60 protein-coding genes and 1 pseudogene (1 of these 61 running past the window's edge) are annotated in these 55376 nt (G+C 60.1%); 22 read left to right on the top strand and 39 right to left on the bottom strand.

The annotated features are described in order from the left end of the window. From Q355_RS0103205 to Q355_RS0103185, 4 genes and pseudogenes are all read right to left on the bottom strand, one after another. On the bottom strand, positions 1–1116 hold the 5' end (the start) of the coding sequence (locus tag Q355_RS0103205; RefSeq protein ID WP_027876465.1) for a cbb3-type cytochrome c oxidase subunit I. It extends 1338 nt beyond the left edge of the window; only the first 1116 of its 2454 coding nucleotides appear in the window; its start codon is at positions 1114–1116; its stop codon lies off the left edge, out of view. Between the two features lie 19 nt (positions 1117–1135). Further along, positions 1136–2203 carry a cytochrome c oxidase subunit II gene (coxB, locus tag Q355_RS0103200; protein WP_027876464.1) on the bottom strand — a complete coding sequence of 356 codons (1068 nt, stop codon included), beginning with the start codon at positions 2201–2203 and terminating at the stop codon, positions 1136–1138. 108 nt (positions 2204–2311) lie between these two features. Next, positions 2312–4162: pseudogene (locus Q355_RS17070) on the bottom strand (heme o synthase). A 421-nt stretch (positions 4163–4583) separates the two neighbouring features. After that, positions 4584–4820, bottom strand: a complete 237-nt coding sequence (locus Q355_RS0103185; RefSeq protein ID WP_027876461.1) for a hypothetical protein — start codon at positions 4818–4820, stop codon at positions 4584–4586. Positions 4821–4972: 152 nt separating this feature from the next. On the opposite strand from Q355_RS0103185, the gene recO reads away from it, so the two are divergent. The 3 genes from recO to Q355_RS0103170 are packed head-to-tail and all read left to right on the top strand — an operon-like array spanning position 4973 to position 8873. After that, a complete protein-coding gene (gene recO, locus Q355_RS0103180; protein WP_084496036.1) occupies positions 4973–5671 on the top strand; it encodes a DNA repair protein RecO in 699 nt (232 codons plus the stop codon). Positions 5672–5673: 2 nt separating this feature from the next. Continuing rightward, a complete protein-coding gene (locus tag Q355_RS0103175) occupies positions 5674–7167 on the top strand; it encodes a SpoIID/LytB domain-containing protein (RefSeq protein WP_027876459.1) in 1494 nt (497 codons plus the stop codon). 50 nt (positions 7168–7217) lie between these two features. Continuing rightward, on the top strand, positions 7218–8873 hold the full coding sequence (locus tag Q355_RS0103170; RefSeq protein ID WP_027876458.1) for an acyl-CoA mutase large subunit family protein: 1656 nt from the start codon (positions 7218–7220) through the stop codon (positions 8871–8873). A gap of 64 nt (positions 8874–8937) precedes the next feature. Here the strand turns inward: Q355_RS0103170 and Q355_RS0103165 are convergent, their stop codons facing one another. Together Q355_RS0103165 and Q355_RS0103160 are read right to left on the bottom strand one after the other, a co-directional pair. Continuing rightward, positions 8938–9474 carry a phosphoribosyltransferase family protein gene (locus Q355_RS0103165; protein ID WP_027876457.1) on the bottom strand — a complete coding sequence of 179 codons (537 nt, stop codon included), beginning with the start codon at positions 9472–9474 and terminating at the stop codon, positions 8938–8940. Positions 9475–9582: 108 nt separating this feature from the next. Further along, a complete protein-coding gene (locus Q355_RS0103160; RefSeq protein WP_211247150.1) occupies positions 9583–10125 on the bottom strand; it encodes a phosphoribosyltransferase family protein in 543 nt (180 codons plus the stop codon). A 92-nt stretch (positions 10126–10217) separates the two neighbouring features. Between Q355_RS0103160 and Q355_RS0103155 the strand changes: the two genes are divergently transcribed. Further along, positions 10218–10649 carry a bifunctional nuclease family protein gene (locus Q355_RS0103155; protein WP_027876455.1) on the top strand — a complete coding sequence of 144 codons (432 nt, stop codon included), beginning with the start codon at positions 10218–10220 and terminating at the stop codon, positions 10647–10649. Between the two features lie 75 nt (positions 10650–10724). On the opposite strand, the gene Q355_RS0103150 is transcribed toward Q355_RS0103155, so the two are convergent. After that, entirely contained in the window at positions 10725–11051 is a 327-nt protein-coding gene (locus tag Q355_RS0103150; RefSeq protein WP_027876454.1) for a histidine triad nucleotide-binding protein, read from the bottom strand. A 190-nt stretch (positions 11052–11241) separates the two neighbouring features. On the opposite strand from Q355_RS0103150, the gene Q355_RS0103145 reads away from it, so the two are divergent. Then, a complete protein-coding gene (locus Q355_RS0103145) occupies positions 11242–11607 on the top strand; it encodes a hypothetical protein (RefSeq protein WP_027876453.1) in 366 nt (121 codons plus the stop codon). Here Q355_RS0103145 and Q355_RS0103140 read toward each other — a convergent pair. Together Q355_RS0103140 and Q355_RS0103135 are read right to left on the bottom strand one after the other, a co-directional pair. Further along, a complete protein-coding gene (locus tag Q355_RS0103140; RefSeq protein ID WP_027876452.1) occupies positions 11604–12908 on the bottom strand; it encodes a MiaB/RimO family radical SAM methylthiotransferase in 1305 nt (434 codons plus the stop codon). The genes Q355_RS0103145 and Q355_RS0103140 overlap by 4 nt on opposite strands. Before the next feature lie 42 nt (positions 12909–12950). Further along, positions 12951–13427 (bottom strand): hypothetical protein, encoded by a 477-nt coding sequence (locus Q355_RS0103135; protein WP_027876451.1) that lies wholly within the window; start codon positions 13425–13427, stop codon positions 12951–12953. A 94-nt stretch (positions 13428–13521) separates the two neighbouring features. On the opposite strand from Q355_RS0103135, the gene Q355_RS0103130 reads away from it, so the two are divergent. Both Q355_RS0103130 and Q355_RS0103125 read left to right on the top strand, forming a co-directional pair. Further along, positions 13522–14436: a threonine/serine dehydratase family protein gene (locus Q355_RS0103130; RefSeq protein ID WP_027876450.1), complete on the top strand. Its 915-nt coding sequence runs from the start codon at positions 13522–13524 to the stop codon at positions 14434–14436. 84 nt (positions 14437–14520) lie between these two features. Beyond that, positions 14521–16182: a formate--tetrahydrofolate ligase gene (locus tag Q355_RS0103125; protein ID WP_051529281.1), complete on the top strand. Its 1662-nt coding sequence runs from the start codon at positions 14521–14523 to the stop codon at positions 16180–16182. Here the strand turns inward: Q355_RS0103125 and Q355_RS0103120 are convergent. Further along, complete coding sequence (locus Q355_RS0103120) at positions 16179–17351, bottom strand: M28 family metallopeptidase (protein WP_027876448.1); 1173 nt, start codon at positions 17349–17351, stop codon at positions 16179–16181. The genes Q355_RS0103125 and Q355_RS0103120 overlap by 4 nt on opposite strands. A 181-nt stretch (positions 17352–17532) precedes the next feature. Continuing rightward, positions 17533–17799, bottom strand: a complete 267-nt coding sequence (locus Q355_RS0103115; RefSeq protein WP_342665514.1) for a hypothetical protein — start codon at positions 17797–17799, stop codon at positions 17533–17535. A 64-nt stretch (positions 17800–17863) separates the two neighbouring features. Between Q355_RS0103115 and Q355_RS0103110 the strand changes: the two genes are divergently transcribed. Next, positions 17864–18361 carry a hypothetical protein gene (locus Q355_RS0103110; RefSeq protein ID WP_027876446.1) on the top strand — a complete coding sequence of 166 codons (498 nt, stop codon included), beginning with the start codon at positions 17864–17866 and terminating at the stop codon, positions 18359–18361. Here Q355_RS0103110 and Q355_RS0103105 read toward each other — a convergent pair. The 3 genes from Q355_RS0103105 to Q355_RS0103095 all read right to left on the bottom strand — a co-directional run bounded on the left by Q355_RS0103105 (position 18337) and on the right by Q355_RS0103095 (position 21253). After that, positions 18337–18975, bottom strand: coding sequence for a thiamine diphosphokinase (locus Q355_RS0103105; RefSeq protein ID WP_027876445.1), 639 nt, complete (start codon positions 18973–18975; stop codon positions 18337–18339). The genes Q355_RS0103110 and Q355_RS0103105 overlap by 25 nt on opposite strands. 12 nt (positions 18976–18987) lie before the next feature. Beyond that, complete coding sequence (locus Q355_RS0103100) at positions 18988–20010, bottom strand: ABC transporter ATP-binding protein (RefSeq protein WP_027876444.1); 1023 nt, start codon at positions 20008–20010, stop codon at positions 18988–18990. A 217-nt stretch (positions 20011–20227) separates the two neighbouring features. Further along, positions 20228–21253: a sensor histidine kinase gene (locus Q355_RS0103095; RefSeq protein ID WP_027876443.1), complete on the bottom strand. Its 1026-nt coding sequence runs from the start codon at positions 21251–21253 to the stop codon at positions 20228–20230. A 72-nt stretch (positions 21254–21325) separates the two neighbouring features. Here Q355_RS0103095 and Q355_RS0103090 point away from each other — a divergent pair, with 72 nt between their 5' ends. Beyond that, complete coding sequence (locus Q355_RS0103090; RefSeq protein WP_027876442.1) at positions 21326–22006, top strand: cytochrome c biogenesis CcdA family protein; 681 nt, start codon at positions 21326–21328, stop codon at positions 22004–22006. 21 nt (positions 22007–22027) lie between these two features. Continuing rightward, the gene (locus tag Q355_RS0103085) at positions 22028–22603 is read left to right on the top strand and encodes an ABC transporter ATP-binding protein (RefSeq protein ID WP_027876441.1); all 576 of its coding nucleotides are present in this window, start codon (positions 22028–22030) and stop codon (positions 22601–22603) included. A 92-nt stretch (positions 22604–22695) separates the two neighbouring features. Here the strand turns inward: Q355_RS0103085 and Q355_RS0103080 are convergent, their stop codons facing one another. The 4 genes from Q355_RS0103080 to fabF all read right to left on the bottom strand — a co-directional run bounded on the left by Q355_RS0103080 (position 22696) and on the right by fabF (position 27219). Continuing rightward, positions 22696–23169 (bottom strand): GNAT family N-acetyltransferase, encoded by a 474-nt coding sequence (locus Q355_RS0103080; protein WP_027876440.1) that lies wholly within the window; start codon positions 23167–23169, stop codon positions 22696–22698. A gap of 86 nt (positions 23170–23255) precedes the next feature. Continuing rightward, positions 23256–24536: a S41 family peptidase gene (locus tag Q355_RS0103075; protein ID WP_027876439.1), complete on the bottom strand. Its 1281-nt coding sequence runs from the start codon at positions 24534–24536 to the stop codon at positions 23256–23258. A gap of 9 nt (positions 24537–24545) precedes the next feature. Further along, entirely contained in the window at positions 24546–25793 is a 1248-nt protein-coding gene (locus Q355_RS0103070; RefSeq protein ID WP_211247149.1) for a S41 family peptidase, read from the bottom strand. A gap of 196 nt (positions 25794–25989) precedes the next feature. Next, positions 25990–27219, bottom strand: a complete 1230-nt coding sequence (gene fabF / locus Q355_RS0103060; RefSeq protein WP_027876437.1) for a beta-ketoacyl-ACP synthase II — start codon at positions 27217–27219, stop codon at positions 25990–25992. A gap of 188 nt (positions 27220–27407) precedes the next feature. On the opposite strand from fabF, the gene Q355_RS0103055 reads away from it, so the two are divergent. The 3 genes from Q355_RS0103055 to cysE all read left to right on the top strand — a co-directional run bounded on the left by Q355_RS0103055 (position 27408) and on the right by cysE (position 29367). Continuing rightward, positions 27408–28145 (top strand): YebC/PmpR family DNA-binding transcriptional regulator, encoded by a 738-nt coding sequence (locus Q355_RS0103055; protein ID WP_027876436.1) that lies wholly within the window; start codon positions 27408–27410, stop codon positions 28143–28145. A gap of 2 nt (positions 28146–28147) precedes the next feature. Next, positions 28148–28699: a GrpB family protein gene (locus Q355_RS0103050; protein WP_027876435.1), complete on the top strand. Its 552-nt coding sequence runs from the start codon at positions 28148–28150 to the stop codon at positions 28697–28699. Between the two features lie 131 nt (positions 28700–28830). Then, a complete protein-coding gene (cysE, locus tag Q355_RS15300; RefSeq protein WP_245597469.1) occupies positions 28831–29367 on the top strand; it encodes a serine O-acetyltransferase in 537 nt (178 codons plus the stop codon). 5 nt (positions 29368–29372) lie between these two features. Here cysE and queA read toward each other — a convergent pair whose 3' ends face one another. The 3 genes from queA to Q355_RS0103030 all read right to left on the bottom strand — a co-directional run bounded on the left by queA (position 29373) and on the right by Q355_RS0103030 (position 31843). Beyond that, positions 29373–30383 carry a tRNA preQ1(34) S-adenosylmethionine ribosyltransferase-isomerase QueA gene (gene queA, locus Q355_RS0103040; RefSeq protein WP_027876434.1) on the bottom strand — a complete coding sequence of 337 codons (1011 nt, stop codon included), beginning with the start codon at positions 30381–30383 and terminating at the stop codon, positions 29373–29375. Between the two features lie 100 nt (positions 30384–30483). Next, complete coding sequence (locus Q355_RS0103035; protein WP_027876433.1) at positions 30484–31059, bottom strand: LabA-like NYN domain-containing protein; 576 nt, start codon at positions 31057–31059, stop codon at positions 30484–30486. A 103-nt stretch (positions 31060–31162) separates the two neighbouring features. Further along, the gene (locus Q355_RS0103030) at positions 31163–31843 is read right to left on the bottom strand and encodes a hypothetical protein (RefSeq protein WP_245597475.1); all 681 of its coding nucleotides are present in this window, start codon (positions 31841–31843) and stop codon (positions 31163–31165) included. A 115-nt stretch (positions 31844–31958) separates the two neighbouring features. Between Q355_RS0103030 and Q355_RS0103025 the strand changes: the two genes are divergently transcribed. From Q355_RS0103025 to acpP, 7 genes are all read left to right on the top strand, one after another. Then, positions 31959–33455 (top strand): tetratricopeptide repeat protein, encoded by a 1497-nt coding sequence (locus tag Q355_RS0103025; protein ID WP_027876431.1) that lies wholly within the window; start codon positions 31959–31961, stop codon positions 33453–33455. A gap of 173 nt (positions 33456–33628) precedes the next feature. Then, a complete protein-coding gene (locus Q355_RS0103020; protein ID WP_027876430.1) occupies positions 33629–34390 on the top strand; it encodes an SAM hydrolase/SAM-dependent halogenase family protein in 762 nt (253 codons plus the stop codon). Between the two features lie 89 nt (positions 34391–34479). Further along, complete coding sequence (gene rpmF / locus Q355_RS16350) at positions 34480–34671, top strand: 50S ribosomal protein L32 (RefSeq protein WP_084496032.1); 192 nt, start codon at positions 34480–34482, stop codon at positions 34669–34671. A gap of 177 nt (positions 34672–34848) precedes the next feature. Further along, positions 34849–35826 carry a beta-ketoacyl-ACP synthase III gene (locus Q355_RS0103015; protein WP_027876429.1) on the top strand — a complete coding sequence of 326 codons (978 nt, stop codon included), beginning with the start codon at positions 34849–34851 and terminating at the stop codon, positions 35824–35826. A 172-nt stretch (positions 35827–35998) separates the two neighbouring features. Next, positions 35999–36919, top strand: a complete 921-nt coding sequence (fabD, locus tag Q355_RS0103010) for an ACP S-malonyltransferase (protein WP_027876428.1) — start codon at positions 35999–36001, stop codon at positions 36917–36919. 14 nt (positions 36920–36933) lie between these two features. Further along, a complete protein-coding gene (gene fabG / locus Q355_RS0103005) occupies positions 36934–37671 on the top strand; it encodes a 3-oxoacyl-[acyl-carrier-protein] reductase (RefSeq protein ID WP_027876427.1) in 738 nt (245 codons plus the stop codon). A 63-nt stretch (positions 37672–37734) separates the two neighbouring features. After that, on the top strand, positions 37735–37968 hold the full coding sequence (gene acpP / locus Q355_RS0103000) for an acyl carrier protein (RefSeq protein ID WP_027876426.1): 234 nt from the start codon (positions 37735–37737) through the stop codon (positions 37966–37968). Positions 37969–38058: 90 nt separating this feature from the next. Here acpP and Q355_RS0102995 read toward each other — a convergent pair whose 3' ends face one another. The 4 genes from Q355_RS0102995 to Q355_RS17205 form a co-directional block, all read right to left on the bottom strand. After that, the gene (locus Q355_RS0102995) at positions 38059–38286 is read right to left on the bottom strand and encodes a cold-shock protein (protein WP_027876425.1); all 228 of its coding nucleotides are present in this window, start codon (positions 38284–38286) and stop codon (positions 38059–38061) included. Between the two features lie 401 nt (positions 38287–38687). Next, a complete protein-coding gene (locus tag Q355_RS0102990; protein WP_027876424.1) occupies positions 38688–39527 on the bottom strand; it encodes an ABC transporter substrate-binding protein in 840 nt (279 codons plus the stop codon). Between the two features lie 169 nt (positions 39528–39696). Further along, positions 39697–40044 carry a type II toxin-antitoxin system PemK/MazF family toxin gene (locus Q355_RS0102985; protein ID WP_027876423.1) on the bottom strand — a complete coding sequence of 116 codons (348 nt, stop codon included), beginning with the start codon at positions 40042–40044 and terminating at the stop codon, positions 39697–39699. Positions 40045–40142: 98 nt separating this feature from the next. After that, on the bottom strand, positions 40143–40274 hold the full coding sequence (locus Q355_RS17205; protein WP_281171991.1) for a hypothetical protein: 132 nt from the start codon (positions 40272–40274) through the stop codon (positions 40143–40145). Positions 40275–40358: 84 nt separating this feature from the next. Here Q355_RS17205 and lepA point away from each other — a divergent pair, with 84 nt between their 5' ends. Beyond that, entirely contained in the window at positions 40359–42158 is a 1800-nt protein-coding gene (lepA, locus tag Q355_RS0102975) for a translation elongation factor 4 (RefSeq protein WP_027876422.1), read from the top strand. Here lepA and Q355_RS0102970 read toward each other — a convergent pair. The 14 genes from Q355_RS0102970 to Q355_RS15290 all read right to left on the bottom strand — a co-directional run bounded on the left by Q355_RS0102970 (position 42155) and on the right by Q355_RS15290 (position 55062). Beyond that, positions 42155–42976, bottom strand: a complete 822-nt coding sequence (locus Q355_RS0102970; protein ID WP_027876421.1) for a PilW family protein — start codon at positions 42974–42976, stop codon at positions 42155–42157. The genes lepA and Q355_RS0102970 overlap by 4 nt on opposite strands. 7 nt (positions 42977–42983) lie before the next feature. After that, complete coding sequence (locus Q355_RS0102965; protein ID WP_027876420.1) at positions 42984–43358, bottom strand: type IV pilus modification PilV family protein; 375 nt, start codon at positions 43356–43358, stop codon at positions 42984–42986. After that, positions 43348–43803: a pilus assembly FimT family protein gene (locus tag Q355_RS0102960; RefSeq protein ID WP_027876419.1), complete on the bottom strand. Its 456-nt coding sequence runs from the start codon at positions 43801–43803 to the stop codon at positions 43348–43350. The genes Q355_RS0102965 and Q355_RS0102960 overlap by 11 nt, the downstream gene beginning before the upstream one ends. Beyond that, the gene (locus tag Q355_RS0102955; protein ID WP_245597468.1) at positions 43800–45851 is read right to left on the bottom strand and encodes a pilus assembly PilX N-terminal domain-containing protein; all 2052 of its coding nucleotides are present in this window, start codon (positions 45849–45851) and stop codon (positions 43800–43802) included. The genes Q355_RS0102960 and Q355_RS0102955 overlap by 4 nt, the downstream gene beginning before the upstream one ends. Positions 45852–46064: 213 nt before the next feature. Beyond that, positions 46065–46649 (bottom strand): response regulator transcription factor, encoded by a 585-nt coding sequence (locus Q355_RS0102950; protein WP_027876417.1) that lies wholly within the window; start codon positions 46647–46649, stop codon positions 46065–46067. Between the two features lie 51 nt (positions 46650–46700). Further along, positions 46701–48614, bottom strand: a complete 1914-nt coding sequence (locus tag Q355_RS0102945; RefSeq protein WP_051529280.1) for a DUF4900 domain-containing protein — start codon at positions 48612–48614, stop codon at positions 46701–46703. Next, complete coding sequence (locus tag Q355_RS0102940; protein WP_156941856.1) at positions 48602–49468, bottom strand: prepilin-type N-terminal cleavage/methylation domain-containing protein; 867 nt, start codon at positions 49466–49468, stop codon at positions 48602–48604. The genes Q355_RS0102945 and Q355_RS0102940 overlap by 13 nt, the downstream gene beginning before the upstream one ends. 9 nt (positions 49469–49477) lie before the next feature. Next, entirely contained in the window at positions 49478–49954 is a 477-nt protein-coding gene (locus Q355_RS0102935) for a type IV pilus modification PilV family protein (RefSeq protein WP_027876414.1), read from the bottom strand. After that, positions 49951–50424 carry a type II secretion system protein gene (locus tag Q355_RS16345; protein WP_027876413.1) on the bottom strand — a complete coding sequence of 158 codons (474 nt, stop codon included), beginning with the start codon at positions 50422–50424 and terminating at the stop codon, positions 49951–49953. The genes Q355_RS0102935 and Q355_RS16345 overlap by 4 nt, the downstream gene beginning before the upstream one ends. Positions 50425–50729: 305 nt before the next feature. Then, complete coding sequence (locus Q355_RS0102925) at positions 50730–51719, bottom strand: sensor histidine kinase (protein WP_027876412.1); 990 nt, start codon at positions 51717–51719, stop codon at positions 50730–50732. 96 nt (positions 51720–51815) lie between these two features. Next, positions 51816–53486 (bottom strand): pilus assembly PilX family protein, encoded by a 1671-nt coding sequence (locus Q355_RS0102920; protein WP_027876411.1) that lies wholly within the window; start codon positions 53484–53486, stop codon positions 51816–51818. After that, complete coding sequence (locus tag Q355_RS0102915; protein WP_027876410.1) at positions 53486–54166, bottom strand: prepilin-type N-terminal cleavage/methylation domain-containing protein; 681 nt, start codon at positions 54164–54166, stop codon at positions 53486–53488. Before Q355_RS0102915 ends, Q355_RS0102920 begins: the two co-directional genes overlap by 1 nt. A 9-nt stretch (positions 54167–54175) precedes the next feature. Next, positions 54176–54610, bottom strand: a complete 435-nt coding sequence (locus tag Q355_RS0102910; RefSeq protein ID WP_027876409.1) for a type II secretion system protein — start codon at positions 54608–54610, stop codon at positions 54176–54178. Positions 54611–54618: 8 nt separating this feature from the next. Then, a complete protein-coding gene (locus tag Q355_RS15290; RefSeq protein ID WP_245597467.1) occupies positions 54619–55062 on the bottom strand; it encodes a GspH/FimT family pseudopilin in 444 nt (147 codons plus the stop codon). 27 nt (positions 55063–55089) lie between these two features. Between Q355_RS15290 and Q355_RS16965 the strand changes: the two genes are divergently transcribed. Next, a partial coding sequence (locus tag Q355_RS16965; protein WP_027876408.1) for a helix-turn-helix domain-containing protein occupies positions 55090–55376 on the top strand: 287 nt, incomplete at its 3' end.

Raw genomic sequence — 55376 nt, 5'->3', positions numbered from 1 at the left:
CACCACCGCCAGCATGACCCCCGTAATCCCCCCCAGCAGGAAGTTGAACATGAAGCCCATCACGAAGAGCAAGGGGGTCTTGAAGTCGAGCTGGCCACCCCACAAGGTGCCCAGCAGGTTGAAGATCTTCACCCCGGTGGGCACCGCCACCAGCACGGTGAAGAACACAAAGACCAGCTGGAACAACAGACTCTCACCCACCGTGAACATGTGGTGCGCCCAGACCAGAAAGCCCACCACCGCGATGCCCACCAGGGCGAACACCATGAAGCGATAGCCAAACACTGGCTTACGCGAGAAGGTCGAGGCAATTTCGGCGGCGATGCCCAGGTAGGGCAGCAACATGATGTAGACCGCCGGGTGCGAGTAGAACCAGAAGAACTGCTGGTACAGGACGGGGTCTCCACCAATGCTAGGATCAAAAAGGCTCAGGCCCAGCTTACGCGAGAGCAAGACGGTCAGGCTAGCCGCAGTAATACCAGCCAGGGCAAACAGCGAGAGCATGGAGGTGGCAAAAATGCCCCACACAAAGATGGGCATCTTCCACAAGCCCATCCCCTTGGTTCGCAGGTTATACACCGTGGCGGCAAAGTTGGCCGAACCCAGCAGGCTCGACAAACCCACCAGCAAGACGCCCATCATGAAGAAGTCGGTGCCGAGGCCGGTGGTGCGCGAGAAGGGGTAGTAGAAGGTCCAGCCCACGTCTGGTGCCCCACCGAAGAAAAGTGAGGTGTAGATGAGCACCGCCGAAAACACGAAAAGCCAGGCCGCAAAGGCGTTGATGCGCGGCAGGGCCACGTCCCGCTCACCCAGCATCAGGGGCAGGATGAAGTTGCCAAACCCTGCCAGGCCCGCCGGAATGATGAAGAAAAAGAGCATGGTAGCGCCGTGCAGGGTAAGCACCTGGTTGTAGGCATCCCCTACCAGGAACTGCTGCTCGGGGCCAGCGAGCTGCCAGCGAATGGCCACCGCCATCAGGCCCGAAAGCCCGAAGGCCACAAAGGAAGTGACCAGATAAATCATCCCGACTTTTTTGTGGTCGCTGGTGGTTAGCAGATCCCAGACCGAAGCCCAGAAACCCATACGGGAAGCGCTTTGTGGAGTTACGACAGCCATAATTTGTTCAATCCTCCCGTTAGAACTTTTCCAGCTTGCCAAAATCGAGGCCATCCACTTTATGGCTCATCAGATAAGCAGCGATGGCCTTCACATCTTCGTCGGACAGGTTGGTGAAGGCTGGCATTTTGACGCCAGGCTTCATGCCAGGAGAGTTTTTGATCCAGGGCTCGAGGTACTCCGGCACATTGGGCCACATCCCGGCCCCCACCGTGGTGCGGTTTCCGAAAAAGGTCAGGTCGGGGTTGCTGGGCAGCCCCTGGGAAACGCCTTTGATGGCATGGCAGGCTGCGCACTGCTGCTTATAGAGGGTCTCTCCTCGCACCAGGGTGGGATCGCTGGGGGCAGACGCCTGGTAGGCCTTGGCGCTTTCGATCCAGCGGTCGAACTCCTCTTGCGGCACCACCTTGACCCTAAAGCGCATATTGGCGTGGGAGGCCCCACACAGCTCCACGCACTGGCCGTAGTAGTTGCCAATTTTCTCTGGGGTCACCTCGATGTGGGTAACCACCCCCGGAATGGCATCCCGCGCACCCACCAGGCTGGCAATGCGGAACGAGTGAATCACATCGTAGTTGCCGCCATCACCGCCAGTAATTTCGAAGCGCACCGGCCTGCCAACAGGCAGAATAAGTTGATTGGAGTCGCGCACCCCGTAATCTTTGTAGTGGAAGTCCCACCAGAACTGCCAGCCGCGCACTTCCACCACCATAGCCCCTGGGGTGGGGCGATCCAGCTTGAACATGCTCTGGGCCGTCAGGCCAAAGATGATCAGCACAATCACCGTGGGGATAACCGTCCAGGCCACCTCGAGGCGATCGTTGCCGTGCATTTGCTCGGGCTCCCCGGTCTCTTTGCCGGTTCGGCGAAACTTGATGGTTACATAAGTCAGCGCGCCCGTAACCACCACAAACACCAGGGCCGCAAAACCCATCACCCAAGCCAACAACCCCCCAACTTCTCGGTTAAAGGCCGAGGCATCCCGATCCAGGATGTTAAGGGTGTGCCCCCCAGCCTGGCCCGGTTCAGCGGCCAGCACCAAACCCAGCATCAGCAGGACTATCAAACCTAGACTTCGTTGCAACATTCCTACATCCTCCCTTGGTCTTGGGGCATTCTAACGCACATTAGTTGGAGCCATTTTAGGGTATGCTACTCGAGGCGTAAAATACCCTATCCAGATAAGGTATTCTAGCTACATCCACATCGCTCGGTCTATAGCCATGGCAACAAAAAGTAATGCCAGGTATAACATGGAGTATTTGTACAGCGACAGCGTCCAGGAGGGGTTCAAGGTTTGGTAAAGCCGCACGCTGCGCACCAGCAATACCCCCCCCAGCAAAACCGCTGCAATCAGGTAAAACCAGCGCAGCTCGCCCATCAGCACCGGAATCAGTGAAATGACAACGGTAAGAATGGCATACAGTACTACCTGATAGGCGGTCTGGCGTTCGCCCCGCACCACCGGCAGCATGGGAATGCTCACAGCCGCGTAGTCGTCTTTGATCATCAGGGCCAGAGCCCAAAAGTGTACGGGCGTCCAGAAAAATATGATCAGGAAGAGGTACCAGGCAAACAGGCTCAACTCCCCCGTTACCGCAGCCCAGCCCACCAAAGGCGGGAAGGCCCCCGCCGCCCCCCCAATCACAATGTTGCTCCAGAAACGGCGCTTCATGTAGAGGGTGTAGATCAGCACATACCAGCCCAACCCAGCCATGGCCAGGAGGGCGGTGGTCAGGTTGGCGCCCCACCACAGCAGCAAAAAGGAACAAACCATTAAGGCTGTTGCAAAAATGCTTGCATCGCGGGTGCTGATCCTGTCGGTGACGGTTGGCCTCTGCGCGGTACGCTTCATGCGGCCGTCAATGTCGCGGTCGATGACCATATTGAAGGCGTTGGCCGAGCCAGCAGCCATATATCCGCCCACAAATACCACCACAAACAAACCCAGGCCAGGCCATCCGCCTGCTGCGATGAACATAGCCATAAGGGTGGTAAAAAGCAGCAAGCTGATGACGCGAGGCTTGGTCAACCAGAAATAGTCGCGCCAGGTTGCGCGCTCGGGATTAGCAACAGGAACCACCATAGCAGTTTACCTCGCCCTGGCCACTTCAGACACCACCGACCCTGCGCGGTAGGCCTGGCTGAGGGCCGAGACCAGAAGCAACAACCAGGTAACCCAAATCAGGTCGGAAAGCAAAAGATGAGGAAGCTGCGTGTAAAGCGGGGCTGCCTGCAGCACATTAAGATAGCCCACCCCAAGCTGCACAATAAACAAAGCCCCGACCATGCGGGCGAACAGCCTGGTGTAGCGGCTAGGGCGCAGCAACGCAACCATGTTGGCTACCAAAACCACGTACACGCTTACCAAAACAGCGATAAAGGGGTGATAGATGCGAAGCTGTACCAAAAAATGCTCACCCGGCGTCAGGGCCCGGCCCACTGCTTCAGCCGTATTGCGAACTGGAAACAAGGCATCGCCCAGCGAGGTCAGGGCCCCCGCAGCCGCAACCAGCAAAATCCCCCCCAGGCCAAGGCCCAAGGCCCAGCCCACCAGGCCCTGGCCTTTCCAGACCGGGCGATGTTCGGGGTGGCTCGACCACCACGCGGTAAGGGTCAGCGAGCCAATCAGGAAAAGGGTGTTGATCAGGTGAATAGGGGCCACAATAGCTCTGGCGATGCTGGCATCCTCCCCTACCAGGCGAAAAAGCACCAGGCCGGCCCCCACCAGGCTTTCAGTAATCATGAAGAACATGGAAAGACCGGCCCCCAGTCGGGCAAGGTGGCCTTTGGGGAAGATCCGGCGCGACCAGACCAAAAGTCCAACAGTCAGGAGCATCGAAAGCCCACTGGTGATGCGGTGGAAGAACTCTATGAAGGTCTCGAGGCCCCTGAACAGAGGCAACACCTCGCCGTTGCAGGTAGGCCAGTGGGCACCACAGCCATCGCCAGAACCGGTGGCCTGCACCACGTCCCCCCATAAAATGACCATGAGGGTAAAAACCACCACCCCCCAAGCGTAGAAGGTAAACCGTCGGCTCGACATAAGAAAAAGACCCCCCCTGGGGTAACCGTACCCATTTTGCCAGAAGCGCCGGGAGTGCACCATTAGGACAAATGTCCCAGTGGCAATTGCCTCGGCTACCCGCCAGCGCCATCCTGGCGCCACATTCATAACAAAGAGCCCGCTATGTAATACCGGATTCAAAAAGATAATCTTCAAACAAAAAGCGCTAAGAGGCTATCTTTTTGAATCCTAGAGCACTCCCTTCGGTCGGGTTAGTTCGTCACCGTTCGGCGACGAACTAACCGAATCTGGTATAAAACCCCTTGGCACTCCCACGACTAAAGGCGCTGGGTTTTATAGCTCCCCCACACCCCCTCGTTTCTATGAAGACGGCATGGCCGCCACAAGCAAAAACCGGCAGGGTCAGGCCCGCCCTGCCGGATAATCCGGCGCGGAGGTTCTAGGCAGTTTTGGGTTTTTGTACGAAGCGCAACACAAAATAAACTACCGCAGCCACAATCAGTACCGGAACCAGCACGCGCAACAGTGCCCAGATAAGGCCGGCCAACCCCTTGAGAAGGGCACCCAGGAACGTAAAGAGCCAGCCCCCCACCCACAGCACCACCAGTACCGCTACGGCAATCAAGAGGCCCAACACCACCCACTCGAGGATGTCCTGCAGCGAACGCTCGTTCATAAAATTCAGGATAGCACAACGCCCCCGGGATTCATCCCCCTTTCGGATGAATCCGCAGCGGGCATTACCGGCTGCCAAAACCCTGGACAAAGCTGGTAGTCCTGGTTGCGGCGAAACTGGGCTTGTCCAAATCGGCGCCATGCTCGCGTACCATGAGGGTAGTGGAACGTTATCGGCTAAGCGAAGGGCTGGTGGTGGGGCGCAAATCGCTCCCGGCAGGCGACGTAATCCTCTCGTTCGTGGGGCCACAAGGGGCGGCCCAGGCCATCGCCCGCAAGGCCCTGCGACCCACCGGGCGCAGCGGCAGGCTCTCGCTTTTTCATCACCTCCGGTACCAGGTCTACCAGAAACCCGGCAACGACCTGCCCACCCTCACCCAGGTCGAGCTGGTGGGGCGGCTCGAGGGTCTGGAAGCCCCCGGACGCTTTCCCTATGCCAGCTACCTGGCTGAGCTGGCCTTTCGCCTTGCCTCGCCCGAGGTTGCAGGTAGAATCTGGCCCCTGCTCACCTCGGGCCTGAAGGGAGTTGCCAAGCACCCAAACCCCCAGATCGCTTTTCTGTGGGCCAGCTGGCGGGTGCTCAAAGCCGCTGGCCTGGCCCCCAACCTGAGCGGCGCGGGGGTCTACCTGCTGGATGGCGAGCGGGTGGAACAAGGCGGGGTTTATCTGGGGCCAGACGGGACGGAAGCCCTGGCCGCCATCCTGCAGCTACCCGGCAGCGAGGCCATTGCACGCCTGGAAGCAGGCCCACCCCTGGATCGCTTGCAAAAAGCCCTGCTGGCGCATGTGCGCTATGTCGTAGGTGAGCCTGGCTCAGCCCAGCTGCTGGCTTTTTCTCATGCCAGGGAGTAAAAATGACCAAGATGCAATGGGCGCTGGTCTTGGTTTTTACCCTGGGCGTGGGTTTGCTGGCGACTTCCCGGCCACAAAACCCACCCCAGCCCGCCCAACCCAGCCAGCAGCACATCCGGGTACTGCTGTCCTACCGGCAGGGCGCAGGGACATTCGAGGGGCAGTATCTTTTCCCGGAGCTGTCGCTTTTGCCCCAGGGGGGCAGTGTGCAGCTTCTTAGCGGAGAGCAGAGCGAAAACCTTCGACCCGTGGTGAGCCTATTTGCCGGGAAGCCCCTGGCCTTCAAGCTGCAAAATGGCAGCCTGGTGGCTAGTTTCGAGGGCCTGACGTTTGCCCTGGACAGCTTGGTTTTGCTCAAGCCAGCCGACCCAGCCCAGCCTGTGCGCTACCGTCTGCTCAACACCCCCCGACAAAGCCCCCCCGAGTACCCGGGCGAGCTATGGCTGGAAAACCGCGGCAACGGGCTTTTGCTCATCAATAGGGTCGATTTTCAGGACTACCTCAAGCGGGTACTGCCCAGCGAGATGCCCGCCAGCTTCCACCCCGAGGCCCTAAAAGCCCAGGCCGTAGCGGCCCGCACCTATGCCTTCGCCAGGCAACAGGCCAAGACTTTCTGGAAACAGTTGGGGGCCGACGTGGACGACTCGGTAAACGAGCAAGTCTATAACCACACCCGCACCCATCCCGCCACCGACGCCGCAGTAGAGGCCACCCAAAACCAGATTCTGACTTTTGCGGGCGCCCCCATTCAGAGCTTTTTCTTTTCCACCAGTCCCGGCGCAACCGCCAGCATCGAGGAAGTCTGGATGGATCGGCCTGCGGCACCCTACCTGAAAGCGCGGGCTCTGAGCAATCCCATCAGCGTTTCGATCCGTAGTGAGGCCGAAGCCCTGGCCTTTTTTCAAATCCGGAACCCCCAGGGCTTTTACGAGGCCGAATCGCCCTTCTGGCGGTGGAAGCTGAGCCTTAGCCGCGAGGAGCTCGAGGCTCTCCTGAGCCGCACCCTCCCCCAGAGGGCCCAGAGCGCCCCCGCTTTCGTGCAAACCCCTGAAGGCCCCCTTTCGCCGGACACACCGGGGTTTTTGCTGGGCACCTTGCAGCAGCTCCGGGTCATCACCCGAACCAGCAGCGGATATGTCAGCGAGCTGGAAATCCAGAGCTCTACCGGACGCTACCGGGTTCGGCGCGAGTCCAACATCCGCAGCCTGCTGCGCCCGGACAAGGCCTTCACCGGAGGTGGCGATGTGGTGCTGGAGCTCTGGCGAGGTGAGCCCCGTCTGAATTTCCCCAGCCTTCCCAGCACAGCTTTTGCCCTGCAAGAGGAGCGCGATGCCCTGGGCAATCTGAAGCGCCTCACGTTCTGGGGCGGGGGCTTTGGGCACGGGGTGGGGATGAGCCAGTATGGTGCGCTGGGCCTAGCCCGGCAAGGGTACCGCTACCGCGAGATCCTCGAGCACTTTTACCCCGGCACCCTGCTAAGCCCGGCGCGGCCCTGAATCTAACGGAATGACAATCCACTGCCACAAATGCGTTATATAATTGCGCCATGTCACAGCCCAGACCCAAGCACGCCTGGATGCGCGAAACCTACCAAAAGTCGCTGGCCAAGATGCCCGAGCGTAGGGTCGCCCACAAGACCCTCTCGGACATTGCCCCCGAGCCGCTGTATACCCCCGAAGACCTGAAGGACTTCAACTACGCGGAAAAGCTGGGGTATCCCGGTGAGTACCCCTACACCCGCGGGGTGTACGGCTCCATGTACCGCAGCCGCCTGTGGACCATGCGGATGTTTGCTGGGTTTGGCACCGCCGAACAGACCAACGAGCGCTTCAAAAAGCTGCTGGCCGCTGGACAGAACGGACTTTCCACCGCCTTCGACCTGCCCACCCTGATGGGCTACGACTCCGACCATCCGCTTTCCAGGGGCGAGGTGGGCAAGTGCGGGGTAGCGGTGAGCAGCCTGGCCGACATGGAGCTTCTGTTTGAGGGGATCAACCTCGAACAGGTCACCACCTCCATGACCATCAACTCCCCGGCCAACGCCATCTGGGCCATGTACCTGGCCGCCGCCAAGAAAAAGGGCTACGACTGGAATAAGCTGGGCGGCACCATACAGAACGATATCCTGAAGGAATTTATCGCCCAAAAAGAGTTCATCTTCCCCCCCGAGCCCTCCACCAAGCTGGTCATAGATACCTTTGAGTGGGGGCCCAAAAACGTGCCCAGGTGGAACTTCATCTCGGTATCGGGGTATCACATCCGCGAAGCGGGCTCCACCGCCGTACAGGAGCTGGCCTACACCCTGGCCGACGGCTTCGAGTACGTGGAGTGGGCCTTAAAGCGGGGCCTGGATGTGGACGAGTTCGCCCCCCGCATATCCTTTTTCTTCAACGCCCACAACGACTTTTTCGAGGAAATCTGCAAGTTCCGGGCCGCCCGGCGCATCTGGGCTAAAGAGATGCGGCACCGCTACGGGGCCAAAAACCCCCAGAGCTGGATGCTCCGCACCCATGCCCAGACTGCTGGGGTCTCGCTCACCGCGCAGCAACCCCTCATCAACATCGCTCGAGTGGCTATTCAGGCTCTGGCCGCGGTGCTGGGCGGCACCAACAGCCTGCACACTGACGCCTACGACGAGGCCCTGGCCCTGCCCACCGAGGAATCGGCCAAGATTGCCTTGCGCACCCAGCAGATTATCGCCTACGAGTCGGGCGTAACCCACACCGCCGACCCCCTGGGGGGCAGCTACTACGTGGAGTGGCTCACCGATCAGATGGAAACCCAGGCCATGCAGATCATCGAGGAAATACGCCGCATGGGCGGGGTGGTACGGGCCATCGAAGAAGGCTACTTCCTGCGCGAAATTGCCGATGCCAGCTACCGCTTCCAGCAAGAGGTGGAGCGGGGTGAGCGGATTATCGTGGGGGTAAACGCCTTCCAGGACGAAGGGCTCAACGTGCCCATCCAGCTCATCGACCCCGCGGTGGAGCGCGTACAGGCCGAGCGGTTGGCCCAGGTGCGGCGCGAACGCAACCCCGAGGCCGTACAGCGGGCTTTAGCGGCCCTGCGGCAGGCCGCCAGGGAGGGGCGCAACACCATGCCCTACTTCGTCGAGTGCGCCCTGGCCTACTGCACCCTGGGCGAGATGATGGACGAGCTGAGGGCCGTCTACGGGGTCTACGAGGAACCAGTGCTGGTGTGATACCAGGCCTGGGTGAACAGTCTCCTACAGCGGGGACTGTTCACCCCGACCAATGGGACGATCCTCAAGCCGTCTGCAGGATAGGGATCTCCGAAAGGAAGGTGATGGGCAGTTTGCTGTTGCCCTGGTGGAAAGCGGCCAGGCGGGCTACCACGTTGGCCCCGGCCTTTTTGGCCACCTTCTCAAGCGCGTTCATGGTGCCACCCGAGGAGACCACATCGAAGACCAGGGCCACATTCTGGCCCATCAGCTTTTCGGCCATGCGGCTGTCCAGCCAGAGGGTCTCGGTGACGCCCAAAGTAAGCGACTCCACCTCCTGGATGATGGGGTCTTGCATATAGGGGCGGCGCTTGCGGCGCACCACCACATAGGGTTTGCCGCAAATGGCGCTCATGGCGTGGGCCAGCACAATGGGGGAGGTCTCGAGGGTCAGCAGGGCATCGGTCTCGGGGGGCAGGTGCTTGACCAGCCCCTCAGCAGCTGCCTGCACCAGTTCCACATCGCCCATAATTTCGATCAAGGGGATGTGCACCCCGGGCAGGGTCTCGACCACCGGTACATGGCGGGTAATTTTACCTATCGTGATGGGGTAAGTTTCCATATCGGGCTCTCTTTCTTACACCAAGGGCATAGCCATGGGCTTAGGTGTGAACTGAGCATAGCAAAGGTTATCTGTGCCTCGATGAACAAGGCCGTTTTTCGGCAAGTATCAAGCTGGCTTGAACAGCGGTAGGTGCCCCAGGGCGATGACGTCATCACGGGGGGAACCCTCAGTGAAGACGGCCATTACCGCGGCCACATGTCCTCCCACATCGGTAATCAGGTCGGAAAGGCCTTTGAGGGTACTGCCCGTCGAGACCACGTCGTCTACAATGGCCACCTTTTTGTCTTTGATGAGGGGTACGTCGGTTCCATCCAGCACCAGCAGCTGGGGCTTGCCTGTGGTAATGGAAATTACCGTACGCGAGACCGGGCTAATCATATAGGGTTTCTCGGTCTTACGGGCCACCACATAGGGCTTTCCGGTGAGGCGCGAGAGGGCATGGGCCAATGGCACCGCTTTGACCTCCGGCGTAACCAGGGTATCTACATCGGCAGGCATCCGCTTGGCCAGCTCGGCCGCCGCCTGCTCGACCACCTCGGTATCGCCCAGCATGTTAAACAAGGCCACCGCCACATCGGGGCCCACCTGTACTACCGGTAGTTCACGACGAACCCCGGCCACTTCCACAACATAGGTTTTCACGGTCATAGTTTATAGGGTTATTCGAGATTGGCAAACGTTGTGCATTACGCATGACCTGCGGCACATATGCCCCAGGGCCAGGTGCGTATACTCAAAGTATGGTACCCGCACGTATCGAAGGTATGGGGGTAGACCCAGGAAACGGCAACCTGATCGTGATGCTCAAGGCCGAGAACGACCTGCTCCTACCTGTGGTGATCGGGGCTCTGGAAACCCAGAACATCATGGTGCACCTCTCGGGTGAGAAACCGCCCCGCCCATTGGGCCCCGACCTGTTCTACAACACCCTCGAGCTCCTCGGGGTAAAGGTACTGAGGCTCGAGATTGTCGAACTGAAAGACGGCACCTTTTACGGGAGGCTGGTGCTGGAACAGCGCGGCCTGGAATACGAGATAGACTGCCGCCCCTCCGATGGCATCGCCCTGGCCATCCGGGCTGGAGCGCCCATCCTGATTGCTGAAGAGGTCCTCGAGCAGGCCGGGATAAAAGAGTCGCAGCTGACCCGTCAGGGAGAACCCCCCAAGGCATGAGGCTGCTGCTGGGTCATAGACCAGGTAGAGCTCAGGAAGCCGTAGCAAGTTCCATCGCTCCTGCCTGCCCCCACCTCAGGCATCCGAGCGCAGGTGCACGTGTACGTGAAAAACCTCCTGCCCGCCCTTCTCCCCCACGTGAATACGGATGAAGTAGCCCTCGAGGCCCATCTGCTTGGCGATCCGGTTGGCCGTGAGCATCAGCCTGCCCAGCTTGAGGGCGCCCTCCTCGGTGTCGGGGTAGTCGGCCAGGGTGGGGATGTACTCTTTGGGGCAGACCAGGATGTGCACCTTCGAACGCGGATTGATATCCTTGAAAGCGATGAATTCTTCGTCCTCGTAGACGATGCTGGCTGGCAGTTCCCGGCGGATGATTTTGCCAAAAACGGTAGGGTTCTCCATGGGGCATAATCTACCGCAGTGGCCGAGGTACAGGCCACATCAAAGCGCCACCACCCAGCCCCTGGGAAGCCCCTGCCCATGGCCGGTGCGGTTACAGTATTTTCTCGCCACCCCGTTTAGGCTTGGGCCATGCCAACTCCTAGCCTGCATATAAGCCCCCGGCTTTTCGGGAAACACCAGGAGGTTTCAGATGGGTAGCAGTCTGCCAGCCAGAGCTCTTTGGACCGGCGTTTTTCTGATTCTGGTTTCCACCCTGGCCGTCATGAGCACCAGCCTCACCCCTACCGCCCTGATTCCGGGGGCGTTGGGCCTGGCCATTGCCCTGTTGGGCATCTGGGCCGATAAGTCCCCCAATCAAAAACTTGCCATGAATATTGCCCTGGGTCTGGCAGTGCTGGGCATCCTGGGTTCGCTGCAGGGCATTCCCGGCTTCATTACCATCCTGGGCGGCGGCACGGTAGAACGCCCCATCGCAGTTATGGCCCAGTTTGCCACCTTATTCATCTGCTTGGGGTTTGTGGTGCGCTTTTGGGTAGAGCGCCGGCGCAAGATCTAAAGCACCGGTAGCAGCAGACGGGCAGGCTCTTCCTTAATGGCTTCCAGCCTGCCCTGCAGGGTATAACCCGCAATGGCCTCTACCCTGACCCAGACGGTCTGGCCCACCCGTACCGGCCCGGTAAACTCGGCCTCGTAGTAGTCCGGGGTGTGGCCGTAGGCCCGGCCCCCGCGAAAGCTTTCCACCAGCACCTCGAGCCGGTGGCCCAGCTTGGGCTGCACCCGCGCTTCGGCCAGGCGGGCCGCGAGGGCCTGAAGCTCCCTATTGCGGCGCTTGCGCACCTCGATGGGCACCTGAGGTAGCGCGGCTGCACGGGTTTTGGGGCGGGGGGTGTAGGTGAACACATGAACGCGGCTGGGCCGTACTTCCTCCAGGAAGGCCAGGGTTTCCTGGTGTTCCTCCTCGGTCTCGGTGGGTAGACCGGCAATCACATCGGTGGTGAGGGCGAAGCCGGGGATAAGCAAAGAAGCCCGCTCTACCAGGGCACGGTAGTAGTTTTTATCGTAGCGACGGCCCATCAGGGCCAGCAAGCGGGCCGACCCCGTTTGCAGGCTAAGGTGCAGGTGGGGGCGCACCTGGGGCGCAAAGCGGCCCATCACCTGGAGCAGCTCTTCCCCGGTGTCCTCGGGCTCGATGGAAGACAGGCGCACCTTAGCGCCCATCAGGGCCAGCTCTTCTATCAGCCCGGCAATCCCGCGGGGATGGCCCTTGTAGGAGCCCAGACGAACGCCGGTAAGCACAATTTCCTGAACCCCTGCTTGCAGCAAGGCCTCGGCTTCCCGCAGGGCCTCCTGGTGCCCCCGGTGGCGTTCGCGCCCACGCAGGCGGGGAATGATACAGTAGGCGCAGCCCACGTTACAGCCATCCTGCACCTTGAGGAAAGCCCGCACATAGTTGTTCAAAAGGCCCCGCTCGCCCGCTCCCCAGAACTCGTTGGGGGGTGTGGTGATGGGGTCGGCGGGAAGGCCGAAGTGTTGCAGGATGACGCCGGGAAGCTCGGCTTTGCGGCTGTTGGGCAGCACCGCATCGGCCCCCAGCTCGGCCAGTTGCTCGGGGGCCAGCTCGGCATAGCAGCCCGTAACCACGATAAAAGCCGCCGGGTTGGCCCGGCGGGCCCGACGCACCTCCTTGCGGGCGTCGGCCTCGGCGCTGGTGGTTACAGCACAGGTGTTGATAACCACCAGGTCGGCACCGCTTTCCAGGGGCACCACCACCGGGTGCAAAGGTTTGAGCAGGCCCACCAGGGCATCCGATTCCACCTGGTTAACCTTGCAGCCCAGGGTTTTTACTGCCAGCCGCACCCCTTCCATCAGGGGCATTGTGGGGCAGTGGGGGAGGTTCGGTCAAGGGTCGGTGAGGACGAGCGCGGCGAAGTCGTCATCAGACTCGTGTTCCTCCAGCACGCACAGTGGTTTTAAGCGCACCACCTGGGCCGGGGGGTCGTCGGGGCCAGACTCGCCCGTTACGGTGCTCCGGGCCACGCGCAACATCTGCTCCTCGAGCATCTGCAAAAGTTCGGGGGTGGCCTCGCGCAGCGTCACGGGAAGGTTCTTTAGTACATGAAATGCAACCGGGTACACGTCCTCGAGGTAGTGCAATGCCTCCAGCACTTCTGCACAGGAGACCAGGTCGTTACTCACTATGTTGCGCGGCCGCTCGGTGGGGGATTCCCGGGCTTCTAAAATGCTGGTCACGTACAGGTCGAAGCCTGTCTGGTGCCGGCGAATCCAGAGCTTGAGTAGTTCCCGCGCGGTGGGGGTTTGACCGACCAGCATTTGACCGGGCTCGAGCTGGTAAATAGCCTCGGCAAGCATCCGCATGGAATCACTGTAGGGCAAACCGCCTTCTTGCAAGGGGCCTTCTGAGCGTTACAAAAGCCTTGGGCGTTACGTACCCTCCTGTTAGCATGGGGCTGTGCTAACCCTGGAAGACATCCAATGCGCCGCCCGCCGCATTGCCCCTTACATTCACCAAACCCCGGTTTTTAGCAGCCGGGGGCTCAATGCGCTGCTGGGCAAGACCCTTTTCTTTAAGGCCGAACACCTGCAAAAAACCGGCAGTTTCAAGGCCCGGGGCGCCCTCAACGCGGCCCTTCAGTTGAAAAATCCCAGGGGCCTGATTGCGGTCTCGTCGGGCAATCACGCCCAGGGGGTGGCCTATGCGGCCCAGGTGATTGGGGTTCCCGCCCTGGTGGTGATGCCGGAGGAGGCCTCCCCCATCAAAAAAGCCGCCACCCGCGCCTATGGGGCCGAGGTCTTCGACCAGGGGGTAACGGTGGAGAACCGCGAGCAGGTGATGCGAAGGCTGGCCGAGCAGACCGGCTACGAGGTTATCCATCCCTTTGACGACCTGCGGGTCATGGCCGGGCAGGGTACGCAGGCCCTCGAGCTCTTAGAGCAGGTGCCTGAGCTGGAGGCTGTGCTGGTAGCGGTAGGGGGCGGGGGGCTGATTTCCGGCATTGCTACCGCAGTCAAAAGCCTGCGCCCGGAGTGCGAGGTGATTGGGGTGGAACCCGAGGGCGCCAACGATGCCCAGCAAAGCCTCCGGGCGGGCGTGCGGGTCAAGCTAACGCAGGCCCCCCAGACCGTGGCCGATGGGGTGCGCACGCTGGTGGTTGGGGAAAAAACCTTCCCGGTCATGCAGAGCCATGTAGACCGCATCCTTACCGTACCCGACGAGGTAACCCTGCAGGCCCAGCGCCTGATGATGCAGCGGCTCAAACAGGTGGTGGAGCCCACCGCCGGGCTGGCTTTAGGGCCCCTGCTCATGCGCTACGACCTGCCCGAGCGTGTCGCAGTGGTCGTGTGTGGCGGTAACTGGATGCCCTGATCCCTAAATGCCAGGTTCAAAAAGTATTGACCGCTTGCCCTGCAAGGGACTTTTATCGCCAGCTTCTGGGCGTACCCTAGAGGCATGGAAACCACTGCCACACCGAGCGACCTCGAGATCGCCCGTCAGACCAGACTCAAACCCATCGAAGAAGTGGCCGCCAGTCTGGGCATCCCCTCCCAGGCGCTGTTCCACTATGGCCCCCACATGGCCAAAGTGCTGGGTGCGCCGCCCGCACCTAAGGGCAGGCTCATCCTGGTTACGGCCATGACCCCGACGCCGGCAGGCGAAGGCAAGACCACCGTGGCGATAGGCCTGACCCAGGCCCTGGGCAAGCTGGGGAAAAAGGTAGCGGTGGCCCTGCGGGAGCCTTCCCTGGGGCCGGTGTTTGGCATCAAGGGCGGGGCCACCGGCGGCGGGTATGCCCAGGTGCTGCCCATGGAGGAGATCAACCTGCACTTCACCGGCGATTTTCATGCCGTTACCAGCGCAGTCAACCTGCTTTCGGCCCTGGTAGACAACCACCTGCACCAGGGCAACGCACTGGGACTGGATGTGCGCCGCATCGAGGTCAAGCGCGCCCTGGATATGAACGATAGGGCTTTGCGGCAGGTCATTGTGGGGTTGGGTGGGCCCAGCCAGGGCATACCCCGCGAGGCCGGATTTGAGATCACGGTGGCCAGCGAGGTAATGGCCATCATGAGCCTGGCCACCAGCCTGGCCGACCTGCAAGAACGCCTGGGGCGCATCCGCATCGGTTACAACCTGGGGGGGCAGCCCGTGTTCGCCCGCGACCTGGGCGCCGAGGGGGCCATGACCGTACTGCTAAAGCAGGCCTTTTTCCCCAACCTGGTGCAGACCCTCGAGCACCAGCCCGCCTTTGTGCACATGGGGCCCTTTGGCAACATTGCCCACGGCACCAACTCGGTAGCGGCGACCCGCATGGCCCTGGGGTATGCCGACTATGTGGTAACCGAAGCCGGATTTGGCTCCGACCTGGGGGCCGAGAAATACATCAACCTGGTCTGCCGTCAGGCGGGTTTCGCACCACAGGCGGTGGTACTGGTGGCTACCATGCGAGCCCTGCGTTTCCACGGTGGACACGACGAGTACGCCCAGCCCAACCCGGAGGCTGTGCGCAGGGGGCTGGCCAACCTGGCCAAGCACCTGGAAAATGTGCGGCTCCTGGGCTACGAGCCGGTGCTGGCCTTCAACCGTTTTCCCAACGATACCCCACAAGAACTCCGCCTGGTACAAGAATTTGCAGCTCAGCAGGGCGTGCCAGTCTCCTTCAGCGAGGTACACGCCCGCGGGGGAGCTGGTGGGGTGGAGCTGGCCCAGATGGTCTTGAAGGCCCTGGAAAACCCCGGTCAGCCCAGGTTTACCTATGCGCTGGAGCAGCCCTTGGAAGAAAAGATTGCCCAGGTGGCCCTTCAGGTCTACGGCGCGGCCAGGGTCGAGTACACCCAGGAGGCCCGCAAAGCCCTCAAGCGGCTGGAAAAAGAAGGCCAGGGCGGCCTGCCGGTCATTATTGCCAAAGCCGCCAGCTCCCTGTCCGACAACCCCAGGCTGCGGGGCCGCCCGGAGGGCTTTAGCGTGACCGTAACCGACCTCAAGCCCAAGTGCGGGGCTGGCTTTGTGGTGGCCTATATGGGTGAGATTATGACCATGCCGGGCCTGCCCAAAGAACCCGCGGCCCTTCGCATTGGGCTGGACGAGACAGGACAGATTCGCGGCTTGTTTTAGCGCAGCAAGCGCTGCAAAATCCCCTGCACCAGCTGGCCGGTCTGGGCCATGAGCAGCGGGTCGGCCACGGTGTCGGTGGGGCGGTGGTAGTTGGGGTCCAGGCCCCGGAAGAAGAAGAGCACCGGCACCCCGGCCTGGGCAAAAGGCACGTGGTCGCTGCCACCCCCCGGTGCGCTACCACAGGCCACCTGCAGGGCGTTACAGTCGGCCAAGGCCCGCAGTTCCTGGCTGCCGCCTATTCCCAGGCTGACGTTCACATCCACCCCCACCATGTCCAAGTTGAGCATGGCCTTCAACCCCCGCACAAGCTCGAGGTTCTGTTCCACAAAGCGCCTCGAGCCCCACAGGCCATCCTCTTCCCCATCGAAAAACATGAACCAGATGCGCTCGGAGAGGGGGCTATTTGCCAGCTGGCGGGCCAGCTCGAGCACCGTCACGGTACCCGAGGCGTTGTCGTTGGCGCCCGGGCTGCCAGGCACCGAGTCGTAGTGGGCCCCCACGATGGCCAGGGGGTTCTGGCCCCGCTTGGCGATCACATTGCGGCCCTGCACCTCCTCGGTCACGATGCGCGCATCCAGTACGGCCCGACTTCCCGTCAGGCCAAAAAGCGCCTCCCCGTCGCTAGAGGAGATGGTCACGCCCGGGATGGGGCTGTTGCCCCCAAAGCTAAAACGGGTGCCGCTGGGTTCTTCGGTCACCAGGATAACGCCCAGGGCCCCCCGCTGGGCAGCCAATCGGGCCTTCTCCAGGCCTGGAATTCCACCCCGGCGCACCACCACAATGCTATTTTGCAGGTTCAGGTTGGCAAAGTCTGCGGCCAGGCCCGCACCCGGTACCACCACCAGCGGCCCTTCAACCCGCCGACCAGGGCTGCCCGCCACGCTGCTGACCGGAAAACTGACCCCTCCCACCTGAAGGCTCGAGCCCTGGTCGTGGGTGCGGCTGTAGGTGAAGGGAAAAAACTCCACAGTGTAGCCCACCTTGCGGAGTTCTGCGGCCAGGTACTCGCCCGCCGCCGCCACCGCCGGGGTGCCCGCTACCCGCGGCCCCTGCGCTAGCAAGGCCTGCAGGTCGGCCTGCATTCGCTCGAGGGAAAAGGCCTGGGCCAGCGCCAGTAGCGCAAAAGCCACCAGGCCTAAAGCCGCCCGCAAGAACACGTTTTTACCCATATCTCAATCTTGCCATCCAGCACATGAGTTGGGTGGGTAGCAGGGCGAAAACAGCATGCGAAGATGCCTAAGTGTCTCCATAAGCGAAATGCAAGATGCCGTACCGAAAGTTCGCTTTAGGAATTGCGCCAGGTATGCATTGGCTCATTCCGCTGGTTTTGCCAATCTGCCCTGGCGCAACTTAATCCTTGAATAGCTTGTCAAAGGCCTGCTGGTTGCTGTTCTTGCGCTTGAGGCGAAAGAGGTCGTTTTTTAGCTCGAGCGCCCCTTCTTTGAGCAGAAGCTCGAGGGTGCGCCGCAGCTCGTCTCTGGAAAGGCTTTCACCCTCTTCATCCAACCAACGCACAATATCCTTTTCGCTGGCAAACTGCAGTGTCTGGATGGCTTTGAGAACCCAGCCCCGGGTGTCCATACCTGAATATACCGTGAGCCACTGTGAATCCGTCATGAGAAGCGCGCCACAAACCCTGGTCATCTTCCATTAATCTGGGGCCTTGTCGCACAATAGGGTCGTGGATCCCTTCAGGGAATACCAGGACTACGTAATAGCGCACCGCCTGCGCGAGGCCCTGGACTTTTTTCCCGGCAGACTCTACTCGCTAAGCGAGTATGCGACCTTACGCCTGCGGCGCAGTGAGCTCGTGCGCAGGCTGTTAGGCCGCCAGGGCGATCCTGCGCTTTTATCGCGCATCGAGCAAATCACCGACGACCTCAACTATGGTTTCTGGTCGAACCCTGGCTTGCTCAAAGCCTTTCTAAAGCGTTTATCCCCGCAGCAGTGCCCGGTGCTTGGTAGCCCCGAAGCCTTCGAGACCCTTCTCTCGCACACCGAGCGGCTGCGGCTAAAGGAGCCGGGTTTGGCGGGCCGGTATTACCTGGGCTGGCTACGCTTGCCCAGCTTGCTGGACGACCCTGCGGTTTTTGGGCAGGCCATGCTCGAGCAAGAGCGCCTGGCCGAAGAACTAGGGTTGTTTTTGGACGAGTTTCACAAAGTTGCAGGTTCCGGATAAACAAATACCACCCCATAGCCGGCCTCGAGCTCAATTTCCACCCGTCCCAAAACCACATTGGAAAGGGTGCGGGTGCTGCCTAAGTGCACCTCGGCTTTTTGCAACGGCCAGCGGACACCACGGATACTCAGGCCGATAAAGCCACCCAGCGGCAACAAGCTGAGCCTGGAGTAGTGCGGTAGATCCAGCTGCAGCGTCCCCGGCACCAGGGGATGGGCCTCTTCGCTACCTGAAGTCAGCAGGGTGGCAATGCCCTGGCGGGCCAGCCGGATGCCCAGCAGCAGATGGGCCATGGTCTGGTCGGTCTGACCCCCCAGGGCCCCTACCAGAATCAGCTTATCGGCCCCCCGGGCCAGGGCCGCCTCGATGGCCAGTTCCCCATCGGTAAAGTCCTTGTTCACGGGATGTTCTTCACGTGGTATGTGGTGATAGGCTTGCTGGAGTTCCGGCGAGGCCGAGTCGAAGTCGCCCACCCACAACTCCGGCTGGAGCCCCAGAGATTGGGCATGAACCATACCGCCATCCGCCACAATCACCCGGCTCCCCCTCACCTGGGCCTTGAGCCGCGGGGTTACAACGATTGAACCGTTTAAGAGAATGGTAAACGGGTGCATGTGGGGTAAGGTTCAGCTATGGTTTCGAGCCGCCGGGCCTGCCAGGGGTTGTCCTGGCTGCGCTTGCCCATGCTCCGGCTCTTCTTCCAGCGCAACCACCTTCGACCAATCTACCTTTATCCGGGTAGTGTCGCCAGGGTAAAGCCCCTGCTCCGGGCCTTCCAGGTATAGCCTCTGGCCCCGCCAGGCCAGCTCGAGGGCCACCACAAAACCCTTGAAAATGCGCTCTCGCACAAGCGCTTCCTCTCCCTGGCCCAGCATTATAGCCTCTGGTGGCAGCAGGTGTGGCCGGGCTGGGAGGCCTAGCTGACGGCTCTGCTCCGCGGAGAACAAATTGCGGTGGCCCAGAAAACTAGCTACCCAGTAGTTCCTGGGCTGGCGAAAAAGCCTTTCGGGCGAGCCCATCTGCACAATAGAGCCCCCCCGCAGCAAGGCCACCTGCTCGGCCAACACAAACGCTTCGGACTGGTCGTGCGTGACCACAATGGTCGGTACCTCGATCTGCCGCAGGATGGCCCGCAGCTCCGACAACAGTTCCTGCCGCAGCTTCAAATCCAACGCCCCCAGCGGCTCGTCCAGCAGCAGCAAGCGGGGCTGGTTGGCCAGGGCTCGAGCCAGCGCAACCCGCTGACGTTCGCCACCCGAGAGCTGGTCGGGGCGCTTTTGGGCATGGGGCTCCAGGTGGGTCAACTCCAGCAAAAAAGCCACCCGCTCCCGGATTCTAGCCATATTCCAGCGGGCCTCCTGTAAGCCAAAAGCGATGTTTTCCCATACCGTCAGGTGTGGGAATAGGGCATAGTCCTGGAACACGAACCCCACCCGACGCGCTTCAGGCGCCAGCGGCGTGATCTCGGTCTCGTCCAGCCACACCTGACCCGCCTCTGGCATTTCCAGACCGGCAACCAGCCGCAAGAGCGTGCTTTTGCCGCTGCCCGAAGGCCCCAGCAAGGCCAGGGTTTGCCCTGGGCTGACCTCGAGTGAAAGCACGAGCCTGAAGCCCGGATAGCCTTTAGCGAGCCCGACCAAGCGCAGCATAGCCTTAGCCTACAGCAAGTGGACGATGGAGTATTTCATACCAGATTCGGTCGTCACCGAACGGTGACGAACTAACCCGACCGAAGGGATACGCTTTCTTCGCCGAGCGCAGCGAGGGGTGTGCTCTAGATTCAAAAAGATAGCCTCTTAGCGCTTTTTGTTTGAAGATTATCTTTTTGAATCCGGTATCACAAGCAGCGTTATGTGCCATTCATCGCTACATGGGCAACCAGACGCAAAATTTGGCTCCTCGGCCCTCCTGCGACTCTACCCAGATGCGCCCCTGGTGGGCCTCCACGATGGCCTTGGAAATGTAAAGCCCCAGACCCGTACCCACAATGCCCCTGGCGATGGCGCTTCTGGTGCGGCTGTAGCGCTGAAAAAGCTGGCCCTGCTCCTCCAGCGGGATGCCGGGGCCAGTATCTTCGACCTCAATTAACACCCCATCCTGCGGCCTGGCCCGCAACCAGATGGCACCCTGGCGTGGACAGAACTTAAAGGCATTGGAAAGCAGATTGCCTACCACCTGACCAATGCGCTCTGGGTCGGCCTCGATGATGGGCAGTGTGTCGAGCTCGAGGGTGAATTGAATCTGGCTGAGCTTGGCTACCCCGGCAAAGCTATGGGCAATCTGGGCCAGGGTAGCCTGCAGGTCTACCGGCTGCTTGCCAATGCTAAACCGGCCAGCTTCCAGGCGCGAGGTGTCCAGCAGGTTGTTGACCATATCCTTCAGCCGCAGGCTGCTGTGCTGAATGTTCTCCAAAAAACCCTCGAGCTCCGAAGGGCTATAGTTACCGCCAAGCAGCAGCTCGCTAAAACCCAGAATGGAAGCCAGCGGCGTCTTAAGTTCGTGTGAAACCGCCGCAATAAACTCCGACTTTAGCCGCTCGGCCTCGCGTTCATGCGTAACGTCCCGAAAAAGAATCAGAGCGGTGTCGCTTTCCATGGGGACAATCCGGGCCTCAAAGTCTCGCCCCTCCAGGTTAAGCTCTAGCTCCTCGGCCTGCTCACCTGCCAGCACCGCCCGAACTGCCCGTTGAAGCGCCTGGGCCACATCTTGAACAAAAAGCTCACCCAGGGTTGTCCCTAGGAAGCGATCCATAGGCAGATGGCTGGAACTCTTACCCGCCTTGTACTCGCGGATGTTGCCCTCCGAATCCACCAGCATCATATCGTCCGGAATAGCCTCCAATATGGTGCGAATACGCTGCTCACGCTGATATTCCTGTATGCTGTCTTGCATCTTTAAAATCTTACCCAGCAACCCTTGAAAGAATTACGAATGTCCTAATCCTTCTGGTCTATCCTGACTTACATGAGCCTGATCGCCGCTTTTCTGGCCGGCATTCTATCTTTTTTGTCCCCCTGCGTATTACCGCTGGTGCCCACCTATTTGCTTTATTTGAGCGGAGAGCGGGGGCGGCCCCTTTTCAACGCCTTCTTCTTTGTGGGTGGGTTCTCGCTGGTGTTCTTGTTGTTGGGGCTGCCCTTCACCATCCTGGGAGGGCTGCTGTCCGAGCATCGGCAGTTGCTGGGGCAGGTGGGCGGGGTAGTTTTGGCGCTGTTTGGGTTGTACATGTTGGGCCTGAAGCCCAGGTGGGGGGTTAATTTGCGCTACCAGGGAGATACCAGCCGCCCCTGGGGGGCCTTTATGCTAGGCATGGTTCTGGGACTGGGCTGGACACCCTGTATTGGCCCGATTCTAGGGGGTATTCTAACCCTCACGGCCACAGGTGGCGGGGTCGGCTTTCTCCTGGCTTATATCCTGGGGCTGGCCGTCCCGTTTTTGCTGGTGGCCCTTTTTGCCGACCGCATCCGCCCCGCGCTGCGCAGGGCAGCCCGCTTTTCTCATGGGGCCGAAGTGGCGGCTGGGGTGGTTCTGGTTGCAGTGGGGATACTGATGCTTACCGGCTCTTTCACGCAGCTCAACAGCTTCTTCCTAAAAATTACCCCCGAGTGGCTGCTGAACCTGGAGAAGAGCCTGCTGGGCCAGTAATTTGCGCGTATTATGAGTTCTATGCTGATCGAGGCGGTATCGGTTTCCAAGCGCTACGGGCGGGACTGGGTGCTACGCAACCTGGATTTCCAACTGGCTAAACACGAAGCCCTAGCCCTGGTAGGGCCCAACGGTGTGGGTAAAACCACTTTGCTGCGGGTGCTGGCCGGGCTGGTGCGCCCCACCCAGGGCTCGGTTCGGCTTGGCGGCAGGGTGGGGTTTCTGGCCAATCCACCGGCTTTTCATCGGCACTTTACCGGAGCCGAAAACCTGCATTACGCCTTGCGACTCGATGGGCGAGCCGACAGCCGCAGCGAGATTCAGGCAGCCTTGGCCCAGGTTGGGCTTCCCTTCGATAAGCCCGTGTTGAGTTACAGCAGCGGCATGAAAAAGCGACTGGCCATGGCAAGGCTGCGCCTGCAAAACCCAGATATCTGGCTGCTGGACGAGCCCGAAGCAGCCCTGGATGCAGAAGGACGGGGCTTGCTAGAAAACCTGGTGAGCTACGCCCGGTCGTTCGGAGGGGTGGTAGTCGCTACCCACGACAAAAGCTGGCTTCCGTTGGTAGACCGGGTGGTCGAGCTCGAGCCCGCCTAGAGCGGTTCCCAGGAATGCCCTGTCCAGCGGTTTTTGCTAAGCCCCGTCTCCAGGGCCAGCTTGCCCGCAATACCCAGATTTTGCCCCCAAAATTACTTCAGGGCTTTCAAGTACCAGCTTAAGGTAGGGCCACTATCGCGCAGGTGCTCAAAGCCCAGCCGCTCCCAGAAGCGTTTGGCCTGCTGGTTGTTGCCATACACCACTGCGTATAACCGATCCATACGGCTTCGCAGCAGGGCCTCGAGCTGCTCCACTGCAGCTTTGCCCAGGCCCTGGCCCTGAAGTTTCTCTTCGATGAGCAACAGGCTGATGGTTGCCGAGTGCAGGTCGGGGTAGGCCACTTTGTAGTCCAGAAAACCCACGGCCCGGTCTTGGTGCAAAAGCAAAACCGCCTGACGCCGGGTGTCATGGCGAAGGGTATCGAGCTCACGTTGAATGTCGTTCAGGGAGGGCATGTCGCCCCCGATAAGCGAGATATAGGTGGGGCAATTCAGATACAAACTGTGCACGACTGTAGCTGAATCACTTGTAACAGGCAGGAAGTCGAGGCGCGTAGAAACTTTCATAGCTTCACTCAGATTGTAAGCAAAAGCGCCCAGCTGGGATGTAATTTTCAACCCACACTGGGCTGAACCCCACCCAGAACCTCCTGCTAGCGGCCTGTAGACCTAATGCCCAGCGCCTCCAGGGCCTTCTCGAAAGGGAGGTCGCGCCCGGTGTTGGCGAGCTGCTCGAGGGAACTCTCCACCACAAAATCCGGGGTGGCTCGAGCTGGGAAAGGTGTTCCATCAGCAAAAAAGGCCCGGTTGTAGGAGATGCTCAGGGCCCCTCCGTTAATCAGGTTGAAGGGGCGGGTGGTGGTATTGCCGATGCCCAGGGTGGGCACGCCTACCAGAGGTGCCACCCTGGCCTTCTGGAGGGCCGAGGCCAGGTACTCCCCGCCCGAGGCGGTATTTCCGTCTACCAACACCACCAGTGGGCCACGCCAGCGGGTCAGAAAAGGCAGGTTGGCGCTCTCAGCTTGACCATTGCGGGTAACAGTAAGCCGTCCATCGCGGACGCGGAACTCGTTGCGCTCGGTCTGGTAGCGATCCACCAGGGCCACATAAGCTTCATCCAGGAAAGCAGCCGCCGAAACGATCATCTCGGTGAGCAATCCGCCGCTATTACCCCGCAATTCCAGTATCATGGCCCGTGCGTTTTTCTGCTGGGCTTCGCGCACAAGCTCGTGCACCCGCCGCCCCACCTGACCCTGAGCGTCGAAGTCGGGGATTTTGAGCACCGCCACCCCGTCCGGCCTAATTTTGAGCGAGGGGAAGCGGGCCAGGTTGATCTCGCGGCCCGTAAGGGTGATCTCGAGGCGCTGGCGTTCAGGGCCCCGCAAAATACTGAGAACCACCGGACGCCCTGACTGCACCGATTGCGTCAAAAACTGCACGACCTGGTTGTCGTCGGGTAACTCGCTTAGGGGCCGACCGTTGATGGCAATGATGCGGTCACCATAGGCCAAACCAGCCTCGTCGGCAGGCCCTCCCTCTACCACATCCACAATCAGGCGGTCACGGGAGCCGGGTATGGGCAGGTGGGTTACGCCGATACGCAGCGTGCGGGAAGGTGCGTTGCCCTGGCGACTCTCACGGGTGCTGCGCAGGGCTTCGGGGCTCAGGTAATAGGTGTGGTTGTCGTTCAACTCCTCCACCATCTGCTGGATGATGGGCACCGCCTGGCTATAGGAGCAGGTGTCTTTTTGGGGTGCACAGGCGCGATCCAGCGCACTTTGGTAGCGGGCCGTAAGCTCCTTGAGGTTCAGGGCAGCGGGGCCGTAGTAATAGAATTCCACATAGAAGCTGGCCTGGTCGAATAAATCCTGGGCAGGAGAGGCCAGCGAAAGCGAGCCGAGCAGCAGGGCCAGGGTTGCAAACAGTTTGCGCATAGTATCCACCTACCGCAGCATTTCCAGGGCACGCTCCAGTATCCGGTCGCGCCCTGTAACGAGGGCCTCGAGGTCGTCTTCCATCACCACGTCGGGGCTGACTTTTAGGGGGAAGGGCGAGCCGTCCAGGTTGCGCATTCTGAGTGAGGAAACCGCAATAAACTCGCCGTTGATGAGGGGGCCTTCAGCGCTCCCGGACATCCCCAGGGCGCCGGCCGTAGGCTCGCCCACCACCCTGGCCCGGCCCGCGGCCTGCAGGAAATAGGCCAGCATCTCCGCGGAGTTGAAGGTGTTTCGGTTGACCAGCACCACCAGTGGTATACGGGCCAGGTAGGGCCGCTCGAGGGCGCTTTGTTCTTCCTTCTCCTCGCCTTCGGGCTGCACATAGAGCTTACCGTTTTCCACCGTGTGGGTCTCGTCCTGACCTTCAAAGCGGCGGTCGTAGATAAACCCACCCCTGCCGATAAAGGCCGCCGCACTCAGCAGGGCTTCCGAATCGTAGCCGGTAAGGGCGTCACGGAGATCGACTATCATCCCTCGAGCACCGGCTTGCTCCGCCTGGCGTGCGGCATCGTGAATGCGCTGGGCCGTGGAGTAGTTTTCGGAGCTGTACAGGTGATAGACGCGCAGATAGGCCGTGTTGTTGTTGATCTCGAGCCGGGGCTGCATGGTGGCCCCGGCGACCCGAGGGGTAAGGGTGACCGTGCGGGCCGTCCCCTGGCGGGTGTAGCTCAGGCTAAAGGCATTGCGGGCTGCCTCAGCCGCACTCAGGCGGGCCAGGGTTGCGGGCTGGCCTGCAACCTGGGTAATCAGGTCGCCCCGGCGCAGCCCTGCCTCATAAGCAGGCTCGCCAGGAAAGGCCTCGCTCACCACCAGCCCCCTGGGGGTCTCCCGCACCCAGACCCCCACCCAGGGGGCAGCCGGCCCCAGGCCCGCCCCATAGCGCTGGTCGTCAATGAGCTGGTCTCTGGTAAGCAGCATTGTAAAAGGGTCGGCAATGTCCTGCACAATGCGTTCGATAACCCGTCTGGCCTTATCGAAGCCGCAGCGATCCCCTTCGGTAGCGCAAAGCCGCTGGAGTTCTGGCTGATACTGCCGCCGGAGCTCCCTAAAGTGGGGGACTTTAGCCGGGCCGTTGTAATAGAAACCTATCAGAAAGGTGGCCTGGTCGAATAAATCCTGGGCAGGAGAGGCCAGCGCCGAACCGGCCATTCCGAGCACCGCCAAACCGCTCAACAACGCTTGACGCAGGGTCATACTTCAATATAAGCAAGAAAATGATAAGCAAATGGTAGGATGGTCTCCGAGTTTGGCTGAACAGTCACAGCCAAGGGGTCACCCAGCCGCCTACGTTTGCCCACATCCAGCAAAACGCGTACCTCACCAAAGAGGGCTTTCGCCACCTGGGAAGGCCCAGGCACGACAAGGCGCTCGAGGTTGCAAGGCGGGGGTGCTACACCCGCTTAAACAACAGGGTCGCGTTCATGCCCCCAAAAGCAAAGGAGTTCGAAAGGGCGTAGTCCACCTGCTTTTCTCGAGGGGTGTTGGGCACATAGTCGAGGTCGAGTTCGGGGTCAGGGTCGTCGAGGTTAATGGTGGGGGGCAGAATTCCGCTCGCCAGGGCCTGAACGCTTGCAATGGCCTCAATGGCCCCCGCCGCGCCCAGCAGGTGTCCAATCATGCTCTTGGTGGACGAGACCGCAAGCTTGTAGGCGTGCTCGCCAAAAACATTTTTGATGGCCAGGGTCTCGGCTTTATCCCCAACTGGCGTCGAGGTGCCGTGGGCGTTGATGTAACCCACCTGCTCAGGGCTGATTTTTGCGTCCTTGAGGGCGGCTTTCATAGCGAGAGCAGCCCCCTTACCTTCCGGATGAGGCTCGGTGATGTGGTGGGCATCGGCGCTGCGGCCAAAACCGACCAGCTCGGCGTATATTCTGGCCCCGCGGGCCCTGGCTCGCTCGTACTCTTCCAACACCAAGACCGCAGCCCCTTCCGAGAGCACAAAGCCGTCGCGGCTTTTGGTAAAGGGGCGGCTGGCTTTTTCAGGCTCATGGTTACGGGTCGAAAGGGCCCGCATCACCCCAAAGCTGCCAATGGCCATCTCGGTAACCACCGCCTCGGTGCCGCCGGTGAGCATTACATCGGCCTCGCCTAGCTGTACAACCCGAAACGCATTACCGATGGCGTCTGAGCCAGTGGCACAGGCCGTCACCACGGTAGACGAAGGCCCCATGAAGCCATATTTCATGGCCAGATGGGCCGAGGCCATGTTGGCAATCATCATGGGAATAAAGAAAGGCGAAAGGCGGGTACCGCCTTTTTCAAACAGCACCCTGCTCTGCTCCTGCCAGGTAATCATGCCCCCGATGCCCGTTCCGATAAGGGTACCGATGCGGGTGGGGTCTTCTTTTTCGGGCTCGAGGCCCGCATCCTGTAAGGCCAGATGTCCGGCGATCAGGGCTAGCTGGGTGAAGCGATCCAGACGGCGCAGCTCACGCCGGTCAATGTAGGCTTCAGGGTTGATGTCCACCTCCCCCGCAATCTGAACCGGGTAGCTCGAGGCATCAAACTGGGTAATCCTACGGATGCCAGATTTACCCTCGAGCTGGGCTTTATGGAAGGCTTCAGCCCCGATGCCATTGGGAGCAATCGGGCCGATTCCAGTAACAACGACGCGACGCATACAGGCCATTATAGACCACCGCCAAAATTGGTCTAAGTCCAACCTTTATCTCCTGGGAGCCCTACTTACGTTTGGCCACCTTTGGGCACAGCACCGCCTCGTTCAGAAAAGCAAAATCCCGCTCCGGCCAGACCATCGAGCGCTTTTCTGGGTTATCGTTGCTCGCGTATACTAAAAAACGGTGACTTATGGCTGGCCATAGCAAATGGGCTCAAATTAAGCGCAAAAAAGCCGCTAACGACCTCAAAAAGGGAAAGATTGTCAGCAAGTACCTGCGTCTGATTGCAGCCGCGGCCAGGGCTGGCGGTAGTGCAGACCCAGCCGCAAACGTCAACCTGCGCAACCTGATCGAAGCTGCCAGGGATGCAGACGTTCCCAACGACAACATCGAGCGCCTCTTGAAACGCCTGGCCGGCGGCGATGACGAAGGCAGCCACTACGAAGAGGTGGTCTACGAAGGTTATGCGCCGGGTGGGGTAGCCATCATCGTGCAAGCCCTTTCCGACAACCGCAACCGCACGGCCTCTGAGGTACGCCACGTATTCAACAAGCATGGGGGGAGTCTGGGGGCCACTGGCTCGGTCTCGTGGCAGTTTGACCGGCGGGGTTACATCTGGATTACACCCAACAGCGAGGCCGCCCAAGAAGCCGCCATCGAGGCCGGGGCGCTGGACTTCCAGGAGAGCGAAGAAGGCCTGGAAATCTACACCGACCCCCACGAAGTCTACGCCGTAGCCAACACCCTCAAGGCCAAAGGCTTTAAGCCCGAGGATACCGAAATCACCCTGGTGCCACAAAACACCATGCGCCTGAGCCAGGAGGAAGCCGAAAAAGTGCTCCGGATGGTAGAAGCATTAGAAGAGCTCGAGGACGTGCAAAACGTATACACTAACCTGAACCTCGACAACGTTAGTATTGGAGCTTAAACATGCCCCAACCCATAGTGGTGGTGGACTATGACCCTTCCTGGCCCAAAGTCTTTGAACGGCTTCGGGCTCTGATTTGGCCAGTTGTACAGGATTTTGCCCTGGGAATTGAGCACGTGGGCAGTACCTCGGTTCCGGGGTTGGCCGCCAAGCCCATCATAGATATGGACGTGATCGTTGCCTCTCCTGCACAGATTCCCCTAGCCATCGAGCGACTGGGAACTCTGGGCTATGTGCACCGGGGCAACCTGGGTATCGAGGGTCGGGAAGCCTTCCAACAACCGGCCCACTTGCCGGCGCATCACCTGTATGTTTGCCTGCAGGACAGCGTAAGCCTGCGCAACCACCTCGCCTTGCGGGACTATCTGCGGTCTCATCCAGAGGCGATGCAGGTTTATGGAGCCCTAAAGAAGCGTCTAGCCCAGGAACACGCCCACGACATCGAGGCCTATATCGAGGCTAAAAGCGATCTGATTCTGTCTATGCTGGCTCAAACTGGTTTCCAGACCGATCAGATAGCCACCATTCGAGAACAGAACCGGGCTAAACCCTAGCAGGGTTTACCGCATACTTCAAGACCCAATAGGATGTAAGCTCACAGCTCAACCGAAGGAAAACTGGCTAATCTTAACCAGGAGGCGCAAAGGGTTGGCTTTGCCTCGAGTGTCCCAGAATGGTATCCATAGTGGAACGGTTTAAAGAGGATGTGAAGGCTGTGTTGGATCGAGATCCGGCGGCCAGGGGAGCCCTCGAGGCTGTTCTTTTCAGCCCTGGGATGCATGCTTTGTGGATGCACCGGCTCAACCACTGGCTCTGGCAGGCCAATTTCAAGCTACTGGCGCGCATTCTCGCCCACTTCACACGTATGCTGACGGGGGTAGAGATACACCCTGGGGCCCGCATTGGCCGCCGGGTGGTCATAGACCACGGGATGGGCATCGTGATTGGCGAAACCGCCGAGATAGGCGACGATGTGCTGATGTACCACGGCGTGACCCTGGGGGGTACGGGCTTCACCCGCGAGAAGCGCCACCCCACCATTGGCAACCGGGTGTTGCTGGGGGCGCATGCGGTGGTGCTGGGACCGATTGTGGTAGGAGACGATGCCAAGGTGGGCGCAGGGGCGGTGGTGACCAAGCCCGTACCCCCCGGCGCAACCGCCATTGGCAATCCCGCGCAGATTGTCGTGCGGGAGAGGCCGCTCGAGCCCGTGGAAGCCTAACTTGGTTACAAAATCAGCATGGCATCGCCCAGGCTATAGAAGCGGTACCGCTCCGCCACGGCGGTCTGGTAGGCCCGCTGCATCAGCCCATGCCCCATAAAGGCCGAGACCAGCATCAGCAGGGTGGATTTGGGCAGGTGAAAGTTGGTGATGAGGGCATCTACCACGTGGTACTGGAAGCCTGGACGAATAAAAAGCTGGGTTTCGCCCTGGCCTGCTTGAAGCTGGGTTCCATCCCAGGCGGTCTCGAGCGTCCGCACCACGGTAGTTCCCACCGCAATCACGCGCCGCCCCTCGGCCTTGGCGCGGTTTATGGCTGTAGCGGTTTCGGGCGAAACTTCGTATGGTTCCAGGTGCATCACATGCTGGTTGGGGTCGCCCTGTACGGGCTTGAAGGTGCCGGGGCCTACGTGCAGGGTGACGTAGTGAATCTCCACCCCCAGCCCTCCGATCTTGTTCATCAGTTCGGGGGTGAAGTGTAGCCCTGCGGTGGGCGCTGCCACCGAGCCGGGGGTTTTGGCGTACACGGTCTGGTAGCGGGCGGGGTCTACCGAGGCATGAATATAGGGCGGAAGAGGAGTTTTTCCGATGTTTTCCAGGTGTTCCCACACATTGCCGGAAAAACGCAGCAAGCGGGTTCCGTCTTCTTCAATCGCCTCTACGGTGGCGGTGAGCCCATCGGCAAAGGTCAGCCGGGAGCCCACCCTGGCCCGTTTGGCGGGCTTGAGCAGGGCCTCCCATAGCCCTTGGCTCGTGGGGACTTCCCGCACCAGCAGAACCTCGAGCCCCGTCCCGTGGGGGTTGGTGGCAAAGGTGCGGGCCGGAATGACCTTGCTCTCGTTGAGCACCAGCACGTCGCCCGCCCGAAGGTACTGGGGCAGGTCACGGAAGATGCGGTGCTCGATTTCACCCCTCTTGCGGTCAACCACCATCAGGCGCGACGCATCCCGGGGTTCGGCGCCGCTCTGGGCAATGAGTTCGGGTGGTAGGTGGTAGTCAAAGTCCTCGAGGTTCATAGATAAGGGCTAGCCGACTTCAGGTGGTTTGGATCTCGAGCTTTAGCCAGCCTGTCCGGCACCGGTGCCATCAGGCGGACGAGCATCTCCTGGAAACCTTTCACTCCGTTCGCGGTATCACCGTACGTTCCCGCTCTTTGCTCGGTACAAAGGCATTCTCGATCTCGGGTAGGTGAATAAAACGGTCTACCGCGTCAATCAGCTTCTGCGAGGTGGTCTCCTTGAAGGCAATGACCTCTACCCGGATGCCGCGCTCCATCAGCACCTCTACAATGTCCACAAAGTCGCCGTCGCCGCTGCCCAGCACCACCACATCCAGGGTGTGCATCAGCCGCACCATGTCGGCAGCAATGCCCATGTCCCAGTTGCCCTCGTAGATGGGTTTGCCTTCGTCGGTGGTTTCCTTGAGGGTCAGGTTCATCCGCCGCACCCGAAAGCCGATGGTAGAAAGCTTGTAGATGAAGGGCCAGGCCGAAGTGTCGTGCTCGCGCTCGACCACATAGGCCGTGGCCCGTACCAACTGGCGGTTGCCAATAGCAAAGCGCATCAGGCTTTCAAAGTTGACGTTCTGTCCGTAGTAGTCGCGGGCCGAATGATAGAGGTTTTGGGTATCCACAAACAGGCCTACGCGCTGCTGGGGGTTCCAACCAGGGATACGGCCAAAAGGGTCGTTCATAAAAGCTCCTTTTGAAAGTTGGGTTTAAAAACCTGGGCCAGTCGCCCGGTGAATTGTATCAAACCCACCGCGCAGGGTGTGTATACCCGGTTGGCCTGGCTCCTCAGCGCAAAGCGGCCAGTTCCCGGCGGGCCCGCTCGAGGTCATAGCGGTCGGCGGCGGTTTTAGGGGCGATGGCCAGGGCCGCCTCGTACTGCTTGCGGGCCTCCTCTTTCTTCCCCTGGGCGGCCAGCACCCCGGCCAGTTCTACTTTGTGGATGATGGCCTGGGGCTCGAGCTGGATAGCTTCGTTGAACAGCGGCATAATCTGGTTGCCGTTGGCCCCGTACAACCAGCCCACGTTTTTGGAAATGAGCGAGTGGTGCCACAGCGCCAGCGCCACTTTGGCCCCGGCATGGCGGGGGTTCAGGCGCAGGGTCTTGTCCAGGTTCTCCTTGATGCTGCTGGCCAGCCCTAGGCTTTCCAGAATGCCCCGGTACTGCGAGAGGCGACCCTGGGCTCGAGCCAGCTCAAAATAGGCCTCGGCGTTGTCGGCATCGGCTTGAATCGCACGGCGGGCGGCAGACTCGGCCCGGCCAAACCAGTCGGCTTTTTCGCTGTCCTTGGCCTGATAACCCGCAAAGTAGCTGGCGGCTTTGGCAGCCAGGACAAATCCTTCGGCGTTGCCCAATCGCAATCCTGCCTCGTAGGCTTCCTGAAACTTTCCGTCATCCAGCAATTTGTCCACCGATGCAACATTCTGGGACAAACCCATGGAAAGCAACAACACCAGCCCCAGTAGCATATTCCTCACAGATTCCTCCTTATAACGGCTCATGAATCACCACGATACCGCGATGGATTTTACCTGATGTGCATCTGTGGACAACAACTCCGAACGGGCATGTTACACTACCCCCATGTTAGCGTTACGAGCGATTCCTTTTGCCGTGGGAATCGCCTTATTTGCGTTCACGGCCAGTGCTCAACTTGGCGCCGAGGGCTATTATGCCCAGTGCAAGGCCCTCTACGACCAGGGCGTGCGCGATAGCGCCCGGGCCACCTGCCAACTGGCGCTGGTAGCCAACCCCAACCATCTGCCCAGCATCAAATTGCTTGGGCGCATTTACCTGGAGGAAAACAACCTTGGCGCAGCCCAGCCCTTCCTCCAGCAAATGAAGCAGCTCGAGCCACAAGATCCCGAGGTAGCCCTGTTAGAAGCTCGTTATTTGCTATCGCTGGGCCGACCTTCCGAAGCGCTACAGCGTCTGCCCAGTGGCTTGAACACCGAAGCGGTACTTTTACGGGCGCGGATTAACGAAGCGCTGGGCCGCTACGAGGAGGCCTATGCCACCTACCGGCGGATAACCGCCTCGGAAGAGGCCCGCCTGGGCGCAGCCCGCTTAGCAGAGCGGCTGGGACGGCCTCAGGAAGCCCTGGGTTTGCTGGGCAACAGCCCCAAAGAACAGCTCGCAAAAGCCCGTTTGATGTGGCTTTCGGGCGACACCCGCGCCGCAGCGGAGGCCCTCGAGGAGGTTTTGCCCCGCCTGGGACCCTTGGAGGGGGACTACACCCAAACCCTGGGCTTGCTGGCAATGGTCTACTACGGCCTGGGAGAGTTTGATAAAGGCTCTTTGGTTTTGCGCCAGCTCTCCTCGAGGATAAGCCTGCCCAGCAGCTTATTAAGCAAGGTCTGGCCCTGGTTGCTGGTGTTTTTGCTTTATCTGGCACTTTTGCTGTACGGCGAGAGCCGCATTGAGCCCATGCGTACTGTAGAGATGGGCAATGAGCGGCGCTTTGGGCCTGGCTCCCTCCACCTGTGGCTAATACTGGCCCTTGTTTTAGCAGGCCTGGCCAGTGTGGGAATCGGACAGGTGCTTTATCAGAACTTGCTGGCCGCATTTACCCCCTTCCAGGGTCAGGTTGTACGTCCGGTTTTTTATTTCTTGCTGGGGTCTTTTGCCTTGCTGATTGCCTATCAGATGGTAGGGCAGGAAGGCATGATGCGGGCACTGGGGCCAAGGTCGAGCTGGGTTGAAGGTACGTGGGCGGGTCTGGTCTTGCTGGCCTTGCTGGGCCTGTACTCCTACCTGGCCAAGCCCCTGGGCCTGAGCGGGCTCGGCACCGTGTACACCATCTTTTTTGGACTGGCTTTGCTCGAGGTGGTCATCCGGGGGGTGGGTTATCCGATTTTTAAGGAGCGCTACAAGGAGCTAAGCGCCTTTATGGTTTCGCTGCTGTTTGCTCTGGCAATCCCTGGGCCTACAGTTTTCCTGCTGGCGGCGAGTTTCTTTCTGGGGTGGCTGTATATGCGTACAAAGGGTGCTTTGGCTGGGGCTACAGCCTGGGTACTGGCTGGGTTGATTCTGGCGCTGGTAGCCAATATGCCTTTTGTACGAACCCTGCTGGTTGGCTGACCCTGCTGTACCCAAAGAATCGCTGTGCGAGCAAGCCTCTGTGCTGCACCTTCCCGCCAAGCGCAAAAAAGATTCCGGGGCAGGGTTCGCGTTGCTGATGGCAGCAACACCCATACCCTGAAGGCGCTCATGCGGGCTGTGCAGCAATCCCTTTTTGTATAGACTGCTTACAGATGCAGGAAATCTTCTTCCTTTCCGACTTTGGCCTAGCCGATCCCTACGCTGCGGTAGTCAAGGCAGTCATGCGGCAAATCGCACCAGGGGTGATGATTCACGACCTGGCCCACAACCTTCCTCCCGGCGACCTCAACCGCGCCAGCTACATTTTGTACGAATCGGTACCTTATCTGCCGCGGCAATCGGTGGTACTGGCAGTGGTAGACCCTGGGGTGGGCTCGAGCCGCCGGGCCGTGCTGGTAATTGGACAGCGGCTTTGCTATGTGGCCCCGGACAATGGCCTGCTCACCCTGGCCTATTTGCAAGACCCACCCCGTAAAGCGTACCTGCTCGAGAACCCTACCTACCACCTGCCCCGAAAATCGGCCACCTTCCACGGGCGCGATGTGTTTGGGCCCGTCGCCGCCCACCTGGCATCGGGGGTCGAACCCGCCCACTTTGGCCCCGAGCTGCCGGTTTCCCAGCTAGTACGCCTGCCCATTCACCTGAACTTTGGCACCCACGGCGAGATTCTGACCTTCGACCGCTTCGGCAATGCCATTACCACCCTGCTGGCTACTCCCGCCCAGATACGTGGCAAGACCGTACGTATCCGCTACCACCGCGTTCCGGTAGCCTCCCATTATGCCGAGGTTCCGGTGGGAAGCGCTTTGGCCTATGTGGGCAGCGCCGGACTGCTGGAGGTTGCCATACACCTGGGCAATGCCCACGAACAGCTTGGCCTGAAGCAGGGCGACCGGGTGGAGCTTTTGGGTTGACCTTTTGGCCTTCAGCCTGTAGATTGGAGAGCGGTTTGCCGAGCACAACCCCACCGAGGGGTTGATATTCCAAAAGGAAGTGACCCAAGATGGCCAAGCACCCCGTACCTAAGAAAAAAGTATCCAAGTCCCGTCGGGACATCCGCCGGGCTGCCGTTTCCACCCTTACGGCCCCCACCCTCACCAAGTGCGCCAACTGTGGGACCATGATCCCGCCCCACACCGTCTGCGATAGCTGCGGCTATTACGCCGGGAAGAAAATACTGGAAGTCAAGGCCTGAGCCTTGCTGCTCCTCACCCCAGACCGACAGGGCTTGTCGTCTGGGGTTGTTTTTTTGGCGGGGTTATATGAACCCCAAGGGCTGGCATCTGAACTTGGTTCAAGCTGCATTCGGACACAAGGGGGTGTTATCTTTGTTGAAGTGCCCTATACTTTTGGGCAGCTTTAGGAGGCAAAGTTGAATATCGGTATCCTTGCCCTTGGCACCTACGCCCCCGCGCGCGTGATGACCAACCACGATTTCGAAAAGATCCTGGACACATCCGACGAGTGGATTGTCAGCCGCACCGGCATCCGCGAGCGGCGCCTGGCCGCCGAGGGGGAGTTCACTTCGCACCTGGCCTTTAAAGCGGTAGAAGACCTGATTCGCCGCCACGGCCAAGGTGCCCTGGACGGCGTAGATCTGGTGATTGTGGCCACAAATACCCCCGATGCCCTCTTTCCTGCCACGGCAGCGTTGGTACAGAACCGCTTCGGTCTGAAAGCCGGCGCCTACGACCTGCTGGCAGGCTGCCCCGGGTGGGGGTATGCCATCGCACAGGCGCACGCCATGGTGCACAGTGGCCTGGCCCGCAAGGTGCTGACCATTGGCTCCGAGACCCTATCTAAAATCCTCGACTACACCGACCGTTCAACCGCGGTGCTGTTTGGTGATGGGGCTGGGGCGGCAGTAATCGGGCCGGTACCGGAGGGTTATGGCTTCAAGTCGTTTGTGCTGGGGGCTGACGGCTCTGGCGGTAAGGAGCTCATGCTGCGCTGCATCGCCGACAGGCTGCCCGATGGCAGCCCCATGAGCCAGCATGCCTACATGAACGGGCGGGAGGTCTTCAAGTTTGCGGTGCGGGTTATGAACACCGCGACCCTCGAGGCCATCGAAAAAGCGGGCCTCAAGCCCGAAGACATCAAGTACCTGATTCCCCACCAGGCCAACGCCCGTATCATTGAGGCCGCCCGTGAGCGTTTGCAACTGCCCCCCGAACAGGTTTGGGTCAACGTAGACCGTTATGGCAACACCTCCACAGCCTCCATGCCCATCGCCCTGCAGGAAGCCCTGGACGCAGGGAAAATCCACAACGGCGACCATATCCTCTTTGTTACTTTTGGCGCTGGGCTCACCTGGGCAGCCAGCGTGATGACCTGGTGGCAGCCAGATTAAGACAGCAAGCAGCCAGGCACGAACAGACGCATCTAAGAACCCCGTCTGAAGCTTTCGGTGCAGGTCAGGTCAAAATCAAACGCCAGGGCTTCAGGTGGGAACCCCAGCAAGCAAAACCAATCGAGAAGATTGCTTATGATAAGCAAAACCCTGTGATACTGGAGGCGACTGGATGATTGCAGCTTTGTTCCCCGGACAGGGGTCGCAAGAAATTGGCATGGGCAAGGCGCTGTACGAAGGCTCGAGGGCTGCTCGCGAGGCCCTCGAGCAGGCCGAGGCCACCCTGCCGGGCCTGCTCCAGCTAATGTGGGAAGGCCCCGAAGAAGAGCTCAAGCTCACCGCCAATCAGCAGCCGGCTCTGCTGGCTGTGGGCTATGCGGCCTTCCAGGCCTATTTGGAAGCGGGTGGGCCGCTCCCCAGCTTTGCAGCAGGGCACAGCCTGGGCGAGTGGACGGCCCATGTGGCCGCCGAAACCCTCCGCTTAGAGGACGGCCTGCGTCTGGTACGCAAACGCGGCCTGTACATGCAGGAAGCCGTGCCGGTGGGGGCAGGGGCCATGGCCGCCGTCCTGAAGGTTCCGGCCCAGACCATCCAGGAGCTCATCGCCGGCATTGCCGGGGTCGAAGTAGCCAACTACAACTCCCCCGAACAGACGGTCATCTCTGGTACCGCTGCGGGGGTGGCCCAGGCCACCGAGGTGTTGAAAAGCCACAAAGCCCGGGTAATTCCATTGGCGGTTTCGGCCCCCTTTCATTCCTCGCTGATGCAACCAGCACGGGAGCGGTTGCGCGCCGACCTCGCCCAGGTTGAGCTGCACCCCCCCCGTTTTCCGGTATACTCCAACGTGCTGGCCCAGCCCGAAGCCCGCCCTTCCATGATCCGGGAGTTGCTGCTGGAGCAGATTACCCATGCGGTGCGCTGGGTGGAGATTTTGCAGCACCTGAAGGAAAAAGGCGTAAAGACCTACCTCGAGTTTGGCTCGGGGCGGGTACTGACCGGCCTGGTGGGGCGAACACTGGAGGGGGTCGAGGCCCGCGCCCTTACCAACCCCCAGGAGATTGCCGAGAGCCTGGGTAGGGTGGCGCAGGGCTAAAGTCTGGAGGTAGCATGCGGAAAGCACTGGTAACGGGTTCTTCGAGGGGAATTGGCAGGGCCATCGCGCTGGAGCTGGCCCGGCGGGGCTATGCGCTGGCTGTACATTATGCCGGTAACCAGGCGGCCGCTGAGGCAACCGCCGCTGAGGCCCAGGCCCTGGGCGCAAGCCAGGTGGTGGTTCTGGGGGCCGATCTGAGTAGCCCACAGGCCGCCCAACAGCTAGTGGCCGATGCCAGCAGAGCCCTAGGGGGGCTCGAGGTTCTGGTCAACAACGCTGGCGTCACCCGCGATACCCTTTTGATTCGAATGAAGGACGACGACTGGGATACGGTGATTGCCACTAACCTGAGCGCCATCTTCCACACCACCCGCGAGGCTATCAAAATCATGATGCGGGCCAAGTGGGGCCGTGTCATCAACATTAGCAGCGTGGTGGGCATTCTGGGTAACCCCGGTCAGGCCAACTACGTGGCTGCCAAGGCAGGCCTGATTGGCTTTACCAAATCGGTTGCTAAAGAGTACGCCACCCGCGGCATCACCGTAAATGCGGTGGCGCCAGGGTTTATCGAGTCGGACATGACCGCCAAACTGCCCGAGAACATAGTGGCCGAGTACCTCAAACAGATTCCAGCGGGGCGCCTGGGCAAACCCGAGGAGGTCGCCAAGGTGGTAGCTTTTCTGGCCTCCGACGACGCGGCCTACATCAACGGGCAAACCCTATGCGTGGATGGGGGCATGACCCCACACTGAATCAAGCGGGTTTTGATGTGGTAGAATCCCGCACGGTAGAGCAAACCCTATGGAGGTTAAAATATGGCAATCCTGGACGATGTAAGAGAAGTAATCGTAGACAAACTGGGCGTTGATGCCGACAAAGTAGTACCCGAAGCCCGCTTTATCGAAGACCTGGGCGCCGACAGCCTCGATACCGTAGAGCTGATCATGGGCCTGGAGGACAAGTTTGGCCTGGAAATCTCGGATGAAGAGGCAGAAAAGATTCGCACCGTGCAGGATGCCATCAACTTCATCCAGAGCAAGCAAGCCTGAAACTGCTCTTTTGCGCCAGCCTGGTAATCGCAAAGCACCCGCCCCCGCGGGTGCTTTTTTGTCCTACTCTTCACATTTGTAAAGAGCGCTCTAAAAGCGCTTGGCTGCTTCTACCACATTGACATTGGCAGCCTGCGGGCCTTTACCGTTCTTACCCGGCTCGATTTCGAAGGTAACCACATCACCTTCATTCAGGGTGCGAAAGCCACGGGACTGGATGGCGCTGTAGTGTACAAATACGTCCGGCTCCCCTTCTTCACGCTGAATAAAGCCATAGCCCTTCTCTGCATTGAACCACTTCACTTTGCCTTTTTGCATACTGCTCCTTATCACGGGCAACCCCTGCAACAGAACGTAACCCGGCCCAGGACCAAGGCGCTGAACTACCCAAACATCATCTGACCACCGCCAGCCATGGTAAAAACCAGCCATAGCCAAACCGTGGACGAAACAGCATGGGCCACCTCAGAAAACTCCCAGACGCCTCAAGATAGCATCATCAGGCGATTCGTGTCTAGCTTATGAGTGTTTTTCCGAAAGAACATTGCAATTCCCTTTAGGAGAAGTGCTGTTTCAGGCTTATTTTTCTACCAATCCTGGTGGCAAAATAGCTCCCACAATAAAAAAACACCCTCCGAAAACGGCGGGTGTTTACCTATAGATCGGCACTCCCAACCCCAGCCTATGGGGTTGTTAAAGCCCCGCCAAAAACCTGCTCGCTAGGGCTGCCAGAGCGGCACGGTGGTGGGGTCAATGCCCCATGCCTTGGCCAGGTAGGTCTGGGAAAGCTTTTTGAGGGTACCGTCCTTTTCCAGCGCTTCCAAAATCTTGTCTACCTGGGCCCGGTTGGGGTTACCCTTAGAAAAAAGCGCCCCGTAGTTCTCACCGGTTCTGAACTGGCCCACCACAGCCAAAGCCCCACCCGACTTGGCCGCTTCCGAGAGCACGATGGAGGTATCTATGATGAAAGCATCTATCTGTCCGGCCCGAAGGGCAGTGAAGCCAGATGCGACATCGGGGAAGACCCGGGTCAGGTTCTGGGGATGCTTGAGGGTATCGCTCAGGAACTTGGCGGCCGTGGTGGCCTGTTGGATGCCCAGACGCGCCGTCTTGAGGCTGGCTGGCGAGTTATATTTGGCCTTATCGGCAGCACGCACCAGCACGCCGATATCCGAGGAGAAATAGGGCCTCGAGAAGTCCACCACCTTTTTGCGGGCCTCGGTGATGGTGATTTGCGAGAGGGCAAAGTCGAAGTTGCGGGTCTGGCCGGCGATCAGGGCATCCCAGGCCACATTCTGCACCACCACTTTGTCCAGCCCGGCGCGGTGGGCAATGTTGGCCGCCAGGCAGTACTCGAAGCCGTCTTTGATGGTGGCGGGGCTGTCACCGTTCCAGAAACCCGGCCCCGGCAGGTTGGTCTGCACCGTGAGCTGGCCCGCTATGGCCGGGCGGATGGGAAACTGGCCTTTAGGGCCGGTTACCTCACAGTTGCCAATTTTGCTCTGGGCCATCCCTAGCGAGGCCAGCACCACCAAACCCAAAATCCAAATTCTTTTCATGGGAACCTCCTTACGGTTGCATCTGAACGTTGTCCTCAACATTACTGAACCCCAAGGAGGGTGTCAACGGCGGACGTCTTTTGGCATCACCAACCTTTGCACTTTTCTCATTTGCTATGCAGGACAAAGCAATCCAGTTGCGAACGGCTCAATAATCGTGAAGAGCGCTCTAAAGCGAGAGTAGGTACCGCAGGCCTTCGTCTACCTGGGACATGACCCCAGGCGGTACCGGGCCCACGTAGCCCTCGAGGTTGTTCTTATCGAGGGTATATAGCTGCGAGACGTTGATGACCGAGTCGCGCTCCAGGCCTGAGTCGCTCGAGGCCAGAAAGACATTTCCTGGGGCCTGACGCAAGGCCAGGTTGGAGGTGATGACCACCACGATGGTGGTGGCCAGGCAGCTTTGGTTGGCGGTGTTCCGCTGGACTACCAGCACCGGACGGCACAAACCTGGCCTCGAGCCCTTCGGCTCGCCCAGGTCGGCCCACCAGATCTGGCCTCGCCGAAGCTCTACCACTCGCTGGCCTCGAGGCGGCGCTTGATAGCCTGCTGCAGGACCGGGTCGAGCTGGCTGCCCACCTTCTCGTAAACGCGGTTGAAGGCTTCAATCTCGGCCTATTCGCCGTGTGCGCGCAAGAAGTGCTCGAGGGTTCTGGCATACAGTTCGCTGCGCGAAATGCGCAGGCGCTTGGCCAGCTTCTCGGCCTCCTGGAAGGTCTTGTCCGCCAGCGAAATGGCCGTCTTCATGGGATATAGCTTGGTTATACCCCATACTCAAGCGCCCGCAGTGATTACAGACTTTCCTGCGGCATCGGCTACAATAGGTAGGCTGTGCAGGAACGGATTCGCAATTTTTCCATCATCGCGCACGTAGACCACGGTAAGTCTACGCTGGCCGACCGCATTCTCCAGATGACCAAAGCGGTCTCGGAGCGACAGATGCGCGAGCAGTTTTTGGATTCACTGGAGCTCGAGCGCGAGCGCGGCATTACCATCAAGGCCAGCGCGGTGCGGCTTTTTTACCAGAGCAAAGCCGGAGAAACCTACATCTTCAACCTGATCGATACCCCCGGCCACGTGGACTTTGGCTACGAGGTGAGCCGGGCCCTGGCGGCGGTGGAGGGGGTCTTGCTGGTGGTAGACGCCTCGCAGGGGGTAGAGGCCCAGACCATCGCCAACTTTTACCTGGCCATGGAGCACGAGCACACCATCATCCCGGTGATTAACAAGATCGACCTGCCCGGTGCCCAGCCCCTCGAGGTGGCCCTGGAAGTGGAGGAGGTACTGGGCATTCCTGCCGATGAGTGCGTGTTCGCCTCCGGCAAGACCGGGCAGGGGGTAGACGAGATCCTCGAGGCCATCGTGGCCCGCATCCCAGCCCCCAAGGGCCGCCCCGAAAACCCCACCCAGGCCCTCATCTTCGATTCGATATTCGATGCCTACCAGGGGGTAATCCCCTATGTGCGGGTGATGGACGGCAGCATCAAGCCCGGCGACACCATCCGCATCTGGTCTACCGGCAAGGAGTTTGAAGTGGACAAGGTGGGGGTCTTCCGACCGGGTCTCTTGGAACCCGTAACCCAGCTCGGCCCCGGCGAGGTGGGCTGGATTACCGCCTCCATCCGCGAAATCGGCGACGCCCAGGTAGGCGACACCATCACCTCGGCCAAAAACCCCTGCCAGGCTCCCTATCCGGGCTTCCAACCCGCCAAGCCGGTGGTGTTTGCTGGCCTCTACCCTACCGACACCCAGGACTATAACCGGCTGCGCGAGGCCCTGGAAAAACTCAAGCTCAACGACGCCGCGCTTTCCTTTGAACCGGAAACCTCAGAGGCTTTGGGATTCGGTTTCCGCTGCGGCTTCCTGGGGCTGTTGCACGCCGAGATTGTGCAGGAGCGGCTCGAGCGCGAGTTCGACCTCGACCTGATCTCCACCGCCCCCAGCGTGATTTACCGGGTTAAGCTCACCAGCGGCTCGGAAATCGAGATTCATAACCCCTCTGAGTTACCCAACCCCGACAAAATCGAGGCCATCTACGAGCCCTACGTCAAGCTCACCGTCTATACCCCCGAGGAATACGTGGGTTCCATCATGCAGCTCTTGCAGGAAAAGCGCGGCAAGATGGGCAACATGCACTACATCGGCAAGCGCGTGGAACTGGTGTACGAGGTGCCCTTCGGCGAGATCCTCTACGACTTCCACGACCGCCTAAAGTCCATCAGCCGGGGCTATGCCTCCATGGACTACGAGCAAATTGGCTATCAGGAAGGCGAGCTGGTCAAGGTGAGCATCCTGGTCAACGAAGAGCCGGTAGATGCGCTGGCCTTCATCGCCCACAAGGACAAAGCCTATAGCATTGGACGCGAAATTGTGGACAAGCTGGCCGAAGTCATTCCCCGACAGCAGTTCGCAGTGCCCATCCAGGCCGCCATAGGGGGCAAGATTATCGCTCGAGCCACCGTCAAGGCCCTGCGTAAAGACGTGCTGGCCAAGTGCTACGGGGGCGACATCACCCGCAAGAAAAAGCTCTTAGAAAAACAAAAAGAGGGCAAAAAGCGCATGAAAGCCATCGGCAAGGTGGACGTGCCACAAGAGGCTTTCCTGGCGGTGTTGTCGGCCGGGCGCGACTAGTTCGGGCTTATTTCGGTGAGCCGCTGGGGCAGGTTGCGGGGGGCCACCTCGAAGCGCAAGGGATTGGCGGGCACGCGGGAGTCGCGCCCACCCTGCCTTATTTCGCCTTGCAGCGAAAAACGCACCCGCCCTGCGCTATGTTCAGCCCGAAGGGGCAGCGGGGGGGCGCTGGGACAGGGGATCAGGGTAGCCAGGCCTCCCTCGTCGAAACCCAGACAGTCGGGGTAGCTGACCACAAAGCCACCCGGCTGCACATAGTCGGCCAGCAGGTTACCGCTGCTGCCTGGAATGGTGGTGGGAATGGTAGCCGGTAGCCCGTTGGGCAGGCGGTTGCTGCCCACCGCCAGGTTGCGCTCGTAGATGTACAGCAGCCACTTGTCGTTGTTGGCAGGGTCGGGGCCAGGGTTCTCGGCGCCACTAGCCCGCGACACCACCCAGCCCCGGTTGAGGGGGTAGATCATCACAAACTTCACCACCTCCACTCCCCCTTCCATCCGGGGGGGCTGGAGCAGGGCAATGGCGGGATCCTGGCCAATCTGCCAGGTGTTCGTGCCATTCCGTGGATTTCGCACGGTATAGCCGCCTGCGCTGCCAATGGTAAGGGTTGTGCCAGGGGGGTAAATAAACGCGGCGGTGGAGAGGTAGTCGCTCACCAGATTGCCCGCGTTGCGCAGGTCTTCGGTAAGAATCTGGGAGTTTTGCACGAAGCGCAGGCTGTCGCTGCTGCTGCGAAGACCGGCGGCAATCAGACCCAGGATCGCCACCCCAATGACGGCTGCAATCAGCATTTCGATGAGGGTGATGCCAGCTCTACGCATAAGGCCTCTACTGGGGCGGAAGGGCCACCTCGGTGGCAAAACGGTAGGGTCGGTTCTGGGGGCCGGTGAAGCGCAGGGTAACCCGGCGCAAGACCACCTGGGTTCCGATGCGCTGGATGTTTTCCACCGCAACGGTGGGGCTGCTAAAGCCGCTGGGGGGCGTTACCGATGGGAGTACTGCCGCATTGTAGGTGGCTCTGGTGGACCAGCTGGCCCGCAGGTTGTCGAAGTAGCTGCGGGCGTAGGCCTGGGCCTGGGTGTCGATCTGGGCGTTGCGGGTAAGGGAAAAGCTCGAGCCAAAGTAGGTCAGTATGAGAATCGCCAGGGAGAGGATGGCCAGCGCCACCATCACCTCTACAAAGGAGAATCCACTACGGCGCACGCACCACCACCTTGCCGGTGCTGCCCACGATATGCACGTTGAGCACCCGGCCGCCCGGCCCCTGCAACGCGAAGGTACGGTTGGCTGCATTGACGATGCCATACGGAGCCAGGAAGGTTATGCTGCCCCCACCCGCAGGCACGCTTTGAAAGACCACGCCTCGAGGCAGCGACTTGTCGGCCAGAGAGGCCAGATCACTGGTGCGGCCTGCTTTGTAGGTACTGCTGCTGGCAGTGGCCTGAAAGGTAAAGTTGACCGACTGCCGCCGGGCTTGCTGGCGAATGTTCAGGAGTTCGGTTGCGACTTGTGTAGCCGCCTCGCGGATGGCCAGGCTCTCTTGGTAGGAGCGCAGCGAAACAAAACCCACCCCCAGCAGAATGCCCAGCACTGCAAGCACGATCAGAAGCTCCAGCAGGCTGATGCCCTTTGGCAAAGGTCTGTTCACTGGCCCACCACTTCCCATATACCCCTTCTAAGCTGGGCCTGCTGCCCACCCGGAAGCCGCGGGCGCAGGCGGTTGTCGTGGTAGATGGTCAGGCCCGGTGCGCTGCCTCCAGGCCCCGGCACCAAGATGCCGGTATCGGCAGCCACCAGGGCCCCGCGCAGATCCCAACGCCCGTTGAGCTTGGGGTATTTGCGCTGCGCAATGCCAAAGATGGCGTTGGCTGAGTAGAGCAGCCCGTCGGTACGTAGGGCATCCGTACCTCGAGCGTTCATCGAACTGGCCCAGAGGTTTTTGAGGACGGCGTTGTTGAAGGTACTGGAAGTTACCTCGTAGCGGGCAGCGCGGGCCAGGATGCTGCCGACCTGGTTCGCCGTTAGGGTGGTGGCACTCAACTCCCTATCCCCCTGACAAAAGGAGACCTTAGCCCCTGCCGCAATGGTGCTGTAGTCCTGGTATGGTTGCGGCTGGTGGCTACAGCCCGGGGAGAAATAGACCACGTCCTCGCCAAAGGTGTAGAAGCGCGGTCGGTAAGTGTTATCACTCAGGTAGCGCCGAAGCTCCCGGCGGTTGAAGTTGGTGATCTCGGTGAGGGGCAGGTTGGGCCTTGGGCGCAGGGCGCAGGCGGTATTGCTGGGGTTTGCTCGGCAGAAGCTGATGGGGGGTTGGTTGTAGTTGGTGCTGAGCATGTCCTCGGGGGTGAGGCTTTCGATGTCACTCTGAATGGTCATATAGTCGCCCACCACAATATTCCCACCCGCAATCAGGTGGAGCTGGGGCAGGCGGCTGGGGTTGCTGTAGTCACAGGCGGCCAGGGTACCCTCGGTACCGCAGTCATAGGTCAGGTCGCCCATCACGTAGAGGTTGTTACGGGCCAGGATGGTTCCATTACCACGAACACGGCCCCGAATCACCACATCCCCATTGATGAAAACCGTACCCCTCAGGCTGATGGGCACAACCGAACCGTCCAGGATCACATTGCTCGGGTTCTGGCCCAGATCGGCCGAGGTCTGGGTCTGCAACGAACCACCGCCAGGCCAGGCAATGCTACCCAAAGGGTTGATGCGCATGGCAGCCGTGATAGAGCCCGCACTGTAGCTCTCGTTGGTTCCGGCCAGGCTCGAGCTCACCTCGGCGTTCCACTCGGCATCGTCAATGAGGCGGTTGTTGTTGGTGTCTGGGATGGGCAAAGGGAAGCTATCCGGCAGTTCACCATCGGGGAAACGGTTGCCAAAAGCCGAGAGGTTGTTGCTATCGGGGTAGTTGTAGTACAGGTTCTGCGGGGTAGTGCAGTTGCTGGGAATCGAGCAGTCGGCGGGGGTGGCACTGATCGGATCCGTGGAGCGTATGCGGGTATCGCCGGGGTTCATGGTGGTGCGGTAGCGGTTGGAGGGGCCAATGGTGCCGCTGTACTGCTGGCTAACGGTACCCCGGGCTACCAGCGAGCCGTGCACCACACCCGCTTCTTCGTCGTCGCGCATGATCAGGCTTTCCAGCACCCCCACCTTGGCCCGCCGCCACCAGGTGCTGGGATCGCTGGTGGGCGGGCCGCGCAAGGCATCCATACTTTTCACATCTAGATGGCAGAAGATGCACTCGGCATTGTTGGTCAGCAGGGCATAGTCGAACGGGAAGAAAGCCCGCTCCACCCGGAAAACCTGCCGCAGGCGCCGGGTGGTTCCATCGGCCAGGGTGCCGGTGGAGGTGAGGGTGAGCACGATGGCATCGGGGTCGGTACTGGTATCGTCCTGGCGCGAGACCCGTACCACAAAGCTGGAGCCATCTCCCAGGCTTTGCGGCTCGCCAAACAGGCTGGCAATGGTGGCGCCGTTGGTCAGACCCATGCGGTTTAGTTCAATGGCATAAGCGGTTACGCTGGGAGAGGCCGCACTGGCCAGCACCTGGTGCCACAGCCGGGCTACGGCCCGCTCGAGGCCTGCCTCGGCGGCGAACTGGGCCTGCGAGGTGCGCAGGGCATCCTGGGCATTGCGACGGTTGGAGAGCGAGGTAAGCGTGGCAATACTAACCAGAATAATGACGATGAACATAAATACCAGGGTGGATACCAACGCAATTCCCCTCTTATTTGACATGAAATGCCCCCCACTAACAGACCTACTCGAGTGATGTGAAGTAGGCTTGTATTATAGCCCCTAATCGAAGGACAGGACATACCCTAAATACCCTAAACGCTCCGGTGGCCAGCTGGCTTTCCGTCCGCTTTCCCCCACCGCTAGAAAAGGTCTGGAGCAAATGCGGCCCTATGCACTTAACAAGCCCAGGCTTCGGGCCCGCTCGAGGGCCTCGACGCGGTTGCGGGCCTCGAGCTTCTCATATATCCGCACCAGGTGATCCTTGACCGTCTCGGGCGAGATGCGTAGGCGGCGGGCAATTTCTTTGGTGGAGAGCCCCTGGGCCATCCACTGCAACACCTCCTGCTCGCGGGTGGTGAGCTTGGGCAACTCAGGGGCGCGCAGGCGGGGCTCCAGTCCCTGGCTAAGCCGGCGCAGGCGCTCCGCCAGGGCCTCGGGGGGCAGTTCTTTCGACCAGTAGGCATCGGCCCCGGCAAGGGCGGCCTGCTGCAGCAAAACCGGCTCGTTGAAGGTGGTCAAAAGGGTAATCAGGCCCCTGTAGCGCTGCTCTCGCAACAGTCGCGCTGCGGTAATGCCGTCCATATGAGGCATCCGCACATCCAGCACCACCCCATCCGGCAACAGTTGCAGGCACAGCTTCAGGGCCTCCTGGCCGTCGCTGGCCTCCCCCACTATCTCAAATCCTTCGCGCTCGAGGGCAGCCCGCAGGCCCATACGAAACAGGGGGTGGTCGTCGGCGATAAGGAGGTGCATCTTCTATACAACTATAGCCCTCTTATTCCTTCCTAAGAGGCCGGACCAGTGCTAGTAAACCTGTTCACGCTGACCAAAGCTCAGGGGAGTCGCCACACTGACCTGCACCACACCCGTAGTCGGGAAGTAGGGCGGCGCCCGGTCTTGCATCCGGGGGTCGTAGGTAAACTGGCGGGCATAGCCCTGTGTCATCTGGCCAGTAGAGCTGTTAAACAACCCAAAAGCACCATAGGCGTATTGAATAATTCCGCCTTGCAGCCGGATGGAACCCCGCGGTTGGATGGTGTTGAAATTTTGAACCGAGACTTCCCCCCTCGAGGTCATCAGGACCCCATGAACGGTTAAATCTTGCAGGGAACTGTTGGTGCCATCCCCCAACAGAATATCGCCATCCTGGCTATAAACCCCCAAGATGTTGTCTGCCGAGAGGTTATTGCAGGTAGGGCGGGAAACAGTGCTGCCCGTTCGCGTTGGAGTACCGCTACATGCCGGATTCTGGTACTTCAGGTCGCCGCGGATCTGGATGTTCCGCCCAGTGCCTGCGTTGGCCACAGTCAGTTGAGAGAAAGAGGTCAGAGCTGGAGGAGCAGTGTTGGGGTTGCTGCTGTCGGTTCGGGATGGTCCGGTGAGGTTGTCTATACTCCCTTCTGCAAAAATCATCCCGTTAAAGCCGACCCGCTCCACCACCCCCGGCCAGCTTCCGTTGTGGCGGTAGAGGATGCCATCTGCAGCATAACGGTACAGAATGCGATCGCTGCCCGTGCAGGCCGATGTGCGGCATACCTCAATGTACTGATGGGTCGAGGTTGCAGGGGTACAAACCCCAGCGCTGTTGCAACTCGGGCGTACCCCAGCAGCATCACCCGCGTAGAGGGTCAGACGGGTCACGTTGAAGTTAAGGTAAAGCCCTCCCGAAGTCGCAGCGTTGCGCTGGTCTTGGGCATTGGGCGGCATGGGGATAAACGACTCCTGCCAGTTAACCTTAGGCGTGCCATCGAATACGGGGGCATGGGTATTGCCCCCGCTGGTCCAGCTCGGGGCGTTGGGGTTTGCCATCTGGGAAGGGGAAAGGAAGGTGGTGTTACTCCCCGAGCCAAAAAAGGCTCCAGGGCTTATAGAACCACTGCAACTGCTTACACCAGCGTTGGTACAGCCCGCGCTGGTGACATAGCCCCCAAACCAGGGGTTAAAGGAAAACCGAAAACGCTCGTTGGTATGTACCGGCCCGTCAAACAAAGTTTGGCCGGTAAACCAGACCCCGGTATTGGAGCGGGTGCGGTGCTGGTTGGTAAACAGCGCGTAGCGGGCAAAGCTACCATTGGTCAGCAAAAAGCGATACTCGCCCTGAATCAAGACGTTGCGCTGATAGGGCGTGCCGGGCGAGGCGGTAACAACCATCACATAGGGCAGCGCATACCCTTGCACCTGGCGGGTAAGAGGGGTCGAAGGGTTGTTGTCGTTGTCTACCACATATCCCGTTGGCAGTCGAGCAGCGGAAGGAAAGGCCTGGCCGCAAGCGGCTGCGGTGGTGAAAAAGATACGTACCTGCACAGTGGCACCCGAACCATCTGGAGCAAAGTTTCGGCTGCAAATCAGGGTATTCACACTGGTCTGCAAGCTCGAGGCCAACAAGGCCAAACGGGTAGCAACCGTAGAAGGAATGGGCTGGGTGCTGTTGCCCCCGTAGTACCAGACATCGCTGGTGCTAATCCCTCCCATGCTGGGATTGGCCGAACGAACGATACTCTCCAGACTCGCCCTCACCTCGTTGGATAGAAGCGCCGAGGCCGCCACCGCCCCACCTCGAGCCAGGTTAACCGCTTGGGCCATCGCGGTGTTGTCGCGGCTGGTACGAAGGTCATTCATGGTACGGCTAAAGATTAAGCCGCTGATCACGCTCAGTAGCAGAATTACCGTCAGAGCCACCACAATCGCAATGCCCTGGGGGCGTTTCATGGGTTGCATAGGTTCACCGCCTTAACTTGGTAATAGAGGGTGTTGATCATATCTACCTGGCCTGTGTAGGTTCGTTCAACATTACGCCCGCGCAAGGGCACCTGAACACCCAGGGTGAACTGCACCCGACGCAAGGCGAACTCGGCTCCCCCGCTGGTAAAGTAGGGCCGAACCTGCCCGCTTACCAAATAGCCACTGGGGTTGCGTTCTTCGCTCACCGCACCGTTTGCACGACGCTGATACACATAGTCAATGCGGAAGTTGCTGACATCAAAGGCCACATCGGTACTGGCCGCATCACCTTGCTCACGATAAACCAGCTTCCGGTTGCTCGCGTCGTAGCCGTAGCCCATCAGGTTAACCACAGAGGCCAGGGTTTGTGAGGTTGCACTCACCGGCAGCACGGCGCAGGTGGTGGTTATGGTGTAGGTATTTAAACCACTGGATACAGGCAATCCGGTGGTTCGGGTTAGTACAGTGTTACCGTTGCCATCTACTACCACCAGTCGGCTACCCACTGGAACCTCGCTGCTAAGGGTAGTCGAATTGCTTGTTATGGTAAGCGTGTTACCGGCCACCGCAGTGACGGTATAGCCCGCACCCCCTGCAACCTGGGCAAAGGAGATGGCGGTGGTGTTGGAGTTGAACGGGGAGTGGGTGATGATGGCAAAAGCGGCCGTACGCAAATCCTGGCTTAGCACTTCAAGCACCCGCCGGGCTTTGTTTTGAGCTGCACTGATCGCCTCGTTGGACTGGTTGAGCTGTAATCCCTGAATGCTGGTGTTAAAAGCCATGCTCATCACAACAATCAGCACTGCCAGCGCCAGCAGCAACTCGATCAGGGTAAACGCTTGGGGACGCAAGGCAACCTCCTAGTTGATGTTGGTAACTATCTCGCTACCGGCCAGGGCGGGCGATGGGCCGATAATGCTCTGTCGCACGCACCTTTCGCCCTCTGGGCTTTGCCAGCAAACCTCGATGCGGTACTGGCTAACCTGCCAGCCGCTACCTGCCCAGGATGGAACCCCCTGGTTAGCGACGCTGGCCCGGTAGAGCGCAATGTTGCCGAACTGCTGTTCAGACGTAAGGCTAGGGAAACCGGTGCTGGAGCTGTTTAGTTGACCATAACCCCAGCTTAGGCTGTTGCCCACTGTGGGCAAAGCGCGGTCATCGGCCTCGAGGATCTGCCGCCCCAAAAAGATGCCAATTTGGTTGGCCTGGACGCGGCCACCCGTAATGCTGGTCTGGCGCATGTTGCCTACCAGCAGAGTCGTGAACAGGCCCAGCACAATAGCCAAAGCACCCGTCGCCACGATTACTTCTACAAAAGTCAGGCCCTGGTTTCTCATTGCCGCCTCACCTCTCCTATGAGTGTTGCTGTCAGGGTAACGCTTTGCCCATTGACCGAGATGGTAAACTGGCGATTCGCCGGAAATGAGCTCGAAAAAATAACCTTGCCCGGAGAGGTAAAAGTTGCCAGTGTACCTTCGCCCAAACTGCAGGAGACCCCGGAAGGCAAGGTCACGCTGCGCAGGACGCTTGCGTCATTCTGGGATTGAACCCGAAGGGTGTTGCCACTTCGCACCAGAAGAAAATTAGTACCTCCTCGACTCGCCGCCGCTGTAGCTCCCTGCCAAAAAAGCTGGCGAATCTGGTCAACTGTTGCGGCTGCCTGTTGGCGTTGACCCAGATTACGTAGCTGCGCTATACCAATACCTGCAGCTACTCCCAGAACCGCCATCACCACTATGAGCTCCAACAGGGTAAAACCCATGGGCTTTCTTATTTGCCAAACACCAGGCTGCGAGAATCTGGTCATAGTGCCTCGAGTTTGAGCTGGCCCAGCCTGTCGTTGCACCCCCATTTGGGGGCTTCGGCGTTACGTTAATAAGTTGTTAATACGCAGTCTCAGATTGCGGTTAGTGGATGTTGATGCGCACCAGTGCGGGTTTTACGCTTCTCTTCAAGACCACTTTGCTTTTGGTCAAAAATCACAATCCTGCCCTGTTGAGAGCAATCGTCCACAAATACAAGCGTTCTTTCTGCAACCTGCGGGTTCTACCACCCAACAGACTCTGTACAAAGTAAACCGATTTACAGAGTATTCGCAGGAAAGCTAGGACTTCATGACACCCGAATGCGGAGCCGGGTTCCCTGCCCTGGCAAAGCCAGGTTTTCTAGCTGCCCCCCGTGCACCTCGGCTACCCGCCGGGCCACATACAGGCCCAGCCCGGCGCTGCCAGCCCGCACCCCCCGCAGACGCTGGCTGCGAAAAGGCTGGGTAAGGGCTTCCAAGCTGTCGGGCAGGCCCGGCCCGTCGTCCTCGACCTCGAGCCAGCCATCCCCCGCCCGCAGCACCACCCAGCTCTTTGCATGGCGCAGGGCGTTTTCGGTCAGGTTGGCCAGGGCCCGCTCCAGCAAGAGCCGCTCGGCCCGAACCTGTCCGGCCCCTTCAATCTCAAGGCGCAGGCCACGCTTTTGGGCCTGCTGGGCGTAGCGCAGGCGAAAGTCCTCCAGAATCGAGCGCAGGTTGAGGTTTTCGGGCTGGATGCGCTGGGCCTCGAGGCGGCTGGCCGTGAGCAGGTTTTCCACCAGCAGATAGCTCCGGTTCAATTCATCCCGCAAGTTACGCAACATCTCCTTGCGCTTTTCCGGCCCAATTTTGTCGGCTTCTTCCAGGTATTCCAGCGCCCGTAGACTGGCCAGCAGGGGGGTTTTGAGGTCGTGGGTCAGGGCAGCATAGGTGGCCTCTCGTGCCTCCAGCAGCTCCCGCAGGTAATCGAGCAGCTCCTCGAAGCCCTCACGAAGCTGCTCTATCTCGGCAGGCGGGCGTTGTTTGGGCGAGGGCAGGGAAAGCTCAGCCAGGGTACGGCCCGCTCCCCGCAGGTAGTAGAGGCTACGGGTGAGTTCGTCCATAGGCCTTAGGAGGGTGCTGGCCAGGATGTAACCCACGCCAGCGGCAATTAGGGCCAGCACCAGCACCCAGACCAGCAAGAAGAGCGAGGTTTCCAACGACTGCCCGCGGGCCGAGGCCCAAAAGGTCAGCACAATCACCAGGTTGGGTATAAAAGCCAATAAACCAATCACCCAGGCCAGTTGATGCTTGAGCGGCATAGTCTCAGTCTACGCTTGCCCCAACAGGGCTAGGCTTTCTGGCAACCACCAGAACAACCCCCAGGCAGGGCCTGGGGGTCTGGTGAGCGCATCGGTCTAACGCCGTTCGTAAGACATAATCTTAAAGGAGGCGATAATGGTGTCTTCGGGGATTTGAGCCGCTACCGGGAGGTTCCCCATGGTTGGAATGTAGGTCACGTTGGCCTTCTGGCCGGCATTGCACTGGTTACCGCCCGCACTGGTGGTGCAGAACTCATTGGCCACCACAGTACCCAGGGTGTGCTGTCCTCTTTGGGTGCGGAAGCGGTTGCCAGCATAAAAGATGCCCATGGCGTTGTTGGTGAGCTGTTCTATGTTGTTCTGCGCCAGCAGACCCAACACCTGATCAGGGAAGGTGGCCGAGCTGGCATCGGGCAGAAGGTCGCCGCTCAGGGTAATGCTGCCCCCCTCCACAAATATCGAGGCGTTGCGCTCGGTGGGGTCGGTAAAGTCGAACGCGCGGTAGTTTACCGCATTGCTAAATCTCACGTTAATGCCACTGGTATGTAAAGTTCCATAAATTTCCAGCGTACCCGGGTTGCCACCCGTATAGCGGAAACCGCCGGTCTTGCCGTTCAGGGTATAGCGGCAGTCCACGCTGGTACTGCCAAAACGCAGTTCACCGCTACTGAGCAGGTTACCCAACACGCATGACAGCGGGCTGGTTGGAATTGCGCCCACAGGGAAAAGAACTGCTGTACTGGTTATGCGAAGCCCTCGAGCCGCCGCCTCGTCGCGCACGCAGGCGGCCCAGGTCTTGCTGGGGTCGGTGGTGCAGCGGGTGGTGTTGAACTCGGGAAATTTGGGGGCCAGGGCAGGGGGAAGGTCGAAGGCCCCCCGGTCGTCGGTGCAGATACCCCGGTTGGCAGCGCATACACCAGAGGTATTGCCGTAAATATCGTCGGCAGCATCTCCTACATAAGCACCCAGGAGCTTGTTGGTGGGTTTGCCAAAGCTCGCGCTACCCCCCACCTCCACCCGGCCATACTGCACCCGCAGGGTTGCACAGAGGTTGGAAAGGCTGCGCATGTCGCTGTTGAGTCGGCTACCCGGCACAGTATCGGAGCTATAGCTATATTCGTTGAGCATTTCAAAATCGCCGCGGGAATCAATCACAACCCGGTTGGGGTCGCTGCTCTGGCCCTGCACATAAAGGCCACCCCGAATCGTGGCACCCCCGTTGAGGTGCCGGTTGGCAGCCCCAGCTCCGCTAAAGATGGCGTAGTTCCAGGGGCCGGTGTTGGAGAGGTCGAAGGTAGCCTGGACTATGGCCTGGGAGCCATTGAAGCGGCCTACCGAGCGCACCAGCATGAAGCGTGGGCGGGTGGGGTCCTGGGCTACCGTGATGGTGTAGGTGCCGGTGCTGGCACCCATAGGAACGGTTCCGGTACGGGTGGTGGGCAGGGTCTCGTTGCTTTCGATGGTTCCGTTACGGTTCCAGTCCACCCCGCCCGCCAGCACGTTGCCGCACTCACTGCGGCCGGGGATACGGCTTCTATTGGCATTACTAACAGTCTGGTAAAGCTGCCAGCGGTAGGCCTGGAACAGGCGGGTTTTCCACTCCTGCAGGCCAGTTTCAGCCACATAGTAGGCTTCGGTCGCACCGCGCTCGTTGCGGGCACTCCACTGGCTGAGCATGGTGGTCACCGAGGTAGCAAAAGCCAGCAGCGCAACTGCTACCAGGATGGCCAGCGTGACGACCAGGGCAATTCCTTGGGGTTGTCTCATCACAGCACCTCGTCGGTTTTCAGGTTGCGGATCGGTACGCGCTGGGCAATGGTGTAGGTGTAGGTACCCTGAGGCGAGGCTGCCGTAACGGTAACCAGTGCAGCCCGCACAAAACGTTCGGTGAGGTTGACCACCCTAACACAATCGCTGGGCCGCCCCACTTCGGTAGCTGCCGCATCCCCGCAGACATAGCTAATGTTGAGCTGGGTGATATTGGCAGCAAACTCGCGGTAGCTGCTGGCCGGAATGGCCCCAGTCGGATCCTGACTACTGCACGGCACATCCGCCCGCAAAAGGGTGGTTCCGCTGAAGGCATAGCCCACAGCGCGGCATTCCTGACCGTTGGGATAAAGGCTGGTGTGGTAACGGGTGATAAAGGTATCGCGCTCGCTGTGATCGTCACCGGTCAGGCAGGGGGTTCCGGGTGCACAAGAAACCCAGTTGGCCTCATCAAAGCGCACCTCGTTGCCCCGGATGAAGCGGCTCGAGCCCGCCAAAATCAAGTCCTGGCTTACCATCTGCAGCACCAGACGGGCCCGGTCTTGCACCTCGTTGCGCTCCTGCACGATGCGGGTATCCTGCGATTGGCTGGCCAGGAAACGGGTCGCGATGGTCAGCACCCCAGTAAAAATGACCAGCACCACCAGTAGCTCGAGGATTGTAAAACCTTGGGTTCGCATAGCAGGCTCCTAGTTGGGACGGGGGCAGGGCTCGAGGCTACGTGACCCAATAGCAGCGGTGCGTGAAGCAAAGCTGTCGTAGCACGAAACCTTGGTCGTCAGATTGACCACAATGCCCTGGCTGGCTGCGGAGGACTGAATCAGGATTTGCCCTTCGCCGTCCAGGCCTTCGTCGATACCGCTGTTGATGATAAAGCCGGTTCCAAAACAGCCGGTTTCGCTCCCGGTAGGGCAGCCATTGTAGTAGCGGGTAAAGTTGGCCAGTACAACCCCCACCTGGTTTTCCAGAATTTGCGTGGCGGTGTCCTTCACCTGGCTCACCACCCCCGCTCGAGCCGTAACACGGTAGTTGGTAGCTTGCGAGAACACCAGCACCCCAAAGGCCACCCCCATCACGGCCAGGGCAATCAGCAACTCTACTAAGGTAACGCCTCGGTTCTGCATGGTTGCTCCTATGGACAGGACGTGCGAATCTGGGCACGACCCTGTTGGTTGATGTTGACAAAGCGGCTATATGAGCCGATGGAAAGCTGCACGCTGCGGCTGGTGGCAAGCTGGTAGACCCCCCGCGCGTCGAAAACCACCTCGGCGCTGCTGGCGGCGGCTGCGTCAGCGTTAGTGCACTGCCGCAAGCTGCCCTGCACCCGGCCCCACTCACCGGCCCCAAACTGGGTACGGCTGATGACGGGGTCGCTGCTGTCCAGGCCGTTTTGGTCGGCGTCTGCAACTATTTCGTAACGGTTGGCGCCAGGCCTGAAATCGAAGCGAATCCCCACCGGCACGTTGCGCCGAAGGGCCTCAAGGCGGGCCCGGGTTACGTCGGCGCTCAAAATCTGGGCGGCCTGGTTAACCCGCATCCGGTCGGAGCTAAACCACCCACCCCCCAGGGCAATCAAGTACCAAATCTATGTAGATAATAACTCATGCCAAGCAAAGCCATAGCCCTACACGCCCACCTGAGCCTGGAAGAACTCGAACAGCGCTACCGTAGCTGCAAGGATGCCAAGGAGAAGACCCGCTGGCAGGTGATCTGGTTGTACGCCCAGCAGACCCGGGAGAACCGCCCCAGCACCCGGGCAGTGAGCCAGGCCACCGGGTTTAGCCAGAACTGGGTCTACAAGCTCATCCGGCGCTACAACGCCGAGGGACCCCAGGGGCTCATCGATAAGCACCGCTACAACCCAGGAGGGGATAAGCGGGCCTTGCTGAA

The organism is Meiothermus cerbereus DSM 11376, assembly GCF_000620065.1.
In the GTDB taxonomy this organism is placed as follows: Bacteria; Deinococcota; Deinococci; order Deinococcales; family Thermaceae; genus Meiothermus; species Meiothermus cerbereus.
This window is presented reverse-complemented; position numbering and strand designations above follow the sequence as displayed.

Bases quoted from the DNA above. Each gene is read 5' to 3' on its own strand.
- Q355_RS0103020 (WP_027876430.1), top strand. From the start codon at position 33,629: ATGCAGGAAATCTTCTTCCTTTCCGACTTTGGCCTAGCCGATCCCTAC.
- queA (WP_027876434.1), bottom strand. From the start codon at position 30,383: ATGAACCTCGAGGACTTTGACTACCACCTACCACCCGAACTCATTGCC.
- Q355_RS0103160 (WP_211247150.1), bottom strand. From the start codon at position 10,125: ATGACCGTGAAAACCTATGTTGTGGAAGTGGCCGGGGTTCGTCGTGAA.
- Q355_RS0103090 (WP_027876442.1), top strand. From the start codon at position 21,326: ATGAGCCTGATCGCCGCTTTTCTGGCCGGCATTCTATCTTTTTTGTCC.
- Q355_RS0103115 (WP_342665514.1), bottom strand. From the start codon at position 17,799: ATGACGGATTCACAGTGGCTCACGGTATATTCAGGTATGGACACCCGG.
- Q355_RS0103155 (WP_027876455.1), top strand. From the start codon at position 10,218: ATGGTACCCGCACGTATCGAAGGTATGGGGGTAGACCCAGGAAACGGC.
- Q355_RS16345 (WP_027876413.1), bottom strand. From the start codon at position 50,424: ATGACCAGATTCTCGCAGCCTGGTGTTTGGCAAATAAGAAAGCCCATG.
- Q355_RS0102935 (WP_027876414.1), bottom strand. From the start codon at position 49,954: ATGAGAAACCAGGGCCTGACTTTTGTAGAAGTAATCGTGGCGACGGGT.
- Q355_RS0102945 (WP_051529280.1), bottom strand. From the start codon at position 48,614: ATGCAACCCATGAAACGCCCCCAGGGCATTGCGATTGTGGTGGCTCTG.
- Q355_RS0103085 (WP_027876441.1), top strand. From the start codon at position 22,028: ATGCTGATCGAGGCGGTATCGGTTTCCAAGCGCTACGGGCGGGACTGG.
- Q355_RS0102925 (WP_027876412.1), bottom strand. From the start codon at position 51,719: ATGCCGCTCAAGCATCAACTGGCCTGGGTGATTGGTTTATTGGCTTTT.
- Q355_RS0103050 (WP_027876435.1), top strand. From the start codon at position 28,148: ATGCCCCAACCCATAGTGGTGGTGGACTATGACCCTTCCTGGCCCAAA.
- Q355_RS0103150 (WP_027876454.1), bottom strand. From the start codon at position 11,051: ATGGAGAACCCTACCGTTTTTGGCAAAATCATCCGCCGGGAACTGCCA.
- coxB (WP_027876464.1), bottom strand. From the start codon at position 2,203: ATGTTGCAACGAAGTCTAGGTTTGATAGTCCTGCTGATGCTGGGTTTG.
- Q355_RS0103025 (WP_027876431.1), top strand. From the start codon at position 31,959: ATGTTAGCGTTACGAGCGATTCCTTTTGCCGTGGGAATCGCCTTATTT.
- Q355_RS0103095 (WP_027876443.1), bottom strand. From the start codon at position 21,253: ATGCAAGACAGCATACAGGAATATCAGCGTGAGCAGCGTATTCGCACC.
- Q355_RS0103080 (WP_027876440.1), bottom strand. From the start codon at position 23,169: ATGAAAGTTTCTACGCGCCTCGACTTCCTGCCTGTTACAAGTGATTCA.
- acpP (WP_027876426.1), top strand. From the start codon at position 37,735: ATGGCAATCCTGGACGATGTAAGAGAAGTAATCGTAGACAAACTGGGC.
- recO (WP_084496036.1), top strand. From the start codon at position 4,973: ATGAGGGTAGTGGAACGTTATCGGCTAAGCGAAGGGCTGGTGGTGGGG.
- Q355_RS0103135 (WP_027876451.1), bottom strand. From the start codon at position 13,427: ATGCGGATGCTTGCCGAGGCTATTTACCAGCTCGAGCCCGGTCAAATG.
- Q355_RS0102910 (WP_027876409.1), bottom strand. From the start codon at position 54,610: ATGCAGAACCGAGGCGTTACCTTAGTAGAGTTGCTGATTGCCCTGGCC.
- Q355_RS0103070 (WP_211247149.1), bottom strand. From the start codon at position 25,793: ATGACCCTGCGTCAAGCGTTGTTGAGCGGTTTGGCGGTGCTCGGAATG.
- Q355_RS0103075 (WP_027876439.1), bottom strand. From the start codon at position 24,536: ATGCGCAAACTGTTTGCAACCCTGGCCCTGCTGCTCGGCTCGCTTTCG.
- Q355_RS0102970 (WP_027876421.1), bottom strand. From the start codon at position 42,976: ATGCGTAGAGCTGGCATCACCCTCATCGAAATGCTGATTGCAGCCGTC.
- Q355_RS17205 (WP_281171991.1), bottom strand. From the start codon at position 40,274: ATGAAGACGGCCATTTCGCTGGCGGACAAGACCTTCCAGGAGGCCGAG.
- Q355_RS0102950 (WP_027876417.1), bottom strand. From the start codon at position 46,649: ATGCACCTCCTTATCGCCGACGACCACCCCCTGTTTCGTATGGGCCTG.
- fabF (WP_027876437.1), bottom strand. From the start codon at position 27,219: ATGCGTCGCGTCGTTGTTACTGGAATCGGCCCGATTGCTCCCAATGGC.
- Q355_RS0103175 (WP_027876459.1), top strand. From the start codon at position 5,674: ATGACCAAGATGCAATGGGCGCTGGTCTTGGTTTTTACCCTGGGCGTG.
- fabG (WP_027876427.1), top strand. From the start codon at position 36,934: ATGCGGAAAGCACTGGTAACGGGTTCTTCGAGGGGAATTGGCAGGGCC.
- Q355_RS0103185 (WP_027876461.1), bottom strand. From the start codon at position 4,820: ATGAACGAGCGTTCGCTGCAGGACATCCTCGAGTGGGTGGTGTTGGGC.
- Q355_RS0103100 (WP_027876444.1), bottom strand. From the start codon at position 20,010: ATGCTGCGCTTGGTCGGGCTCGCTAAAGGCTATCCGGGCTTCAGGCTC.
- rpmF (WP_084496032.1), top strand. From the start codon at position 34,480: ATGGCCAAGCACCCCGTACCTAAGAAAAAAGTATCCAAGTCCCGTCGG.
- Q355_RS0103030 (WP_245597475.1), bottom strand. From the start codon at position 31,843: ATGCTACTGGGGCTGGTGTTGTTGCTTTCCATGGGTTTGTCCCAGAAT.
- Q355_RS0102955 (WP_245597468.1), bottom strand. From the start codon at position 45,851: ATGTTCATCGTCATTATTCTGGTTAGTATTGCCACGCTTACCTCGCTC.
- fabD (WP_027876428.1), top strand. From the start codon at position 35,999: ATGATTGCAGCTTTGTTCCCCGGACAGGGGTCGCAAGAAATTGGCATG.
- Q355_RS0103055 (WP_027876436.1), top strand. From the start codon at position 27,408: ATGGCTGGCCATAGCAAATGGGCTCAAATTAAGCGCAAAAAAGCCGCT.
- Q355_RS0102995 (WP_027876425.1), bottom strand. From the start codon at position 38,286: ATGCAAAAAGGCAAAGTGAAGTGGTTCAATGCAGAGAAGGGCTATGGC.
- Q355_RS0103170 (WP_027876458.1), top strand. From the start codon at position 7,218: ATGTCACAGCCCAGACCCAAGCACGCCTGGATGCGCGAAACCTACCAA.
- Q355_RS0103105 (WP_027876445.1), bottom strand. From the start codon at position 18,975: ATGCACCCGTTTACCATTCTCTTAAACGGTTCAATCGTTGTAACCCCG.
- Q355_RS0103120 (WP_027876448.1), bottom strand. From the start codon at position 17,351: ATGGGTAAAAACGTGTTCTTGCGGGCGGCTTTAGGCCTGGTGGCTTTT.
- Q355_RS0103145 (WP_027876453.1), top strand. From the start codon at position 11,242: ATGGGTAGCAGTCTGCCAGCCAGAGCTCTTTGGACCGGCGTTTTTCTG.
- Q355_RS0103165 (WP_027876457.1), bottom strand. From the start codon at position 9,474: ATGGAAACTTACCCCATCACGATAGGTAAAATTACCCGCCATGTACCG.
- Q355_RS0102915 (WP_027876410.1), bottom strand. From the start codon at position 54,166: ATGCGAACCCAAGGTTTTACAATCCTCGAGCTACTGGTGGTGCTGGTC.
- Q355_RS0102920 (WP_027876411.1), bottom strand. From the start codon at position 53,486: ATGAGACAACCCCAAGGAATTGCCCTGGTCGTCACGCTGGCCATCCTG.
- Q355_RS0103035 (WP_027876433.1), bottom strand. From the start codon at position 31,059: ATGAACGACCCTTTTGGCCGTATCCCTGGTTGGAACCCCCAGCAGCGC.
- Q355_RS0103125 (WP_051529281.1), top strand. From the start codon at position 14,521: ATGGAAACCACTGCCACACCGAGCGACCTCGAGATCGCCCGTCAGACC.
- Q355_RS0102990 (WP_027876424.1), bottom strand. From the start codon at position 39,527: ATGAAAAGAATTTGGATTTTGGGTTTGGTGGTGCTGGCCTCGCTAGGG.